The sequence below is a fragment of the Variovorax sp. P1_G12 genome (assembly GCF_056405555.1).
In genome coordinates this window covers 1-55194 of sequence record NZ_JBFUBW010000028.1, presented here as the reverse complement: position 1 = coordinate 55194, position 55194 = coordinate 1, and the positions used below count along the sequence as shown (strand labels likewise).

Here is a 55194-nt window from a genome sequence, read left to right as displayed (position 1 = left end):
CCTGGCACCTGTGGCTGTTGACCGGCGTGGCGGCGTTTATCGTCTGGCGAACCCGCATCCACCTGCTGTGGCTGCTGGGGGCCGGCGCGCTGCTCGGCGCCCTCGGTTTCGTCTGATTCACCCACAAAGGCTGTTCCATGCAACTTCGACCCCTCGGCCGCTCCGGCCTGCAAGTCTCCCCGCTGGCATTCGGCGGCAACGTCTTCGGCTGGACCGTGGACGAGGCACTCTCGTTCCGGCTGCTCGACGCCTGGCTCGACGCGGGCTTCAACTTCGTCGACACCGCGGATGTCTATTCGAGCTGGGTGCCGGGCCACAGCGGCGGCGAATCCGAAACCCTCATCGGCAAGTGGCTCCGGCAGACCGGCAAGCGCAACCGGATCGTGCTCGCGACCAAGCTCGGCAAGCCGATGGGGGAAGGCAAGAAGGGGCTCTCGCCGGCCTACATCCGCGAGGCAGTGGACGCGTCGCTGCGGCGCCTCAAGACCGACCACATCGACCTCTACCAGTCGCACGACGACGACCCGGAAACACCGCTCTCGGACACGGCCGAGGCCTTTGCCGCGCTGATCCAGGCCGGCAAGGTTCGCGCGATCGGGGCCTCGAACTTCAGCGCGCCGCGCCTGGCCGAGGCGCTGGACGTCGCCGAGAAACAGGGGCTGCCGCGCTACGAGAGCCTGCAGCCGCTCTACAACCTCTATGACCGCGCCGTGTTCGAGGACGCACTGGAGCCGCTGTGCCTCGAGCGCGGTGTCGGCGTGATCAATTTCTACGCCCTCGCGGCCGGCTTCCTCACGGGCAAGTACCGCACCGAGGCCGATGCCGCCAAAAGCGCGCGCGGTGCCAGCACGACGAAGAAGTACCTGAACCCGCGCGGGCTGCGCATCCTCGACGCGCTCGACGCCGCCGCCAAGGCCCAGGGCGCGACGATGGGCCAGGTGGCGATCGCATGGCAGATCGCGCGGCCCGCGATCACCGCTCCGATCGCCAGCGCCACCTCGATGAAGCAGCTCGACGAACTGGTGGCGGCCGCCACGCTGCGTCTGGCGCCCGAAACGGTCGCAGCGCTGGACGCGGCCAGCACCGAAACCGTCTCCCCATGAATTCGATCGATCCGCTGGCAGCGCCGGCACTCGCGTATTTCGCCGACCTGACGGTCGAAGTCGGCCAGCCCCAGATCCTGAGCCATGGCCCGCGCGGCACGCGGCGACTGGTCCCGATCACCGGCGGGGAGGCCCGCGGCAACGGCTGGACCGCGCGGGTCCTGCCCGGCGGCACCGATTTCCAGCTGATCGTGAGCGAAACGCTGTCCGAGCTCGACGCCCGCTACGGCCTGGAAACCGACGCCGGCGACCTGATCTACGTGCAGAACCACGCGGTCCGCTCGGCGCCGGCCGAGGTCATGGCCAAGCTGCTGCGCGGCGAGCCGGTCGACCCGGCCCAGGTCTATTTCCGCTGCAATCCGCGCTTCGAGACCTCTTCCCCGGCCCTGGGCTGGATCGCCGAGCGCATGTTCGTCGGCGTCGGCGTGCGGCATCCCGCCCAGGTCGTGATGCGCTTCTTCACCCTCCCCTAACCGGCCGGCGCAGCCAGGCCTTTTCGGGAAACACCGCGGAACCGGCTCCGCCGGGCCGCTGGTGTTGCCCCCGGTAGGGGGTGGGCGGGCTACACGAAGTGAGCCCAACCTGGGGGCGAGCCTATGCTCTTTGGCGCATGGCTTCGTAGAGGCAGATGCCGCTGGCCACCGAGACGTTGAGGCTTTCGACCGCGCCCGCCATCGGAATGCTCACCAGCTCGTCGCAGGTCTTGCGGGTGAGTTGCCGCATACCCTCGCCCTCGGCACCCAGCACCATCGCGAGGGGGCGCTTCAGGTCGCACTGGTACAGCGTGCCGGGCGCGTCGTCGCTGGTGCCCACGCACCAGATGTTGCGCTCCTTGAGCTCGCCGAGGGTGCGTGCCAGGTTGGTCACCATGAAATAGGGCACGGTCTCGGCCGCCCCGCTCGCCACCTTGGCCACGGTGGCGTTGATGCCGGCGGCATGGTCTTTCGGTGCGATCACCGCATGGGCCCCCGCGCCGTCGGCCACGCGCAGGCAGGCGCCCAGGTTGTGCGGGTCGGTCACGCCGTCGAGCACCAGCAGCAGGGGCACGGTGCCTGCGGCTTCGAGGCCCTCGAGGAGCTCGTCGATCGAATGGGTCTGGGCCACGGGCTCGACGCGCGCGGCCACGCCCTGGTGGCCGTGGCTGCCGCTGAGCTTGGACAGGCGCAGGCCGTCGGCCTCGACGAGCCGCACGCCGGCGTCCTGCGCACGGGCGACGAACTGCCGCATGCGCGCATCGCGCCGGCTGGCATCGAACAGCACCTCGATCACCGATTTCGGCGCGGTCTTGATGCGCACGCCCACGGCATGGAAGCCGAAGATCACTTTGGGAGAAGACATGGGGGGATTATCGAGCCCCCGGGGCACGCTGCCCGCGTCAGGACCGGCCGCCGAAATACCACAGGGCGACAACGACCACGACGATGGCCAGGACGGCCGCCGCCACGCGCCACCGGCGCGGCCCGCCACCACGCCCGGGGTCGGGCTCCGGCCCGCCGCGGGGCGCCAGCCCGCCGAACGCAGTGTCTTCCTCGTCTTCGCTGTCGGATGAGGGTTTCCGCATGGCCGTGATCCCCCTGATGGCGCTCAGGTACTGCGCCCGTCGAGCGCCACGCGCCCCGCCTCGATCGTGATCTTGCGTTCGCACTGGGCGGCAATGCCGCGGTCGTGCGTCACGAGCACGAGCGTGGTGCCCAGTTCGCGGTTGAGGTCGAACATCAGCCGCATGACCTGCTCGCCGGTGGCGAAATCCAGGCTGCCGGTGGGTTCGTCGGCCAACAGCAGCGCCGGCTGGACCACGAAGGCCCGGGCCAGTGCCACCCGCTGCTGCTCGCCGCCCGACAGCACCTTGGGATAGTGGCCCAGGCGCTGGCCCAGGCCGACGCGGCCGAGCATCTCGGTGGCCGCCTTGCGGGCATCCTTGCGATCGGCCAGCTCGAGTGGCAGCATCACGTTCTCGAGCGCGCTCAGGTTGCCGAGCAGCTGGAAACTCTGGAACACGAAGCCGACTTTCTGGGCCCGCAAGGCCGCGCGCTCGTCTTCGTCGATCGCGAACAGGTCCTCGCCGCCCAGCCTGACGGTGCCGCGGGTGGGCGTGTCGAGGCCGGCGACGATCGACAGCAGCGTGCTCTTGCCCGAGCCCGAGGCGCCGACGATCGCCGCCGTCTCCTTCGCGCCCAGGGTGAAATCGATGTCCTGCAGAATGTCCAGCGTTCCGGTGGAATCGGTGACGGACTTGAAGACATGCTCGACGGCAACGATGGCATCGGCTCGGTCATCGGTTCGGAGTGAGGACATTGAAAGGTTTCGCGTGGTGAATCGACGTCACTTTATCTTGAGCGGCACCCTGGCCGCGAATGCGGGGTCATGGCTGGCCGCCGAAGCGCAGGCCGCGCCCGGCAAGCAAGCCGTGATCCTGGTGGTCGGCGATTCGCTGTCGGCCGAGTACGGCCTCAAGCGCGGCGAAGGCTGGGTGCCCCTGCTCGACCAGCGCCTCACGCAGCAGAAGGTCGCAGCCACGGTGGTCAACGCCAGCATCAGCGGCGACACCAGCGCGGGCGGCCGGGCCCGCCTGCCCAACCTCCTGGCGCAGCACCAGCCGACCCATGTGGTGCTCGAGCTGGGCGCCAACGACGCGCTGCGCGGCCTCCCGCTGGCGAGCACCGAGGACAACCTGCTGCAGATGACCCGGGCCGCGCAGGCCGCGGGCGCCCAGGTGCTGCTGGTCGGCATCCAGGTGCCGCCGAACTACGGCAGCGACTACACGCGCCGCTTCGAGGCACTGTTCACCAAGGTGGCGGCCGCGACGAAGGCGCCGCTGGTGCCCTTTCTCCTGAAGGGCGTCGCGGACGGGCCCGACGCCGCGGTGCTGTTCCAGGCCGATCGCATCCACCCGACCGCGGCCGCGCAGCCGCGCATGCTCGACAACATCTGGCCCGCATTGCGCAAGATGCTGCCCAAGTGAGCCACCGATCAAGCAAAAAGCCGCCGCGGCGCATGGCCGCGGCGGCTCTTCAAAGGTCGACGCCGGAACGGCTCAGCCGTTCTTGGTGGGCAGTTCGGGCACCGTCGGCGGATCGCGTTCCAGCGATGCGACGTCGGTTTCAGGGTCCCCCGGGGCCAGCCCGTCACTGCTGGGGCTGAGCTTGCGGTTGGCCTTTTCCCGCAGTTTCTCTTCCTTCTTCTTCTTCTTTGCCAGTTCTTTCTGGCGCTTTTCGTAGCCGTAATTTGGTGTTGCCACTGCTTCTCCTTCGGGCGAGACAGTCACGGTGACTGCACATGGTCAGACTGTACGCGATATCGAGGGCGCCTCAGAGCGCCGCGAGGGCCTGTTCGAGATCGGCGCGCAGGTCGTCCACGTCCTCCAGGCCGATCGAGAAGCGCACCAGCGTGCCCTTGTGGGGCCAGCGGGCGACCGCCGCATCGCGCATGAGACCGATGTCGTAGGGCACCACCAGGCTGATCGGCCCGCCCCAGGAATAGCCGAGCCGGAACAGCGCCAGGCTGTCGCAAAAGCGATCGATCTGCTCGCTGCCATAGCGGGCGTCGAACACCACCGAGAACAGGCCCGCCGCAAGGTCGGTCGCCCCGCAGAGCCGCAGCCAGTGCGCATGTCCGGGCGAGCCCTCGAGCGCCGGGTGCAGCACCTGCGCGACCTCGGCCCGGCCTTCGAGGCAGCGGGCGAGCTCGCGCGCGCTCCGGTCGTGCGCCTCGTACCGCAGCGCCATGCTCGGCAGCGAGCGCAGCAGGGTCTCGACATCGCCGACCCCGATGCCGAAGCCCATGCGCATGTGCGTGAGCTTGAGCGCGCGGTGCAGGCGCTCGTCGCGGGTGACCACGCTGCCCATCAGGACATCGCCACCGCCGCTCGGGTATTTGGTGAGCGCATGGACCGAGATGTCGACGCCCTGCCCGCTGCCATTGAAATCGAAGGGCGCGAAGGCCAGGCCGGCGCCCCAGGTGTTGTCCAGCACGCTCACCACGCCGCGCGCCCGGCAGATGTCGACCAGCGCCGGCAGGTCCGGGAACTCCATCGTGACCGAGCCGGCCGCCTCCACCCAGACCAGCTTGGTGCGGTCCGACAGCTTGGCCGCGAGATCGGCCGGGTTCATCGCGTCGTAGAGCCGATGGGTGATGCCGAAGTTGGCCAGCTCGCCGGTGGCCAGCGCCTTGTTCGGGCCATAGGCGTTGTCCGGGATCAGCACCTCGTCGCCGGTCTTCAGCAGCGCGAACGACACCAGCGCGATCGCCGCCAGCCCGCTGGGCACCAGCAGGCATTCGGTGCCGCCCTCCAGCGTGGCGAGCCGCTCCTCGAGCGTGAAGGTGGTCGGCGTGCCGTGCAGTCCGTAGGTGTAGCCGGCCTTGGTCCTCCAATCGCGCGCGCGCATCGCGGCGACGTTGGCGAAGAAGACAGTCGAGGCCTTGAAGACGCCGGGCTGGGGCGCCGAAAAATGGGCCGGTGGCAGGTAGGGATGATGGATCAGGTCGGTGATGGGCTTTCGCATCCCTCCATGCTAGTCGACCGGGTCGGCACCAGCGCGGACAATGGAAGGCATGCTGCTGACGCGCATCCCCAAATTCGTTCGATACAACCGGCGCGGGCAGGTCCAGAATCGCACCCACTCCGCTTCATCGAGGACCCCAGGATGACCGTCCATGAACTGTTCCCCTACCTCTGCGTGAATGACACGGCTGCCGCCATCGCCTTCTACGGCGAGGTCTTCGGCGCCACCGAAAAATTCCGGCTGGCCGAGCCCAGCGGCCGCATCGGCCACGCCGAGCTCGACTTCGGCGGCACCATCGTGATGCTGTGCGACGAGTTCCCGGAATACGGCATCCGGAGCGCCACCACGATCGGCGCCACGCCGGTCACGCTGCACCTTCACGTGGACAACGCCGACGCGCTGGTGGAACGGGCGCTGAAGGCAGGCGCGACGCTGGAAATGCCGGTCGAGGATCACTTCTACGGCGAGCGCTCGGGCACCTTCCGCTGCCCCTTCGGCCACCGCTGGAACGTCGGCCATGCCATCGAGGAGGTGGCGACCGACGAAATGCAGAAGCGCTACACGGAAGAGCTCAAATGAGACCGGCCGGCCTGAATCAGACCGACCATTTCTCGAGCAGCTTCTCGGCACCCAGCGAGTCGTAGCCCTCGAAGGGCTGATGAATCCACGGATTGGTCTGCAGGAACTCCACCGAATAGTCCGGCGTGAAGGTCGACAGCGCCTTGGTCCAGAGCACCGCGCTGCGCAGCTCGGTGATGGGCTTGTAGTTGCTCTTGAGCTGCTCCACCACGGCGTGCAGCGTGTGGCCCGAATCCGCGAGGTCGTCGACCAGGAGCACCTTGCCCGCGATCTCGCCCTTGGGCGTGGTGATGAAGCGCGCGATATCGAGGTGGCCCTGCACCGTGCCGGCGTCGGCCCGGTACGAGCTGGTCGACATGATCGCCAGCGGCTTGTCGAAGATCCGCGACAGCACGTCGCCCGGCCGCAGGCCGCCGCGCGCCAGGCACAGGATGGTGTCGAAATGCCAGCCTGACTGATGCACCTTGATCGCGAGCTTCTCGATCAGGTTGTGGTACTCGTCGTAGCTCACGTAGAGGTGCTTGCCGTCTTCGGTCAACATGGGTCTGGGCTCCAGCGGGGGTGGTGGGTCAATCGGCGAGATAGGGGTGGCGCATCATGATCGTGTGATCGCGATCGGGGCTGGTCGACACCATGTGGATCGGCACCCCCGTGACCTGCTCGATGCGCTGCAGGTACAGCCGCGCATTGATCGGCAACTTGTCGTACTGGGTCACGCCCACGGTGCTGTCGGTCCAGCCTTCGAGCTTCTCGTAGACCGGCGTGCAGCGCTCGATCTCGTCGGCGCCCATCGGCAGGATGTCGGTGTACTCGCCGTCTAGCTGGTAGCCGGTGCACAGCTGCAGCTCTTCGAGGCCGTCGAGGACGTCGAGCTTGGTGATGCACAGGCCGCTCAGGCCGTTGACCTGTGCCGAGCGCTTGAGCAGCGCGGCGTCGAACCAGCCGCAGCGGCGGCTGCGTCCCGTGGTCACGCCCTTCTCGGCGCCCACGGTGCTCAGGTGATAGCCGACGGTACCGGGCGTGGCCCAGTCGAGTTCGGTCGGAAACGGGCCGCCGCCGACGCGCGTGCAGTAGGCCTTGGTGATGCCGAGCACGTAATGGAGCATGCCGGGCCCGACCCCCGAACCGGCCGCCGCATTGCCGGCCACGCAGTTGCTGGAGGTCACATACGGATAGGTGCCGTGGTCGACGTCGAGCAGGGTGCCCTGCGCGCCCTCGAACAGCAGGTTGGCGCCCGCGCGGTGCGCGTCGTTGAGCTCGCGCGAGACGTCGGCCATCATCGGCTTGAGCAGTTCGGCGTGGCGCATGGCCTCGTCGTAGACCGTGTCGAAGTCGATCGCCGGCGCGCTCAGCACCTGGGTCAGCACATGGTTGTGCAGCTCCAGCAACACACGCAGCTTGGTGGCGAAGCGCTCGGGGTGCTTCAGGTCCTGCACGCGCAGCGCGCGGCGCGCGATCTTGTCCTCGTAGGCCGGGCCGATGCCGCGGCCGGTGGTGCCGATCTTCTCGATGCCGCCCTTCTCGCGGTAGGCCTCGCGCGCGATGTCGAGCGCCGCGTGGAACGGCAGGATCAGCGGGCAGGCCTCGCTGACGCGCAGCCGCGAACGGACCTCGACGCCGGCCTTCTCGAGGCCTTCGATCTCCTCGAACAGCTTGGCCGCCGAGACCACCACGCCGTTGCCGATGTAGCACTTGACGCCGGGCCGCATGATGCCGCTGGGGATCAGGTGCAGCGCGGTCTTGACGCCGTTGATGACCAGCGTGTGGCCGGCATTGTGGCCGCCCTGGAAGCGCACCACGCCCTGTGCGCTCTCGGTCAGCCAGTCGACCAGTTTGCCCTTGCCCTCGTCGCCCCACTGGGTACCGACGACGACCACGTTTCTTCCGGTGGTAACGCTCATGATGACTCTCTTCTCAGATCAAATTCGGATGGCTTGCACGCGCCATTGGCCGCCGGATTCGACGAGCTCGCGGTCGCAATGGAATTCGTCGATCTCGCTGTCGTGGCCCGGCAGCACGCAGACCACGGTCTCGCCCTCGCCGCGCAGTGCGGCGATGGCCTTGTTGAGCGCTTCGGCATCGCTCCAGGGCGCCCGGATCGCGGCCCGCAACGGCCGCGCCGGCAGCGCCGCGACCAGCTCGCGGAGGTCGAGGCTGAAGCCGACGGCCGGACGGTTGCGGCCGAACACCGCCCCCACCTCGTCGTAGCGCCCGCCGCGCACCAGCGAGTCGCTGGCGCCGTCGGTGTAGATGCCGAAGCGCATGCCGCTGTAATAGGCGTAGCCGCGCAGGTCGGCCAGGTCGAAGCTGACGCGCGCGCCGTCCAGGCGGCCGGCGAGTTGCTTCAGGTCGGACAGTGCCGCCCGGATGCCGGGGCTGTCGGGCAGCACCCGGGCCGCTTCGTCGAGCACCGACGCATCGCCGTAGAGCTGCACGAGGGCCAGCAGGCCTTCTCGCGAAGGCGCCGGAAAAGCGGCCGTGAGCTCGCGCAGCGTGCTCGCGTCCTTGGCCGCCAGTGCCGCATGAACGCGCGCGATCATGGCCGCATCCACCGGCACGCCGGCAAACAGCGAGTCCACGATGCGGACGTCCGCCAGGTCGACGATCACCGGCGCTTGCGGCCGCCCGGTCACGCCGGCCGCCCGCAGGCAATCGAGCGCCAGGCGCAGGATCTCGGTGTCGGCTTCGAGCCCCGCATGGCCGTAGATCTCGGCGCCGAACTGCAGCGGCTCGCGCGTCGCGTGCGGGCGGTCGGGCCGGGTGTGGACCACCGGACCGCAGTAGCACAGGCGCGCTACGCCCGCACGGTTGAGCAGATGGGCATCGATGCGCGCGACCTGCGGCGTGGTGTCGGCGCGCAGACCCATGCTGCGTCCCGACAGCTGGTCGACCAGCTTGAAGGTCTGCAGGTCGAGCGCTTCGCCGGTACCGGACAGGAGGGATTCGAGATGCTCGAGCAGCGGCGGCATCACCAGCTCGTAGCCATAGCCACGGGCGGTGTCGAGCAGCTGGCGTCGAAGTTCTTCGATGTGGCGCGCCTCGGAAGGCAGCACATCGGCAATGTGATCCGGGAGGACCCAGGCGGACATGGAGATCGGGGGCGTGGTTAAACCGGGATTCTACCGGGTGCGCGTCAGGCCGGCGCCCGGCCGCCCCAAGACGGCTGCGGCCCCCTCGGGGGGCAGCGACCGCACGCAGTGAGGAAGCGTGGGGGCGCGTTCACGCCAGGAGCCAAAGCAGGATCAGGCCCAGAAGAATGCTGCACAGGCCGAAGAATCGCAGCTGGCCGTCGCGCAGTTGCATGAGCTGGCCGAAGCCGCGCCGCCAGCCGCCCGGAGAAAGGAGTGGCAGCAGGCCCTCGATCACCAGGACCAGGGCCAGCGCGCTCCAGAAGGTGTCGCTGTCCACTTGACGGCGGCCGTGCTCAGCGACGCGGTGCGTTGCTGCCCGAGCCGGAGCCCTGCATCGCCCGGAAGAAGTCCGACGAGGGGTCCAGCACCAGCACGTCGCTCTTCTTGTTGAAGCTCTGCTTGTAGGCGTCCAGGCTGCGATAGAACAGCGCGAACTGCGGATCGCGGCCGAAGGCCTCGGCATAGATGCCGGCGGCACGGCCATCGCCCTCGCCCTTGATCTTCTGCGCGTCGCGGTAGGCATTGGCCACGATCACCTCGCGCTGGCGGTCGGCGTCGGCGCGGATCTTTTCGCCCTCCGCGAAACCGGTCGAACGCAGCTCGTTGGCCACCCGCTTGCGCTCGGCCTCCATGCGGCGGTAGACCGATTCGGTGATGGCCTCCACATAGTCGACCCGCGTGATGCGCACGTCGACGATGTCCACGCCCCACGGCTTGGCGCCCTTCACCACGGCCAGCACCTCGCGCTGGACGTCGGCCATCAGCGCATCGCGGCGCGTCGAGATCAGGTCGCGCACGGTGCGCTTGTTGATGTTCTCCTGGAAGGCGTTGCGCACCACCCGGTTGAGCTGCACCGCGCCGGCGTTCTCGTCCAGGCCGACGTTGCGGATGTACTCCGACGGGTTGCTGATGCGCCAGCGCACGTACCAGTCGATCACCACGCGCTGCTTCTCSGCCGTGAGCATGGGCTCGGGGTCCAGGCTCGACAGCGTCAGCAGGCGCTTGTCGATGTACGAGACGTTCTGGAACGGCGGCGGCAGCTTGAAGTTCAGGCCCGGCTCGGTGATCACTTCCTTGATCTGGCCGAGCGCGTAGACCACGCCGAACTGGCGCTGGTCGACCACGAAGAGCGTGGAACTCAGCAGCGCGAGCGCCACCAGGACCGACGAGACGATGAATCCGATTCTGTTCATATGCTTCCAGTCCTCAGCGCACGTCGCGATCGCGCGAACGGCCATCGCGGGCGCGGGCATCGCCGGCGGACGGCGCCGCCGGACTCCCCGACGACGGCGGCGCGGCAGTGCCCGCGGCGCCGGGGCTGGCGGCATCGCCAGGCGTGCCGGCGGCGCCCTGTCCCGCCTGCTGCATCAGCTTGTCCAGCGGCAGGTACAGCAGGTTGGAGTTCTGCTTGGAGTCGATCAGCACCTTGCTCGTGCTGCTGTAGATCTGCTGCATGGCGTCGGTGTACATGCGGTCGCGCGTGACCTGCGGCGCCTTCTGGTATTCGCTGAGCACCGAGCTGAAGCGCTGCGCGTCGCCCTGCGCCTGCGCGACGATCCGCGCCTTGTAGGCCTCCGACTCTTCCTTGAGCCGCGAGCCGGTACCGGTGGCGCGCGGCACCACGTCGTTGGCGTAGGCCTGCGCCTCGTTCTTGATCCGCTCGCGCTCCTGGCCGGCCTTGAGCACGTCGTCGAACGCGGCCTGCACCTGCTCGGGCGGGCGCACCCCGCCCTGCTGCARGTTGATCGCCACGATCTCGACGCCCAGGTTGTAGCGGTCCAGGATGGTCTGCATCAGCGTGCGCACGCGCGGCGCGATCTGGTCGCGCTCGTCCGCCAGCGCCGCATCCATGCGCATCTTGCCGACCACCTCGCGCACGGCGGTCTCGGCCACCTGCACCACGGTGTCGGCGGGCGCCTTGCTCTCGAACAGGAAGGCCCGYGCATCGTTCAGCCGGTACTGCACCGCGAACTTGATCTCGACGATGTTCTCGTCCTCGGTCAGCATGGCCGACTCGCGCAGGCCGGTCGAGCGCACGATGGTGTCGCGGCCGACGTCGACCGAGCGGATCTGCGAGGTGACGACGATCTCGTGGCGCTGGATCGGGTACGGCAGCCGCCAGTTGAAGCCGGCCCCCACGGTGGCCTTGTAGCGGCCGAACTGCGTGATCACGGCCTGCTGGCCTTCGTTGACGATGAAGAAGCCGGTGCCGAGCCAGATCAGGACCGCCACCACCGCGATCAGGCCGAGCCCSAAGCCCGCGTTCTTCATGTCGGGCCGMAGGCCGCCGCCATTGCCGCCGTTGCCGCCCGGCGGCCGGTTGTCGCCTCCGCGCCCGCCGCCGAACAGGCCGCCGAGCTTGCGGTTGAAATCGCGCCAGAGTTCGTCGAGGTCGGGCGGTCCCTGGTTCGGGCCCTGSCCGCGCGGACGGTTGTTGTTGTTGCCCGAGGGCGGCGGTGCCGGCGGCTCGCCGTCGGGCCGCTGGGCGGCGGGACGCTCCCCGTTGGACGACGAATCGTCGCCCCGGCCCCAGCGGCCGTCGTTCAGGTTGAACATCGCCGGAAACCGTCTCCACACTGGCTTTGAATTCATTCGATTTAGTTCTTTGGTCAGTGAAGGGGGATTGTGCGCAATCAGTCGGCCGCCCCGTGCAATTCGGCCCCGTCCTCAACGGACATGTCCTCGGTCAGCGACTGCGATCGCCGTGCGAGTTCGGCCCGCAACGCGGGAAGGCCCTCGCCGGTGTGGGCGCTCAGGAAGATGCGGGACACTTGCACACCGTTGACATCGACCTCGTCCTGCAGATGCAGGGGATGCTGCGTGCTTTCAAGGGCGTCCAGCTTGTTGAACACCAGGATCTGCGGCACCGTGTCGGCGTCGATCTCCTTGAGCACCGCCTGGACCTCGGCCATCTGCTCGGGATGGTGCGGGTTCGAGGCATCCACCACGTGCAGCAGCAGGTCGGCATCGACGGCCTCCTGCAGTGTTGCCTTGAAAGCGTCGATCAGCCCGTGCGGCAGGTCGCGGATGAAGCCGACGGTATCGGAGATCGACACCTTGCGGCGCGCGTCGCCCAGGTAGAGCTGCCGCGTGGTGGTGTCCAGCGTCGCGAACAACTGATCGGCCGCATAGGCGCGCGCCTTCACCAGCGCATTGAAGAGCGAGGACTTGCCGGCGTTGGTGTAGCCCACCAGCGAGATGTTGAAGGTGTCGCGCCGCTCGCGCTGCCGGCGCTGGGTGCCGCGCTGGCGCTGCACCTTGGCCAGACGCTCGCGGGTGCGCTTGATCGACTCGCCGATCATCCGGCGGTCGAGTTCGATCTGCTTTTCGCCCGGGCCGCCGCGCACACCGGCACCGCCGGTCTGGCGCTCCAGATGGGACCAGCGCCGCACCAGCCGCGTGCTCAGGTACTGCAGGCGCGCGAGTTCGACCTGCAGCTTGCCTTCGTGCGAACGGGCGCGCTGGGCGAAGATCTCGAGGATCAGGAAAGTGCGGTCGTAGACGGCGATGCCGAGCTGGCGCTCGAGGTTGCGCTGCTGCGCCGGGCTCAGCGACTGGTCGAAGACCACTTCGCTGGCCCGATGCAACTCGGCCAGTTCTCGGATCTCGTCGGCCTTGCCGCTGCCGACGAACAGGGCGGCGTCGGGCGCCTTGCGCTTGCAGACGAGACGCGCGACGGGCTCCAGGCCCCCGGTCTGCGCGAGCAGGCCGAGTTCCTCGAGTTCGCCGTCGAAATGGGGCAACCCGAAATCCACGCCGACGAGAACGACGGCGCCATCTATCCGGGGGATCAGTTCAGACAAGCGGAATCAGATATGAAAAAGCGCGACGGGTGACCGCCGCGCTCCGCGCCGTTCAGGCGGGGGTGTCGTCGCTCTCGGCAGCCGAGAAGTTGACGGCCCGACCCGGCACGATGGTGGAGATGGCGTGCTTGTAGACCATCTGGGTCACCGTATTGCGAAGCAACACGACGTACTGGTCGAACGACTCGATCTGGCCTTGCAGCTTGATGCCGTTGACCAGATAGATCGAAACCGGCACGTGCTCGCGACGCAGGGTGTTCAGGAACGGGTCTTGAAGAAGCTGCCCTTTATTGCTCACGATATTCTCCGTGTTCAAGAGTTGTTGTTGGACCGGTCACCTTAACACAGCGATTCTGCGTCGCAGCAAATTAGTCCAATGGCCTTTTAAAAATAACGGCACCGAACGCCGGAACTTCCGCGCCTGACGCCGCTCATCGGCGCTCAATGGCAGCCAATTCGCCAGGCGCCGGCGGTCAGTCGTCCTTGTCGGCGTACGGATTGCTCGAGGTCTTGAGCTGGATCCGCAGCGGCGTACCGACCAGGTCGAACTCCTTGCGGAAACGCCCTTCGAGGAAGCGTTTGTAAGCCTCTGTGACGTGTTCCAGCGAATTGCCGTGGATGATGATGATCGGCGGGTTCATGCCGCCCTGGTGCGCATAGCGCATTTTCGGACGGAACATGCCCGAGCGCTTCGGCGCCTGGAATTGCACTGCCTCGAGCAGCAACCGCGTCAGGACCGGCGTCGACATCTTGCGGGTGGCCGACTTGTGGGCCTGCGCGATCGACTGCCAGACCGGGCCCAGTCCCTGGCGCTTGATGGCCGAGATGAAATGCAGCGACGCGAACTTCAGGAACGGCAGCCGGGTCTCGATCTGGCGCTGGATCTGCTCGCGCTGGTAGCTGTCGACCGCATCCCATTTGTTGATCGCGATCACCACCGCGCGGCCGCTCTCGAGGATGTAGCCGGCGATGTGGGCGTCCTGGTCGGTCACGCCCTGGGTGGCGTCGAGCAGCAGCAGCACCACGTTGGCCGATTCGATGGCCTGCAGCGTCTTGACCACCGAGAACTTCTCGATCGCCTCGAACACCTTGCCCTTGCGGCGCAGGCCGGCGGTGTCGACCAGTTCGAAGCGCTGGCCATTGCGCTCGAAGGGCACGGAGATCGCATCGCGGGTGGTGCCCGGGAGGTCGAAGGCCACCAGCCGCTCCTCGCCCAGCCAGGTGTTGATCAGGGTCGACTTGCCGACATTGGGGCGGCCCGCGACCGCCAGCTTGATCGGCTTGTTGGGATCTTCCTCGCCCTCTTCCTCGGGCTCGGGCAGCGCGAGCGGTTCGAGCGCGAGCTCGACCAGGTCGCGAATACCCTGCCCGTGGGCCGCCGAGATGCCATGCACCTCGCCGAAGCCGAGCTCGTAGAAGTCGACCAGCCGGGTCCCGTCGTGCATGCCCTCGGCCTTGTTGGCCACCAGCACACAGGGCTTGCCGAGCCGGCGCAGCTCGTTGGCGATGTCGTGGTCCTGGGCCGACAGCCCTTCGCGCGCGTCGACCACGAAGATCACGACATCGGCCTCGGCCACCGCCTGCCGCGTCTGCTTGGCCATCTCCTTGAAGATGCCGCTGCCGGCGTCGGGCTCGAAGCCACCGGTGTCGATGACGATGAACTCGTACTTGCCCTGGCGGCCGTTGCCGTAGTGGCGGTCGCGGGTGAGGCCTGCGAAGTCGGCGACGATGGCGTCGCGCGTCTGCGTCAGGCGGTTGAACAGGGTCGACTTGCCGACGTTGGGACGCCCGACCAGCGCGATGACCGGCTTCATGGAAGGCGTCCTTTCACTTGATTACTCAGGGCGATAGCCGAACACGCCGCCATTGCGGGTGACGACCACGACCGTGTTGCCGGCCAGAACCGGTGTCGCTGCGATGGCCGAGCCATCGGGATTGAGGCGATTCAGCGGCGATCCATCCTCGCGCGAGAGAACGTGCACCAGCCCGGTGGCGTCGCCGATGATCAGCGAGCGTCCGACGGCCAGCGGTGCCGTCAGGATGCGGTGCTTGAGCAGGTCGGCCTGCTGCCAGGCGCGTTCGCCATCGGCGCGGCGCCAGGCCATCACGGCGCCGTTGTCCTCGGTGCCGTAGACGAATCGGTCGTCGCCGCCGACCCCGTCGGCGCCCACCGCCGGCTTGGTCCACAGCAAGACGCCGCGCGAGGTATCGACGCAGCCGACGCTGGCGAAATAAGCCCGCGCGCAGATCACGTCGCCCTGGCGGCTCACGCTGCCGGTCAGGTCGACCAGGCGCTCGACGTCGTTCGTGCCACGCGGTGCTGCGATGGGAGACTCCCAGCGCGACGAGCCGTTCGCGGGATTGATCCCGACCAGCCGGCCGCCAACGCCGGCGATCAGGGTGTCGCCAACCGCCAGCAGGACGCCGGGCTTCTTCAGCACCAGGTTTTCCGCGGTGCGCTGCTGCGACCAGAGGCGACGGCCGCTCTGGCCGTCCCAGGCGCTCGTCGTGCGGTCCGCGGCCTGGACGAAGATCCGGCGGCCGGCCACCAGCGGCGGCGTGTAGGCCTGGGCCGTGAGCCGCTCCTTCCAGAGCACCTTGCCGGCCTCCAGCGCCACCAGCTCGCTGTTGGCCGTGACCACGGCGACCAGCCTGCCGTCGCTGCCGACGCCGGCGGCCAGCGGCGCGCCGACCTTGGCGCGCCAGAGCTCGGTGCCGGCACGGGCGTCGAACACGACCACGACGCCGTCGCCGCTGGCGACAGCGATCTGATCGCCGTTCACGATGGTCGAGAGCGGGAAGCTCACCTCCGGGATGCGCATGCTCCAGGCCTGCTTGATGCCCATCAGGGCCACGCTGGGCGGCAGTTCGGCGGGCTTCGGCCGCGACGTGCCGATGCACGCCGCGAGCGCCGCGATCAATGCCGCGGCGGCCCCGATACGCAGCGCGGGCGCCAGGGTCGTATAACGCTTCAGATTCATGGTGTGGTCTTGGCTGGGGATGCCGCGCCACCGGCCGCCGGAGCCAGGCTCTTCGGGTCGACGCCGACGGCGTTGAGCTTGATTTCGACCAGGCGACGGTAGTCGGTGCCCGGTTCGAAGGCCGCCAGGGCCTTGAGGTACTCGGCCTTGGCCTCGTCGCGCTTGCCCTGCGCAAGGAGGACATCGCCCCTGCGGTCGGCCACCAGTGCGTCGAATTCCTTCGGCACATTGCCCGAGAGCGCCTTCAGCGCCTCGTCGTACTGCTTGGCTTCGAGCAGCTCGGCAGCCAGCCGCAACCGGGCAACCGCCTGGTAGCCCGGGTCGACCGCATGCTCCGAGACCCAGGCCAGCGCACCGCGCGATCCTTCGGCGTTGCCCTTGTCGTAGAGCGCCCGAGCCGCCAGCAGGCCGGCCTGCTGGGCGTAGGCGGTGCTGGCGAACTTGTCCTTCATGTCGGCCAGCGCGCGCTCGATGCGGGCGGTGTCGCCGGCCTGGGCGCTGCGCTCGACCTCGTCGTAGAGCGTCGAGGCCTGCAGCGCCTTGCTGCGCTGGAAGTACTGCCAGCCGTTCCAGGCCACGAAGGCGCCGGCCGCGAGCAGCACGACCCAGGTGATCAGGGTGCCGTAGGTGTTCCAGAAATGCTTGAGCTGGTCGAGCTGTTCCTGTTCTTCGAGGTCGAGATGGGTGGCCATGCGCTATGAGTTGTTGGGAGCCGAGGATTGTAGGGTGGCGGCCCAGGTGGCCAGTTCGGCCAGCGGCCGGGTGCTCTGCGCGCCGCCGCCGTCGCGCAGCGCCTTGACCGTGACTTCGCCGCGGGCAAGCTCGTCGGCGCCGAAGACCAGCGCATGCGACGCACCGCTGGCGTCGGCCTTCTTGAACTGCGACTTGAAGCTGCCGAGGCCGTCGACAGTGGCCGCGTGCATCTGGGCCCGGACACCGGCGTCGCGCAGTTGCTGCAGCGTGCGCAGCGCCACCGGCATCGCGGCGGCGTCAGGCACCACCGCATAGACATCGGGCACCGGCAGCGGGATCTGCGTGCCCTGCTCCTTCACCAGCTCGAGCACGCGCTCGACGCCCAGCGCCCAGCCCACCGCGGGTGCCGCCTTGCCGCCGATCTGCACGATCAGGTCGTCGTAGCGGCCGCCTGCGCAGACGGTGCCCTGCGAGCCGAGCCGGTCGGTCACGAACTCGAAAACGCTGAGGTTGTAGTAGTCCAGGCCGCGCACCAGCCGCGGGTTGATCGTGTACGCGACGCCGTTGGCGTCGAGGATCGCGCGCAGGCCATTGAAGTGCGCCAGCGACTCCGCACCGAGGAAGTCCAGCAGCTTCGGGGCCGACTCGACGACGCCCTTCATGGCCGGGTTCTTGGTGTCGAGGATGCGCAGCGGATTGCTGTGCAGACGGCGCTTGCCGTCCTCGTCGAGCTTGTCGGCGTGCTGTTCGAAGTGAGCGATCAGCTGGGCGCGGTGCAGTGCCCGCTCGGCCGGCTGGCCCAGGCTGTTGAGCTCCAGCCGCACATCCGTCAGTCCGATCGCCTTCCAGAGCGCCGCCGCCAGCAGGATCAGTTCGGCATCGACATCGGGCCCGGCGAAGCCGAGCGCCTCGGCGCCGATCTGGTGGAACTGGCGATAGCGGCCGCGCTGTGGCTTCTCGCGCCGGAACATGGGACCGGTGTACCAGAGGCGCCGCGGGCCCTCGTAGAGCAGGTTGCTTTCGATAACGGCGCGCACGACGCCGGCCGTGTTCTCGGGCCGCATCGCCAGGTGCTCCGCCTGGCCGTGCTTGTCGGACCGGTCCTCGAAGGCGTACATCTCCTTCTCGACGATGTCGGTGACCTCGCCGATGCCGCGCACGAACAGCGCCGTCTGCTCGAGGATGGGCGTGCGGATATTGCGGTACGCGTAGCGCCCCATGAGGTCGCGCACGATGGCTTCGAGCCACTCCCAGCGCGCCGAATCGGGCGGCAATATGTCGTTCATGCCTTTGACGGCACTGATTTTTTCAGCCATGGATGGAGCTCAGGCGACTTCGGAAGCGATGCCGCTGCCGAAGCGTTTTTCAATGTAGGTTTCGACCAGCTGGTGGAATTCGTTGGCGATGTTGTCGCCGCGCAGCGTGAGTGCCTTTTCGCCGTCGATGAAGACCGGCGCGGCGGGGGCTTCGCCGGTGCCCGGCAGGCTGATGCCGATGTCGGCATGCTTGCTTTCGCCCGGACCGTTGACGATGCAGCCCATGACGGCCACCTTCATCGTCTCGACGCCCGGGTACTTGGTGCGCCAGACCGGCATCTGCAGGCGCAGGTAGTCGTCGATCTGCTTGGCCAGTTCCTGGAAGGTGGTGCTGGTGGTGCGGCCGCAGCCCGGGCAGGCGGTGACGCTCGGCACGAACACGCGCAGGCCCAGCGCCTGCAGGATCTCGTTGGCGATCAGCACCTCTTGCGTGCGCGCTTCGCCGGGCTGCGGCGTCAGCGAGACGCGGATCGTGTCCCCGATGCCTTCCTGCAGCAGGATCGACAGCGCCGTGGCCGAGGCCACCGTGCCCTTGGTGCCCATGCCGGCCTCGGTCAGGCCCAGGTGCAGCGTGTAGTCGCAGCGGCGCGCCAGTTCGCGGTAGACCGAGATCAGGTCCTGCACGCCGCTGACCTTGCAGCTCAGGATGATCTGGCTGCCCGGCATGCCCATCGACTCGGCGAGCTTCGCGGAATCGATGGCCGAAGTGACGAGCGCCTCGTACATCACCGGCTTGGCGTCCCAGGGTTCGGCGCGCCGGCTGTTGATGTCCATCAGATTGGCCAGCAATTCCTGGTCGAGGCTGCCCCAGTTGACGCCGATGCGCACCGGCTTGTTCCAGCGCATCGCGGCATCGATCATCTGGCCGAACTGGCGGTCGTGCTTGTCGCCCTTGCCGACGTTGCCCGGATTGATGCGGTACTTGCTGAGCGCCTCGGCGCAGGCCGGATAGTCGGTCAGCAGGCGGTGGCCGTTGTAGTGGAAGTCGCCGATCAGCGGCACGTCGATGCCCATGCGGTCGAGCTGCTCGCGGATGTAGGGCACCTGGGCCGCGGCCTCGGGCGTGTTGACCGTGATGCGGACCATCTCGGAGCCGGCGATCGCGAGCTCCTTGACCTGGATCGCGGTGCCGACCGCATCGACCGTGTCGGTGTTGGTCATCGACTGCACGCGCACCGGCGCGTCGCCGCCCACGGTGACCGTGCGCGCCCCCCAGACCACGCGGGCCTGGCGCGAGCGCCGGCCCAGCGGCGCGGCGGGTTCGATCGGCAGGCAGCCGAGGGGATTCGAAATGTCTGTCATGACTGGCCTCAGGATTTGACCTCGAAGCGTGCCACGCCACCGGCGCGCGTGATCGGCGCCAGGTCGAAGGCCTTGCCGCGGACCCGAACATCGACCACCGAGGCGCGGCCGATCACCACCGACAGCGGCAGGCTGCCGGACAGCCCCACCGTTTCGCCGGCCTTGACCGTGCGCCGCAGCAGCTGCTTGCCGCCGGGCTCGGTGACGGTGATCCACGAGTCCTCGCGGGCGATGAACACGACCAGGTCATTGGCGTCGGCGACGGCCGGMGGCGCAGTGGCGGCCGCAGGCGGCTCGGCCGCGACTGGCGCAACGGCCTCGGCAGGCGGCGCCAGCGGGGCAGCCCCCGGCGCCACCGCCTCGACGGGTGCCGTCGCCGCGACGGGCGCGCTGGCCGATTCGGACGCCGCATCATCCCGGGAAGTCAGGTGCGCGATCGAGGTGCCGAGCTGGTCGAACACCGACTGCGGCAACCAGAACAACACCGCCGCGCCGACCAGCAGCAACCCCACCACGGCCATCAGGGCCCGGGACGGGCGCCAGCCCGACCCGGAGCCCGAACGCGGCACCGACGAGCGCAGGCTCCTGCTGATGGTGCGGTCGGCCTCTGCCAAGCCCGGCCGCTGGATGCCCGGCAGCTTGGCCAGCACCGGTGCAGGATCGATCCGCAGCGCCCGGCTGACGCTGGCGGCCAGGGCCCGTGCGAACACCGGATCGGGCAGCGAATCGATGTCGTCCGCCTCGAGCGCGGCAAGCTTCTGCGGCGTCACCTTGAGCGCGGCCGCGATCATCTCGAGGTGCAGCCCGTGCGCCTCCCGCGCCTCCCTCAGCATGGCGCCGGCCGTCATGTGGGTGCTGTCGCCTCCCACCAGAGGCACCGCAGCCGAGGCCCCGAATTCACTGGCCCGCTCAATCATTGAAATTCCCGCGTTCGTACGCAATCGCCTCCCGCGACTGGGGGAAGCGCCGTTGCAATTGGCCCGCCAGCTGCGCGACCGATTCGCGGTTGTTGAGCTGGCGTTCGACCTTGATGCCGAGCCACAGCGTCTCGGCGCTGGCAGCCGGGCTGTTGTTGACGCGCCGGATGTAGAACTGGGCCCGCGACCAATCCTGGCGCTGCATCAGTATCGAGGCGAGGTTGTAGCCGATGACCGGATTGCCGGCATCGATCTCGTAGGCCTGCATCAGGCTGCGCTCGGCTTCGGCACGCTGCCCCGCCTTCAGCTGGCAGACGCCCTGCGTCATCAGCGTCTTGGCGCGATCCGAGTAGTTGGGCGCGGCGAGCGCGGCGCTGAACTGCTGCTGGGCATCGGCGTAGCGGTTCTGCTGGCACAGCAGCCAGCCGTAGTTGTGCAGCACGTTGGGCTCACGCGGGTCGAGCGCGATGGCCCGCCGGAAGCTGTCTTCGGCCTGCGCTGGATCGTCGAGCCGCATGTAGACCAGGCCGCGCAGGTTGTAGGCGTCGGCGAAGGTCGGATCGGCCACCAGCGCCTGCTTGATCTCGTCGAGCGCCACCGTGGTCTGGCCCTGCTGGAAGTAACCGATCGCCAATTCGATGCGCAGCTTGGCACGCTTGCGGCCATTGCTCTCGTCGGAGTCCGTCATGATCGGCGCGTCCTTGCTGGCCGAGGTCTGCAGCACGCCATTCTTGGTGTTGACACAGCCCGCCAGCAGGAAGGCTGCAGCGACGCCACAGGAGACCTGCAGCATCAGCGCGCGTGCATTCGGAAAGGCCTTGCTCATCGGATCATTGCTCCTGGGCATTGGATGTGGCGGCTCCGTCGCGGGCCGGATGAAGCACCACGATGCGCCGCTGCGCCATGCGCTCGGCCGCATGCGTGCGGTCTTTGACGTCGCCGGCCAGCTGGCCGCAGGCGGCGTCGATGTCGTCACCGCGCGTCTTGCGCACGGTGGTCACGATCCCGGCTTCGCTCAGCACCTTGGCGAAAGCCAGGACACGAGGTTGCGGCGAACGCAGCAGGCCCGACGCCGGGAAAGGATTGAACGGAATCAGGTTGAACTTGCAGGAGACGCCAGCCGAACGCACGAGTTCGAGCAACTGTCGCGCGTGCTCGGGCTTGTCGTTCACGCCGTCCAGCATGCAGTATTCGAAGGTGATGAAATCGCGCGGCGCATGCGCGAGGTAGCGCTTGCAGGCCTCGAGCAGTTCGGCGATCGGGTATTTCCGATTGAGCGGCACGAGGTCGTCGCGCAACGCATCGTTGGGCGCGTGCAGCGACACCGCGAGCGCGACCGGGCAATCGCCGCCGAGCCGGTCGATCATCGGCACCACGCCGGAGGTCGACACCGTCACGCGGCGGCGCGACAGGCCGTAGGCGTTGTCGTCGAGCATGGTGCGCAGTGCCGGCACCAGCGCCGCGTAGTTCTGCAGCGGTTCGCCCATGCCCATCATCACGACGTTGGAGATCACGCGTTCGCTGCGGCCGAGGTGCTTGCGCAGGAAATGCTCGGCGAACCACAGCTGGGCGGTGATCTCGCCGGTCGTCAGGTTGCGGCTGAAGCCCTGGTGTCCGGTCGAGCAGAAGCGGCAGCCGACCGCGCAGCCGGCCTGCGAGGACACGCACAGCGTGCCGCGGTCGTCCTCGGGAATGAACACGGCCTCGACTGCGTTGCCGTCGCCGACGTCGAACAGCCATTTGATGGTGCCGTCCGCCGATTCGTGCTGCGTGAGCACCGGCAGCGGCTCGACCCGGGCCGTGGTCGCGAGCTTCTCGCGCAGCGACTTCGCCAGGTCGGTCATGTGCGCGAAATCCGCAGCACCCCGCTGGTGGATCCAGCGGAACAGCTGCGTCGCGCGGAAACGCTTCTCGCCCAGCCGTTCGCAGAACGCGGCCAATCCCTCCAGATCGAAGTCGAGCAGGTTGGCCGTGGTCATATCAAACCCAAGTTGCGAACACTCACACGGCCCCCAAGGAGCCCGCAAGCGCAGCCTTCCAGAAATACCGCGGAACCGGCTTTGCCGGGCCGCTGGTATTGCCCCCGGCGAGGGGGTGGGCGGCTACACGCAGTGAGCCAACCTGGGGGAGAGTCATTTACCTGGCGTAGACGTTCAGGCCAGCGAAGAAGAACGCGATCTCGACCTGTGCGGTCTCAGGGGCGTCGGAACCATGCACCGCGTTGGCATCGATGCTGTCGGCGAAGTCGGCGCGGATGGTGCCGGGGGCGGCCTTCTTGGGGTCGGTGGCGCCCATCAGGTCGCGGTTCTTGGCGATGGCGTTCTCGCCCTCGAGCGCCTGCACGAACACCGGGCCGGAGATCATGAATTCGACCAGATCCTTGAAGAAGGGGCGCTCCTTGTGGACGGCGTAGAACTGTTCGGCTTCGCTGCGCGACAGATGGATCAGCTTGGCTGCCACGATCTTGAGGCCGGCGGCCTCGAAGCGGGAGACGATCTTGCCGACGACGTTCTTGGCGACGGCGTCGGGCTTGATGATGGAGAGAGTGCGTTCGATGGCCATTGAAGTGTTTTCCTGAGAGCTTGAATCTGGATGAGTTCCGTCCGGCTCGCAACACACAGGTTGCGAGCCTTGACAAAGCCTCTGATTTTAACCGGCGCGGCAGTCCCGCTCGCTTTCGCGCAGCGAAAGTCCGCCAGCGCGCCGAATTTCAGCGACCGCGGCGACGACCGCCCGGCCCGCCGGGCCCGCCCTGGCCGCCGAAGCCACCGCCACCGCCGCCCGGCCCACCGCGACGCGGGCCCTGACGCTGGTCCTTGCGCTGGCGCGAGAAGCTGTCGGCGCCGATGTACCCCAGCGAGGTCTTCATCGGATCGGGCTGGTTGGCGCCGCCGGGCACGCGGTCCTCGCCGCCCTGCCGATTGCGCCCCTGCTGGCCCGGGCCGGGCCCCTGCCCTTGCCGGTCGCCGCGGTTGTTGCGGCGCCCCTGGGGCGGGCCCTTGCCGCCGCCGCGGTCGGGACGCGCGCCCGGACCGTGCGCCAGCGGGTTCGGGATCGGCTCGCGCTCGTCACCCTGCGCGCCGCCGGCGCCGCCGTTGCGATTGCCGCGGCGCTTGCGGTTGCGGTTGTTGCGCCCGCCGTTGTCCTGGCCCTGGCCCTGGCCCTTGGGCCCCGCGCCGTGCCGCGGCGGCCGGTCGCCGCCGTTGCCAGCGGCCTGGAACAGCGCCTGGATGTCGCGTTCGTCGAGCTCCATCCAGGCACCGCGCTTGAGGCCGCGCGGCAGCACCATCGCGCCGTAGCGGATGCGGATCAGGCGGCTGACCGCATGGCCGACCGACTCGAACAGGCGGCGCACTTCACGGTTGCGCCCTTCGGAGATGGTGACGCGGTACCAGCAGTTGGAACCCTCGCCGCCGCCCTCCTCGATGGTGCCGAACTGGGCCATGCCGTCGTCCAGGCGCACACCTTCGAGCAGGCGCTTCTTCTCCTCGGCGCTGAGGGCGCCGAGCACGCGCACGGCGTACTCCCGCTCGAGGCCGAAGCGAGGATGCATGAGCTGATTGGCCAACTCGCCGGAGCTGGTGAAAAGCAGCAGGCCCTCGGTATTCAGGTCGAGCCGGCCGACCGACTGCCACTTGCCCTGCTGCAGGCGCGGCAGCTTGCGAAACACGGTCGGGCGGTTCTGCGGATCGTCGTGCGTCACGACCTCGCCGACCGGCTTGTGGTAGGCGATCACACGCGGCGGCGGCGGCGCGATGCGGTAGCGGATCGGCTTGCCGTTGATCTTGACCTGGTCGCCGTACTGGATGCGCTGGCCGATGTGGGCCGGTTCGTTGTTGACCGAGATCCGGCCCTGCAGAATCAGTTGCTCCATCTCGAGCCGCGAGCCCAGGCCGGCCTGCGCCAGCACCTTGTGCAGCTTGGGCGAATCGGCCTCGGGCAGCAGCACGCGCTTGAGCGGCGGCACTTCGGGGCTTTCCTCGTCGGCGTCGAACTGGCCGGAAATGACGTCGGCGAAGCGGATCGGCTCGGGCGGCGGCGCATTGCGCTGCTCGCGCTCGGCGGCACGGCGGGCGCGGTCGAGGTCGTCCTCCTCCTCGTCCGGCTCTTCTTCCTCTTCTTCGTCATCGTCCTGCGAACCGGCCTCGGAGGCACGCACTTCAGCCGGCTGCGCCGGGGGCGGCAGCACGGCTTCCTCTTCAGCGATCGCGACCGGCGCTGCAACCGGTTCCTCGGCCGACGGCTCGGCCGGAGCGGCCGCAACTTCCTGCTCTACCGGCTTGGGCTTGCGCGGGCGCCGCTTGCGCGGCGCTGCGGCGCCTTCCACGGGCACTTCGCCCGCGGGCACTTCGGACACAGGTTCGGCCGGCAGCGTGGCTGCGTCATCGGGATCAATGGGGCTCATGGTCGGGTTCCGGAAGGGACAGCGATGGTGTCGGCCTCGTCGGGCGCGGCTTCGGCCTCGACGGGTGGGGAGAAAAGGGACTCCGAAGGCTCGGAGGTCCCGAGGGCTTCGTTTTCGGCTTCGTTTTCGGCTTCGGCCTGGGCTTCGGCCTGGGCTTCGGCCACGAGGCCAGACTCCGCCGGCGCCTCAGGCCCGGCCACCTCCGTCGGAGGGACAGGCGCCTCGAGCGGCAGATCGTCGATCGGCAGCGAGGACTGGTCCTCGCCCGCGGCCTGGTCGAGCGCGGCGATCAGCGCGCCCTGCTGCGCCGGCGTTTCGATCAACGGCAATTCGTCCAGCGACGCCAGGCCCAGGTCGTCGAGGAACTGGCGCGTCGTCGCGTAGAGTGCCGGTCGGCCGACCGTTTCGCGATGGCCGATGACCTCGACCCAGTTGCGGTCCTCGAGTTGCTTCAGGATCAGCGAGTTGATCGTGACGCCACGGATGTCTTCCATGTCGCCCCGCGTCACCGGCTGCCGGTAGGCAATGATCGCCAGCGTCTCGAGGGCCGCGCGCGTGTAGCGCGGCGGCTTCTCGGGGTGCAGCCGGTCGAGGTGATCGCGCAGTTCGGGCCGGCTCTGGAAGCGCCAGCCGCTGCCGACGCTCACGAGCTCCAGGCCGCGCTGCGACCAGTCTTCCTGCAACTCGAGCAACAGCGACTTGATCGTGTCGGCACCCAGTTCGTCGTCGAACAGCACGCGCAGTTCGCGCACCGGCAACGGCTGGGTCGAACAGATCAAGGCGGTTTCGAGAATGCGCTTGGCATCCGCCGTATTCATGGTTCGCGTTATCCGGGAAAAGGCGCCTCGAGGACGCTTGTTCAGAAGGATGGAAGGAGGCGCTGCCGGCACGCGGCGAAAAGCAACGCAAAACCGGCATCAGGCGGCCGGCGCGGCCCTCGGGACCGTCAGGCGCGATTGTAATCCAGGCCCCATTCGGAAAAACCCTGAAGCAGGTCCGGGGGCGGCGGCGAGCGGAACTCCATCGGCTGGTGCGTGACAGGATGCTCGAATCCCAGCCGGAAGGCATGCAGCGCCTGCCGCGCCAGGCCGGCCGCGGGCGCACCGCCGTAGAGCGCATCGCCGACCAGCGGGTGGCCGATCGACGCCATGTGCACCCGGATCTGGTGGGTCCGCCCGGTCTCGAGCGTGCAACGCACCGCACAGCCCTGGTCGTTGCTGTCGAGCACCTCGACCAGCGTGCGGGCCGGCTTGCCCGAATGGCGCTCGAGGTCGACCACCGCCATGCGCAGCCGATTGCGAGGATCGCGCCCGATCGGAGCCTCCACATGGCGCGCGCCGGCGCCCTGCCAGCTGCGATGCGCAAGCGCCAGGTATTGCCGCTTGACCTCGCGCGCGGCGATCAGCGCGACCAGCGCGTCCATCGTCTGGCGGCTGCGCGCGACGACCATCAGCCCGCTGGTGTCCCGGTCGAGCCGGTGCACGATGCCGGCGCGCGGCAGCAGCGCCGCCCGGGGGTCGAGCGCCAGCAGGCCGTTGAGCAGCGTCCCGCTCCAGTGGCCGGGGGCCGGATGGACCACCAGGCCGACCGGCTTGTCGATGATCCGCAGGTGTTCGTCCTCGTACAGTACGCTGAGCGCCATCGGCTCGGCCTTGAAAGCCTGGCTTTGCGGCGTCGGCCGGAGTTCGATCCGCCCGGCCTCGCCGGCATGCACGGTGGCCGAGGACTTGGTCAGCACGCGGCCCTGGATCTCCACCATTCCGGCGTCGATCAGCTGCTGCAGGTAGCTGCGGGAGAACTCCGGCACGAGGTTCGCGAGCGCGCGGTCCAGCCGCTGGCCATGCTCATCCGGCCCGAACAGGAAGGCGCGCACCTCGCTGGCGGCGGAGAGCTCCGCGCCCTCGTCATGCTCCGCGGCCTCCGGGGAGTCCACCAGGGGGGTGGCCGATATAATCGAGGGCAACTGTTTCACGAAAGCCTTCTTTGATGTTTCGCGCCAAATTATCGGTGGTCCCCGGCTGGCTGGCTCTGTGCACCGCCGCCTGGCTGGTCGCCGGCTGCTCGACGACAGAAGCCGACAAGACCGCGAACTGGAGCCCCAACCGGATCTACTCGGAAGCCAAGGACGAGACGAACTCGGGCGCCTTCGACAAGGCGGTGCCGCTGCTCGAGAAGCTCGAAGGCCGCGCCGCCGGCACGCCGCTGGCGCAGCAGGCCCAGCTCGACAAGGCCTATGCGCAGTGGAAGGCCAGCGACAAGGTGTCGGCCATCGCCACGCTCGACCGCTTCATGAAGCTGCACCCGGCCAGCCCGGCGATCGACTATGCGCTCTACCTGAAGGGCGTGATCAATTTCAACGACGACCTCGGCATGTTCTCGTGGATGACGCGCCAGGACCTTTCCGAGCGCGACCAGAAGGCCGCCAAGGAATCGTTCGAGTCGTTCAAGGAGCTGGTGACCCGCTTCCCGCAGTCGCGCTACACGCCGGATGCGCGGCTGCGCATGAACTACATCGTCAACTCGCTGGCGCAGTACGAGGTGCACGTGGCGCGCTACTACTACACGCGGGGCGCCTACCTGGCGGCCATCAACCGCGCGCAGCTCGCGCTCGCGGACTACCGCGAAGTGCCTGCGCTCGAGGAGGCGCTGTACATCATGTACATGTCCTACGACAAGCTCGGCATGACCGATCTGCGCGACGACACCCAGCGCGTGCTGACCACCAACTACCCGAAGAGCGAGTACCTGACGCGCGGCTTCCGGGCCAAGGACGACCCTTGGTGGAAGCTCTGGTAGCCGTCTGACCGCTCGGCTGTCTCAGGCCAAGGCCGAGCGAGCGTGGGGGCAGGCTCAGTTGCCTCTCAATGCGGCGATTTCGGCATCCAGTTCGGTTTCGCCCTCGATCCTGCGCATCGGCGGCAGCGCCGCCAGCAGACGCTTGCCGTAGCCCATCGCGACCAGCCGGGTGTCGCAGATCACCAGCACGCCGCGGTCGGATTCGCGTCGGATCAGCCGGCCGGCACCCTGCTTGAGCGATACCGCGGCCTCAGGCAGCGAATAGTCGCCGAACGCGCTTCGGCCCTGGGATTCCAGCCGCTGCGAGCGCGCCTCGACCAGCGGATCGTTGGGCGGCGGGAACGGCAGCTTGTCGATCACGACCAGCTGAAGGGCATCGCCCGGTGCGTCGAACCCTTCCCAGAACGAGGCCGACGCCACCAGCACGCAACCCGCGCGGCCGTCGCCGGCACCTTCGCGGAACCGATCCATCAGCACGCGTTTGGGCAGTTCGCCCTGGACCAGCACCTCGGGCCGCTGCCCGGCCTCGATGCGTTCGAACTGCGCCTTCATCGCATCGCCGATGGCGCGCAGCGCGCGCAGCGTGGTCGTCAGCACCAGCGTGCGGCCTCCGAGGGTGGCGGCGCCGCGGGCCGCCAGCAGCGCCACCTGCTGGCTGTGCGCGGGGTCATTGGGCTTGGGGAACGCCCGGGGCACGTACAGGGCGGCCTGCTGCGCGTAGTCGAACGGGCTTTGCACCCGCAGCACCTCGGCATCGTCGAGGCCGCAAGGCTCGGTGAACCAGCGCAGCCTCGGGTCGTCGCCGAGCGTGGCCGAGGTGAACACCCAGGCGCGGCCCTCTTCCTCCGGCTCGGCCGTATCGGACTTGAGCACCCGCGTGCGTACCGCCTCGGCGATATCGAGCGGGGATTCGACCAGACGCAGATGCGTCCCGACATCGACCCAGCGCACCGAACCTGACGCGCAGGGTTCGGCAAAGCGCCGCGCGCGCTGAGACAGCTGCTGCGCGCGATCGTGCAGCCGGACGAAGTCGGGCGACAGCTCGCTGACCGTGTCGAGCCCGCGTGCGGCCTGCTCGAAGGCCTCCTGCAAGGCCTCGAGGGCTTCCTGCCAGGGCTGCGCCGCGATGCCCTCGGGCGAATCACCCGCCCAGCGCAGCTTGGCGCCGGGCCATTGCTTGCCGACCGCCAGGCGCAGTTCGCGGGCGCTCCGCTCGACCGCCGCCACCAGTTGCTGCCAGTCGACCAGTCCGCGCGCCAGCTGCAGCCCGGCCGCCAGCAGGTCGCGGGCGAAATCCAGCGCCTGGCCGGTGCCGAGCTGGAGGCCGAGGAACTGCACACCGGTCTCGTTGAGCTGGTGCGCCTCGTCGAACACCACCACGCGTACCGTCGGCAGCAGTTCCGCCATGCCGGACTCGCGCACCGCGAGATCAGCAAAGAACAAATGGTGGTTGATGACCACCACGTCGGCCGCCATGGCCTCGCGCCGCGCCAGGTTGACATGGCAGGGCTTGAACTGCGGGCACTGCGCGCCGAGGCAGTTCTCCCGCGTCGACGTCACCAGCGGGATCAGCGGCGAACGCTCGTCCAGTCCCGGCAGCTCGGCCAGGTCGCCGGTACGGGTGGCCTTGGACCATTGCTCGATCTTGGCCAGCGTGCGCAGCGTGCCGCGCTCGGGCAGCGAATTGTCGTGGCGCGCCAGTTCGAGCCGGTGCAGGCACAGGTAGCTGGCACGGCCCTTGAGCAGCGCCGTGCGCACCGGCAGGCCCAGCGCCGTGACCAGCCGCGGCAGATCGCGGCCGAACAGCTGGTCCTGCAGCGTCTTGGTGGCGGTGGACAGCAGCACGCGTTCGCCGCTCAGCAGCGCCGGCACCAGGTACGAAAAGGTCTTGCCGACGCCGGTGCCGGCCTCGACCACCAGCACGCCGCCGCGCTCGATGGTGCGCGCCACGGCCAGCGCCATCTGGGTCTGCCCCTCGCGCTCCCGGAAATGATCGGCGGCATGAGAGAGCACCCCGCCCTGCGCGAAGACCTCGCGCACTTCTTGTTCCAGCGGCATCAGGCGGGCTCTTGGGGGTCGAGCAGGTCGACCAGGCGCGCGATCTGGTCACGCAGGGCCAGACGCCTTTTCTTCAGGCGCCGCAGCAGCAGTTCGTCCTGCGGGACGACGTCGCCCAACCGGTCGATGGTGGCGTCGAGGTCGGCGTGTTCGATCCGAAGCTCGATCAGCTGGCGGGAAAATGAGTGAAGATTGGAGTCCAAGGGAATCGGTACGAAAAGCGATGCAGGAGCGGCCTGGCCGCGGCTCGCGTTCGCTCGATAATACGACTTCATCGCGTTCGCACGACTTTCATCAAAGACCGCGCCATCGGCGCCCACTGCGCCACATGACACGAGGCTTTCGACTCGCAGCCGCCACCGGTCTCCACAAGGGAGATCGCCCCTACCAGCAGGACCAGGTCCTGATCCTGACCCACCCGCGCGCGCAGGGTTGCGTGCTCGGGGTGGTCGCCGATGGCATGGGCGGGCGCAGCGGCGGGCGCAAGGCGTCCGACCAGGTGCTGTTGACCGCGCGCCAGCTTTTCGCGCGCTACAAGCCCGGGCGCGATGAACCGGTGGGCATGCTGCGCCAGATGCTCGACGACGCCCATACCGTGATCAAGCTCACGGCCGTGTCCAGCGAGCAGGAGCCGCACAGCACCCTGGCCGCGTTCCTGTTGAATCCGGAGGGCGACTGCGCCTGGATCCACGCGGGCGATTCGCGCATCTATCACTTTCATGAAGGCCGCCTGGTCAAGCGGACCAAGGACCACTCGTATGTGCAGGTGCTGGTGGACCGCGGCGAGATCGACGAGGACGAAGCCAGCGTCCATCCGCAGGGCAACATCCTGCTGGGCTGTCTCGGCATGAAGTCCACGCCCCCGCCGGTCGATGTCCACCTGATCCCTCGGGTGAAGACCGGCGACGTCCTGATGGCCTGCAGCGACGGGCTGTGGCACTACTTCACTCCGGCTGAAATGGGTGAACTGCTGGCGGCCAAGGCGCCGCGCGAGGCCGTCGAACTGCTGGTCGCCGAGGCCCGCCGGCGCGCGCACGGCGGTGGCGACAACATTTCGGTCGCCGTGCTGAAGCTGGAAGACCTGCCTACGGAGGAGTAGCCGCTGCGGGCTCCGGCAAGGGCGCGGAGCGCGGCTGGGTCCTGGCGGCATTGCGACGTTCGCTTTCCGCACGCTGACGCTCGGCATTCTGCAGCTTCTGCTCGTAGGCCTGGCGTGCCACCGGCGCCTCGGCGCGTCGACGGGCCGCCTTCGCCTGCTCGTCCGCGTGGGCGCGTTGCTTGGCCTCGAACTGACGTTGCTGCTCGGCCGCCTCGGAGGCGGCCTGGGCGCGGCTGGCGGCATGCTCGGCCGCGCGCTGCTCGCGCTCCTGCTGCGATTTCAGCGATTGCTCGCGCTGCTCTTGCGAGTCCTTCGCGCGCGGATGGGTGTCCTTCTCCTCGAACTTGTCGAGCGCGGCGGCACCCCGGCGCCGGCGCTCGAAGTCGTTGATCGCGGCTTCCTGTCGCTTGATGTCGTCGGTCGCGAGACGGCGGTGCTGGCGGCTCTCCCTCAGGCAATCCTCGACGGCGAACTTCTTGTAGCAGGCGGCCTGCTCGGTGTTGAAGCGTTCGTCGAGCGCCTTGCGCTCCTGCGCCAGACGGCCACGCTCGGCATCGAAATCGAGATTGCCGGTGGTTGCGCCCAGCTGCGCCCAGCCCGGCGCCGCCGCCAGGCCGATCAGCAATGCGAGGACAGTGTTCTTCATGTCAGTCGTGTGTCGACGGTGCGCCGCTCGAGCGCCAGGAACTCGGTCGACTGCATCTCGTTGAGTCTCGACACCGTGCGAGGAAATTCATGGGCCAGAGGACCCTCGGTGTACAACGCCTCGGGCGGCACTTCGGCCGACATGATCAGTTTCACTCGGCGGTCGTAGAAGACATCGACCAGCCAGGTGAAACGGCGTGCTTCCGAAGCCATTCGCACCGGCATGTAAGGCACGTCGGACAGCAGCACGGTGTGAAACTGGGTCGCGATCTCCAGGTAGTCGTTCTGCGAGCGCGGGCCGCCGCACAGCGTCTTGAAGTCGAACCAGACCACGCCGCCGGCCTTGCGCCGGGCATGGATCTCGCGCGACTCGATGTGCAGCACCGGATTCTCGTCAGCACTCTCGGCCAAGCGCTCGAAGGCCTTGCGCATCTCCTTGTCGGCCACCGCTCCGTTCGGCGTGAGGTAGAGCCGCACCTGCTCCAGCGTGCGACGCCGGTAGTCGGTGCCGTTGTCCACGCTGAGAACCTCGAGCCGCTGGTTCAGCAAGGCAATCGCCGGCAGGATGCGGTCGCGGTGCAGTCCCCCGGGGTAGAGGTCGTCGGGCTTGAAATTGGAGGTGGTGACGAAGCCCACGCCGTTCTCGAACAGCGCCGCCAGCAGCCGGTGCAGGATCATCGCGTCGGTGATGTCCGCGACATGGAACTCGTCGAAGCAGATCAGCTTGTAGCGCTTGGAGATCCTGAGGCCGAGTTCGTCCAGCGGATTCACCGTGCCCTGCAGATCGGCCAGCTCGCGATGCACCTCGCGCATGAACTCGTGGAAGTGCAGCCGCGTCTTGCGCCTGAGCGGAACCGCGTTGTAGAAGCAGTCCATCAGGAAGCTCTTGCCGCGGCCGACGCCTCCGTACATGTAGACCCCGCGCGGAATCTCCGGCCGGTTGATCAGCTTCTTGAACGCGTTGGAACGCTGCGCCTTGTAGGCGGCCCACTCGCTGGCGCAGCGGTCGAGGGCCTCCACGGCGCGCAGCTGCGCGGGGTCGCTTTGATATCCCCGCGCAACCAGCTCCGCGTCGTACGCCTGCCTGACGGTAGTCACGACCTCAGAAGTTCAGCGTGCGCTTGTCGACGGCCAGCGCCGCTTCCTTCGTCGCCTCGGACAGCGACGGGTGCGCATGGCAGATGCGCGCGATGTCTTCGGCGCTGGCCTTGAACTCCATCGCCACCACGGCTTCGGAGATCAGCTCGCTGACCATCGGGCCGACCATGTGGACGCCGAGGATCTCGTCGGTGGCCGCATCGGCCAGGAACTTGACCATGCCGGTGGTGTCGCCGAGCGCGCGTGCGCGCCCGTTGGCCAGGAACGGAAAGGTTCCCGCCTTGTACGCGCGGCCGCTGGCCTTGAGCTGCTGCTCGGTCTGGCCGACCCAGGCGATTTCCGGCGAGGTGTAGATCACCCACGGAATCGTATTGAAGTTCACGTGCCCGTGCTGGCCCGCGAGGCGCTCGGCCACCGCCACGCCCTCTTCCTCGGCCTTGTGCGCGAGCATCGGGCCGCGCACCACGTCGCCGATGGCCCAGACGTTCGGCAGGCTGGTCCTGCATTCCTCGTCGACCACGATCGCACCCCGCTCGTCGAGCTGGAGGCCGACCGCTTCGGCGTTCAGGCCGATGGTGTTGGCCACGCGGCCGATCGAGACGATCAGCTTGTCGACCTCGAGGGTCTGCGCGCCGCCCTTGGCGTCGGTGTAGGCGATGCTGACGCCCTTCTTGCCCGACTTGACTTCGCCGACCGTGACGCCGAGCTCGATCTTCAGGCCCTGCTTGGTGAAGGCCTTGTGCGCTTCCTTGGCGATCTGCTCGTCGACCGCGCCGAGGAAGGTCGGCAGCGCTTCGAGCACCGTGACTTCGGCGCCGAGCCGGCGCCAGACCGAGCCCATCTCGAGGCCGATCACGCCGGAGCCGATCAGCGCCAGCTTCTTCGGTACGCCCTGGATGCGCAGCGCACCGTCGTTCGAGAGGATGTTCTCCTCGTCGAAAGGCGCACCGGGCAAGGGGCGTGCATTGGACCCCGTCGCGACGATGATCTGCTTGCCGGTGATGCTCTCTTCGGCAGCGCCCGCGACCTTGATCTCGTAGCCGGCGTCGCTCGCCTTCACGAAAGAGCCGCGGCCGTGGAAGAACGCCACCTTGTTCTTCTTGAACAGGTAGACGATGCCGTCGTTGTTCTGCTTCACGATCGCGTCCTTGCGCGCCAACATCTTCGCAACGTCCAGGCCCAGGCCTTCGACCTTGATGCCATGGTCGGCGAAGCTGTGGCCGGCATGCTCGTAGTGCTCCGAGGACTGCAGCAGCGCTTTCGAGGGAATGCAGCCGATGTTGGTGCAGGTGCCGCCGAGTGCCGGACCGCCCTTGGCGTTCTTCCACTCGTCGATGCAGGCCACGTTGAAGCCTAGCTGCGCCGCGCGGATGGCAGCGATGTAGCCGCCAGGGCCGCCGCCGATCACGACGACGTCAAACTGTTTGGACATTTGGATCTTTCTGTGGGTGATCGTGTTCGTCACCGCGTCCGTCCTCGTTCGCCGCAAGCGAAGCGAGGCCCGTTCGGGAACCACCGCGGAACCGGCTTTGCCGGGCCGCGGGTGGTGCCCCCTCGAGGGGGAGGCGGCTACACGAAGTGAGCAAGCAACGGGGGTGGGTCAGATGTCGAACAAGAGGCGCGACGGGTCTTCCAGCGCTTCCTTCATGGCCACGAGCCCCAGCACGGCTTCGCGGCCGTCGATGATGCGGTGGTCGTAGCTCATAGCGAGGTAGTTCATCGGGCGCACGACGATCTGGCCGTTCTCGACCACGGCGCGGTCCTTGGTCGCATGCACGCCCAGGATGGCCGACTGCGGCGGGTTGATGATCGGGGTCGACAGCATCGAGCCGAAGGTGCCTCCGTTCGAAATCGAGAAGGTGCCGCCGGTCATTTCCTCGATGCCCAGCTTGCCGTCCTTGGCCTTCTGGCCGAACTCGGCGATCTTCTTCTCGATGTCGGCAAAGCTCATCTGGTCGGCGTTGCGCAGAATCGGCACCACCAGGCCGCGCGGCGAACCGACCGCGATGCCGATGTCGAAGTAGCCGTGGTAGACGATGTCGTTGCCGTCGACCGAGGCGTTGATCACCGGGTACTTCTTGAGCGCATGAACAGCGGCCTTCACGAAGAAGCTCATGAAGCCGATCTTGACGCCGTGCTCCTTGGTGAACGCGTCCTGGAACTTCTTGCGCATCTCCATGACCGGGGCCATGTTGACTTCGTTGAAGGTGGTCAGGATGGCGTTGGTCGATTGCGACTGCAGCAGGCGCTCGGCGATGCGCGCGCGCAGGCGGCTCATCGGCACGCGTTCTTCGGGACGCTCGCCGAGGTCGGGCGCGCGCGTCGGCGAGGCGACCTGCGGCAGCGCGGCCTTCGGGGCGCCGGTCGGAACGGGCACGGGCGGCGCCACACGGGCGGTGGTGCCGGCGGCCATGGCGCCGAGCACGTCGCCCTTGGTCACGCGGCCGTCGCGGCCGGTGCCGGCGACGTCGCCGGTCGACAGCTTGTTGTCGGCCAGCAGCTTGGCCGCCGCCGGCATCGCGACGTCGGACTTCGACCCCCCGGTGACGGCTGCCGCAGCCGCCGCGGGCGCTGCCACCGGCACGGCGGCCGGCGCCGCCGCGGGCACGGCCGCGCCGGCCTTGCCTTCGGTGTCGATCTTCGCGATCAACTGCTCGGCGACGACGGTGGCGCCGTCGGCCTGGATGATCTCGGCCAGCACGCCGGCCGCGGGTGCGGGCACCTCGAGCACGACCTTGTCGGTCTCGATCTCGATCAGGATTTCATCGATGGCGACGGCGTCGCCGGGCTTCTTCTTCCACTGCAGCATGGTGGCTTCGGCCACGGACTCGGACAACTGGGGGACTTTGACTTCTACGATGGACATTTCTATGTGCTCGTTTCGTGTTTTCTTGTGAAGGTGGATCAGAGCGATCTTGTTACTTGGTCAGCACGAAGCCCTTGAGCTTGCCGAACGCGCCGTCGACCAGCGCCTTCTGCTGTTCCTGGTGCAGGTGCGAGTAGCCGACCGCGGGCGATGCCGAGGCGGCACGGCCGGAGTAGCCCAGCTTCTGGCCTTCCTGCATGTTCTCGTGGATGTAGTGCTGCACGAAGAACCAGGCCCCCTGGTTCTGCGGCTCGTCCTGCGACCACACCACGTCCACGAGATGGGGGTACTTCTTCAGTTCGGCGGCGAAGGCCTTGTGCGGGAAGGGATAGAGCTGCTCGACTCGGATGATCGCCACGTCGTCGATGTCCTTTTCCTCGCGCTTCTTGGCCAGGTCGTAGTAGACCTTGCCCGAGCAGGCGATGACGCGCTTGACCTTCTCGGCCTTCAGGTCCTTGCTGTCCGGGATGACGGTCTGGAAACTGCCCTTGGTGAACTCGGCCAGCGGCGAAGTCGCATCCTTGTTCCGCAGCAGCGACTTCGGCGTCATGATGATCAGGGGCTTGCGCAGGTTGCGCACCATCTGGCGACGCAGCACATGGAAGATCTGACTCGCCGTCGTCGGCTGGACCACCTGCATGTTGGTGTCGGCCGCAAGCTGCATGAAGCGCTCGAGGCGCGCCGAGCTGTGCTCCGGTCCCTGGCCTTCATAGCCGTGCGGCAACATCAGCGTGATGCCGTTGACGCGGCCCCACTTGACTTCGCCGGAGGCGATGAACTGGTCGATCACGACCTGCGCGCCGTTCACGAAGTCGCCGAACTGCGCTTCCCAGATCACCAGCGTGTTCGGGTCGTTCGAGGCGTAGCCGTATTCGAACGCGAGCACCGCTTCTTCGGACAGGATCGAGTCGATGACGACGAACGGCGCCTGGTTGTCGGCCACGTTCTGCAGCGGCACATAGGTGCCTTCGTCGAACTTCTCGCGGTTCTGGTCGTGCAGCACCGCGTGGCGGTGCGTGAAGGTGCCGCGACCGCAGTCTTCGCCCGACAGGCGGACCGGATAGCCGCTGGCCACCAGCGAGGCAAACGCCATGTGCTCGCCCATGCCCCAATCGATGTTGACGTCGCCGCGACCCATCGCCGCGCGATCGTCCAGCACCTTCTTGACCAGCGGGTGCACCGTGAAGCCTTCAGGCGCCTTGGTGATGCGCTCGGCCAGCCGCTTCCATTCGGCGGTCGGGATCGCGGTGTCGCCGGCGTCGGTCCACTTCTTGTTGAGGAAGGGGCTCCAGTCGACCGCGTACTTGCTCTTGAAGTTGGTCAGCACCGGGTCGGAGGTGTTCTTGCCGGCGTCGAAGGCCGCGCGCTGGGCCTTGACCAGATCGTCGCCGAGCGTGGCGCCCAGGCCTTGGGCGGCCAGCTTGTCGGCGTAGAGCTTGCGCGTGCCGGGATGCTGCGCGATCTTCTTGTACATCAGCGGCTGCGTGAGCGCCGGCGTGTCCTGCTCGTTGTGCCCCAGCTTGCGGAAGCAGACGATGTCGACCACCACGTCCTTCTGGAACTCCATGCGGAATTCGAGGGCGAGCTGGGTTGCGAGCACCACGGCTTCGGGGTCGTCGCCGTTCACGTGCAGCACCGGCGCCTCGATCATCTTGACGATGTCGGTGCAATACAGCGTCGAGCGGCTGTCGCGCGGGTCGCTGGTGGTGAAGCCGATCTGGTTGTTGATCACGATGTGCACCGTGCCGCCGGTGGAGTAGCCGCGCGTTTCGGCCAGCGCCAGCGTTTCCATCACGACGCCCTGGCCTGCGAAGGCCGCGTCGCCGTGCACGATCACCGGCAGCACCTGCTTGCCGAGCGGGTCGGCGCGGCGGTCCATGCGGGCGCGCACCGAGCCCTCGACCACCGGATTCACGATCTCGAGGTGCGAGGGGTTGAAGGCCAGGCTCAGGTGCACCGGCCCGCCGCCCGTGGTCACATCGGAGCTGAAGCCCTGGTGGTACTTGACGTCACCGCTGGGCAGGTCTTCGGGGGCCGTGTGGTCGAACTCCGCGAACAGGTCGGCCGGCAGCTTGCCGAGCGAGTTGACCAGCACGTTGAGGCGGCCGCGGTGCGCCATGCCGATGACGATTTCCTGCACGCCCGCGATGCCGGCCTGGTTGATCAGCTCGTCCATCGAGACGATGAAGCTCTCGCCGCCTTCGAGCGAGAAGCGCTTCTGGCCGACGTACTTGGTGTGCAGGAAGCGCTCGAGGCCTTCGGCGGCGGTCAGCCGCTCGAGCACGCGCTTCTTCTGCTCGGCGGAGAGCTGCGGATTGGTGCGGGCGCTTTCGAGCCGCTGCTGCCACCAGCGCTTCTGCGCCTGGTCGGTCATGTACATGTACTCGGCGCCGATGGTGCCGCAGTAGGTTTCGCGCAGCGCGTTGAGCAGGTCGCGCAGCGACATCGTCTCCTTGCCGAAGAAGGTGTTGCTGGTGTTGAACACGGTCTCGAGGTCGGCGTCGGCGAAGCCGTAGAACGAGGGTTCGAGCTCCGGGATCGCGGGACGCTCGGCGCGCTTGAGCGGGTCGAGGTCGGCCCAGCGGGCGCCGACGTTGCGATAGGCGGCGATCAGTTGCTGGACCGCGGTGCGCTTGCGGCCGAGCTCGGAGTCGGCACCGCTGGCCACCACCACCTTGGTGGTGCCCTGCTTGGCGCGCTCGGCGAAGGCGTTGACCACCGGCAGGTGGGGCACGTCCTTGGTGTTGCTGCCGTCGGTGGCGGGCACGTTCTGGAGCGCGTCGAAGTACGCACGCCAGTTGTCGGGCACGCTGCCGGGATTGGAGAGGTAGTTTTCGTACATCTCTTCGACATAGGGCGCATTGCCGCCGAAGAGGTAGGTGTTGCCTTGGTAGGCGCTGTAGACGGACGAAGCCGTCGACGAGGAATCGCTCATATTCCGCTGACCTTCGCTTCCCTGAAGGAAGCACTAGCTGGTTTAAGAAACCTTCCGCGACACGGCTGAACCGATTGGCGGATGCGACTGTGGCTGGGGAAGGGCCTGAGTACTGCCGCATTGTGCCATTGATGTGGAAACCCCCCAGGTTGCCCGCACTTCGTGTCGGGCGCCCACCCCCTGCTGGGGGCAACACCAGCGGCCCGGCGAAGCCGGTTCCGCGGTGTTTCACCAACGGGCCGGGCTTCGCCGGCCGGGAGCGCGAAGGGCCGAGATGCCGCAATCAGCAAACGACGAGATCCGTGTGTCCGAAGCCCTTCGAGTAATCGAGAACGGAAATGACCGAGGGTGTAACGCGGAACAGGCGGACCTCGTCCGGGCCCGGCATCTTCATCGGCAGAGGCCCTGCATCGGGGTATTTCAGCGGGAGCATGCGCAGGACTTTCTCCGCTTCTGCCCGATCATCCACCGCTCGCGCACGCGCGGCCATCGACAGGCCGGTGATCGCCATCAATTCCGCCGTGTCGTGATCGATCGTCAGCGAGAGCCGGTCATCTCGCGCCAGGTTTCTTGCCTTCTGACTGTCCAGCCCGCAGAGAAAGTACAGGGTCAGGCCTTCGTTCACATAGCCGACGGTCGTTGCCTGCGGCCAGCCATCCGGACGCAGCGTCGCGACTGTCATGATTCGATGCTGATCCAGCAGCGCCAGGATCTTCTTTCTGATTTCGTCGTCCATGTATCACCTCCACGAACGTCAAGAGGGAGCGTTCAAGACGGATATTCTGGGATGGTTAGGCCGCGCGGCCTTGATTGCGATCAACGCCTGAGCATCTGCTTTTCGGTGGGTCACACGCTTGTCGCGCAGCCGCGCGCGGGCTTAGTGGCGGGGTCATGCAAGAGGAGTCATTGAAGAACGACCATCCGGTCGCTCGATTGATCTGGATCAAGGTCGCGAACGGACCCCGCCCCTAGAGTTAACCCTGATGTCCAGGCACAAGAACTCTCCCGTGACACGCTGCGGGCCGGTGGGCGCCTCGGCCGATACGCATTGATGAACCCGATCGCCACCTTCCGGGCGCGCCGGCAGCGCTGCGCGTCCGGCTGGCTGCTGGCCGCGGCCGCGCTGCTGTCGGCCGGCTGTGCATCGATGGCCCCTCCCTACGCAACGCCGCCGCTGCCGGTGGCCGAAAGCTACCCGGCCGATACGCCCGCTGCGCCGGAGGTCGGCGCGCACGCCGCCGCGGTCGGCTGGCGCGGGTACTTCACCGACCCGCGCCTGCAGCAGCTGATCGCGCAGGCCCTGGAGAACAATCGCGACCTGCGCATCGCCGTCCTGCGGGTGCAGGAGGCCCGCGCTGTCTATGGCATTCAACGCGCCGACAGCTGGCCGACCGTCGGGCTCGGCGCCGACGCCAGCCGCTCGCGCGTGCCGCGCGACCTCAGTTTCACGAGGGAGCCGCTGGTTTCCAGCCAGTACCAGGTCGGACTCGGGGTGAACGCCTGGGAACTGGACTTCTGGGGCCGGGTGCGCAGCTTGCAGGACGCCGCGCTGCAAAACTACCTGGCCACCGATGCCGGCCGCCGCGCCGCCACCCTGCTGCTGGTCGCACAGGTCGCCGACGGCTACCTTTCGCTGCGGGCGCTCGATGAACGCATCGTGCTGGCCCAGCACACGATCGCCACCCGCGAGGAATCGCTGCGCATCTTCACGCGGCGTTTCGAAGTCGGCTCGACCTCGAAGTTCGACCTGACCCAGATGCGCACGCTGCTCGACCAGGCACAGGCGCTGAACGTCCAACTCCAGCGCAGCCGCGCCGATCTGGCCCACGCGCTGACATTCCTGGTCGGCGCGCCGGTCGATCTGGCCCCGTCTTCCGGTCGGCTGGACGCGCTGGCCTTCGAGCAGCCACTGCGCGTGGGCCTGCCGTCGGACCTGCTGGCCGATCGCCCCGATATCGCCGCCGCCGAACATCGGCTGCGCGCCGCCGGAGCCCATATCGGAGCGGCTCGCGCGGCCTTCTTTCCGCGCATCACGCTGACCGGCAACTTCGGCACGGCCAGCGCCGAGCTCGACGGCCTGTTCGTCTCCGGCAGCCAGGCCTGGAGCTTCGCGCCCAGCCTGACGCTGCCGATCTTCGATGGCGGCCGGCGCCAGTCGTCACTCGACCTGACCGTCGTGCGCAGCGACATCGCGGTCGCCGACTACGAAAGGACCGTCCAGACCGCGTTCCGCGAGGTCTCCGACGCCTTGTCCGCGCGCGAATGGCTGGCCCGGCAGGTGCAGATCCAGCAGTCGACCCTGGCCACGCAAACCGAGCGCGCCCGGCTGGCAAACCTTCGCTATCGCAACGGCGCCACGGCCTTTCTCGAAGTGCTCGACGCGCAGCGCGACCTTCTGGACGTCGAGCAGCAACTGGTGCAGACGCGCCGCGCGCTGCTGTCGGCCGACGTGAGCCTGTACACCGCGCTCGGCGGCGGTTCGCAGGAACTGGCGGCAGCGCCGCCCCTCGCCGGTCACGCGGCCAACTGAGAACATCCGGCACGCATCATGACCCTCACACCCAAGAACAAGCTGATTGCCGCACTGGTCGTGGCGGCCGTCGCGGCGGTCGGCTACTACGGCTGGACGCGGCTGAAGCCCTCCGGTCCCGGCGCTGGCTTCGTCAGCGGCAACGGCCGCATCGAAGCCACCGAGGTCGACGTGGCGACCAAGCTCGCGGGCCGGGTCTCCGAGATCCTGGTCGGCGAAGGCGACTTCGTGGCCGCCGGCCAGCCCCTGGCGAAGATGCAGATCCAGGTGCTGGAAGCGCAGCGCGACGAAGCCAACGCCAACCGGCAGCAGGCGATCAACGCGGTCGCGAGCGCCCAGGCCCAGGTCGCCGTGCGCGAGAGCGACAAGCTGGCCGCGCAGGCCTTGGTGGCGCAGCGCGAGAGCGAGCTCGATGCCGCGCAGCGGCGCTTGGCGCGTTCGGAAACCCTGTCGCGCGAGGGCGCTTCGTCGGAGCAGGAACTCGACGACGACCGCGCCCGCGTGCGCAGCGTGCAGGCCGCAGTGGGCGCCGCCAAGGCCCAGGTGAACGCGGCGCAGGCGGCGATCGATGCGGTGAAGGCGCAGCTCGTGGGCGCCCGTTCGGTGGTGACAGCGGCCGAGGCCACGGTCAGGCGAGTCGAGGCCGATATCGCCGACAGCGAGCTCAAGGCCCCGCGCGACGGCCGCGTGCAGTACCGCATCGCGCAGCCTGGCGAGGTGCTGGGCGGCGGTGGCAAGGTGCTGAACCTGGTCGACCTGTCGGACGTCTACATGACCTTCTTCCTGCCGGAGACCGTGGCCGGCAAAGTGGCACTGGGCAGCGAAGTGCGCGTGCTGCTCGACGCGGCGCCGGGCTACGTGATTCCGGCCAAGGTGTCCTTCGTGGCCGCCACGGCGCAGTTCACGCCCAAGACGGTGGAGACCGAGAGCGAGCGGCAGAAGCTGATGTTCCGCGTCAAGGCGCAGTTCGACCGCGAGCTGCTGAAGAAGCACCTGACGCAGGTCAAGACGGGACTGCCCGGCGTGGCGTGGCTCAAGATCGACGCGCAGGCCGCATGGCCTGCCGAGCTGGCGGTCAAGATTCCCCAATGAGCCGCCCGGTCGCGCGGATCGTCGGCCTCGGCCAGCGTTATGGCAAGACCGTGGCGCTGGACGGCATCGACCTGGAGATCCCGGCCGGGCGCATGGTCGGCCTGATCGGCCCCGACGGGGTCGGCAAGTCCAGCCTGCTGTCGCTGCTCGCAGGGGCGCGCGCGGTGCAGCAGGGCACGGTCGAGGCGCTCGGCGGCGACATGGCCGCCAAGCGCCACCGCGACGAGGTCTGCCCGCGCATCGCCTACATGCCGCAGGGCCTGGGCAAGAACCTCTACCCGACCTTGTCGGTCGAGGAGAACCTGCAGTTCTTCGGCCGGCTGTTCGGCCACGATCGCGCCGAGCGGCGCCGGCGCATCGACGAGCTGACCCGCAGCACCGGCCTGCAGCCCTTCCTGGCGCGGCCGGCCGGCAAGCTCTCGGGCGGGATGAAGCAGAAGCTGGGCCTGTGCTGCGCGCTGATCCACGACCCGGACCTGCTGATCCTCGACGAGCCCACCACCGGCGTCGACCCGCTGGCGCGGGCGCAGTTCTGGGACCTGATCGCGCGCATCCGCGGCGAGCGCGCCGGCATGAGCGTGATCGTCGCCACCGCCTACATGGACGAGGCGCAGCGCTTCGACTGGCTGGTGGCGATGGACGACGGCAAGGTGCTGTCCACCGGCACGCCGCAAGAGCTGCTCGACCGCACCGGTACCGCCTCGCTGGAGGCGGCCTTCATCGGGCTGCTGCCGGAGGCCAAGAGGCGCGGCCACACGGAAGTGACCATCCCGCCACTGCCGCAAGGCGATGGCGGCGACAACGTCGCCATCGAGGCCAGGGACCTGACCATGCGCTTCGGCGATTTCGTCGCCGTGGACCATGTCAGCTTCCGCATCCGCCGCGGCGAGATCTTCGGCTTCCTCGGCTCCAACGGCTGCGGCAAGTCGACCACCATGAAGATGCTGACCGGCCTGCTGCCGGCCAGCGAGGGCCAGGCCTGGCTGTTCGGCCACGAGGTGGATCCGCGGGACATCGACACCCGCCGCCGCGTGGGCTACATGTCGCAGGCCTTCTCGCTGTACACCGAGCAGACCGTGCGGCAGAACCTGGTGCTGCATGCGCGGCTGTTCCAGGTCCCCGAGCCGCAAGTGCCGGCGCGGGTGCAGCAGATGGTCGAGCGTTTCGAGCTGCAGGAGGCACTCGACGCGCTGCCCGACGAACTGCCGCTGGGCATCCGCCAGCGCCTGTCCCTGGCGGTGGCGATGGTGCATCAGCCCGAACTGCTCATCCTCGACGAGCCGACGTCGGGCGTGGACCCGGTCGCACGCGACAATTTCTGGCGCCTGCTGATCGAGCTGTCGCGCCGCGACCGGGTGACGATCTTCATCTCGACGCACTTCATGAACGAGGCCGAGCGCTGCGATCGCATCTCCCTGATGCACGCCGGCCGCGTGCTGGTCAGCGACACGCCCGCCGGCATCGTTCGCGCGCGCGGCGCCGCTTCGCTCGAACAAGCCTTCATCGGCTTGCTGGTCGACGCCGGTGGCGGCGCCTCGGCGCCAACCGCCGAGGCAGCGCCTTCCGGGCCGCCCGCCGCGGCCGCACCACTCGCGCCGCACCCGCGCCGGCGCCGCTTCAGCTTCAACCGCATGTTCAGCTACCTGTGGCGCGAGACGCTGGAACTGCAGCGCGATCCGGTGCGCGGCACGCTGGCGCTGGTCGGCTCGATGGTGCTGATGTTCGTCATCGGTTACGGCATCAGCCTCGACGTGGAAGACCTGCGCTACGCGGTGCTCGACCGCGACCAGACCGGGCTGAGCCAGAACTACGCGCTCAATCTGTCCGGGTCGAGGTACTTCATCGAGCAGCCGCCGATTGCCGACTACGCCGAACTCGACCGCCGCATGCGCAGCGGCGAACTGTCGCTGGCGATCGAGATCCCGCCCGGCTTCGCCCGCGACATCCAGCGCGGCACGCCGGTACAGGTCGGCGCCTGGGTCGATGGCGCGATGCCGCAGCGCGCCGAGACCGTGCGCGGCTACGTGCTGGGCATGCACCAGGGGTGGCTCGTCGACCAGGCCACGCATCGGCTCGGCGTGACCCTCGCGAGCGCGGCCACCATCGAGACCCGCTTTCGCTACAACCCTGACGTCAGGAGCCTGCCGGCGATGATCCCGGCGGTGATCCCGCTGCTGCTGCTGATGCTGCCGGCCATGCTGACCGCGCTGTCGGTGGTGCGCGAGAAAGAGCTGGGTTCGATCATCAACCTGTATGTCACGCCGGTCACGCGTGCCGAGTTTCTGCTGGGCAAGCAGATTCCCTATATCGCGCTCGCCATGCTGAACTTCCTGCTGATGACGCTGCTCGCGGTGACCGTGTTCGGGGTGCCGGTCAAGGGCAGCTTCTTCGCCCTGGCATTGACGACCCTTGTCTACTGCGTGGTCTCGACAGGGATCGGCCTGCTGGCCTCGACCTTCACGCGCAGCCAGATCGCGGCGATGTTCTTCACCATGATCAGCACCATCCTGCCGGCGGTGCAGTTCGCCGGCATGATCAACCCGATTTCCTCCCTCGAAGGCGCCGGCAGGCTGATCGGCGAGATCTACCCGGCCACCTACATGCTGGTCATCAGCCGTGGCGTGTTCAGCAAGGCGCTGGACCTGTCCGATCTTCACGGCGCGTTCTGGCCGCTGCTGGTCACGGTGCCGGTCGTGCTCGGAGTGACCATCGGCCTGCTCAAGAAGCAGGACAGCTGAACATGCCCCGGATCGCCAACGTCTACCGCCTCGGCATCAAGGAGCTGTGGAGCCTGGCGCGCGACCCGGTGATGCTGGTGCTGATCGTCTTCGCCTTCACCGGGATGGTCTACAGCGCCGCGACCGCCATGCCCGAGTCGCTGCACAAGGCGCCGATCGCCATCGTCGACGAGGACGGCTCGCCGCTGTCGTCGCGCATCGCGTCGGCCTTCTATCCGCCGCAGTTCACGCCACCGTCGACGATCTCGCTCGGCGAGGTGGACGCCGGCATGGATGCCGGCCGGTACACCTTCGCGCTGAACATCCCGCCCAACTTCCAGCGCGACGTGCTGGCCGGCAAGTCGCCGGCGCTGCAGCTCAACGTCGATGCCACCCGCATGAGCCAGGCCTTCACGGGCAGCGGCTACATCCAGCAGATCGTGCTGTCCGAGGTCAACGAGTTCGTGCAGCGCTATCGCGGCAGCGCCGTGGCGCCGGTGGACCTTGCGCTGCGCATGCGATTCAACCCCAACCTGACCCAGCCGTGGTTCGGTGCACTGATGGAGATCATCAACAACGTCACGATGCTGTCGATCATCCTGACCGGCGCGGCGCTGATCCGCGAGCGCGAACACGGCACCATCGAGCATCTGCTGGTGATGCCGGTCACGCCGGCGGAGATCATGCTGAGCAAGGTCTGGTCGATGGGGCTGGTGGTGGTGCTGGCGGCGACCTTGTCGCTGATGCTCGTGGTCCGGGGCCTGCTTCAGGTGCCGATCGAAGGCTCGATCATGCTGTTCCTGGCCGGCGCCGCGCTGCACCTGTTCGCCACCACCTCGATGGGCATCTACATGGCGACGTTGGCGCGCAACATGCCGCAATTCGGCATGCTGCTGATACTGACCCTGCTGCCGCTGCAACTACTTTCCGGCGGCGTGACCCCGCGCGAGAGCATGCCCGAAGGGGTGCAGAACCTGATGCTGCTCGCGCCGACCACGCACTTCGTGGAACTGGGGCAGGCCATTCTCTACCGCGGTGCGGGCATCTCGGTGGTATGGAAGCCTTTCCTGTGCCTGCTGGTGATCGGCACCGCCCTGTTCGCCCTGTCGCTGGCGCGCTTTCGCAAGACCATCAGCCAGATGGCCTGAGTCCGGCGGAAAGCCGCAAGCGCCCAGGGCCTGTTCACACTATTTCCGGGGACCCTGACCCTCTTTTCGAATTCCCCGGAAAGTGGCATCCTGACCCCCCGCGGGTGCTCGTCAGCCCGTCCCTGGAGGTAGGCATGGCCGCTCGGTCGATCGCATCCTTGTCCCTGGGTTTCGGCTTGGTCTCCATACCGGTCAAGCTGTATTCGGCCACCGAAAGCAGTGGCACGGTCAAATTCAACCTGCTGGCCAAGGACGGCTCGCGCGTGAAGCAGCAATACGTGTCCGAGAAAGATCCCAGGGTCATCGTGCCGCGCTCCGAGATGATCAAGGGCTACGAGTTCGAAAAGGACCGCTACGTGCTCTTCACCCCCGAAGAACTCAAGGCGGTGGAAGAAAGTGCGAGCCATGCGATCGACATCGTGAGCTTCATCCCCGAGAAGGCGGTCGACCCCCTCTACTACGACAAGGCCTACTTCCTCACGCCCGACAAGCGCGGCGCGAAATCCTATTCGCTGTTGCGTGCGGCGATGCGCAAGAGCGGCCGCTGCGCGCTCGCGAAATGGGCCTGGAAGGGCAAGCAGTACGTGGTCCAGGTGCGGGCGGCAGAGGATGGGCTGGTGCTGCAGCAGTTGCTCTATGCCGACGAGGTGCGCTCGCTCAAGGAGCTCGAGATCGAGGAGGTCAAGCCGTCGGACGCGGAAGTGAAGCTGGCGCTCCAGCTCATCGACCAGATCGCCCAGGACAGCTACGACCCGGCGCAGTACGTCGACGAGGAAAAGCAGCGCATCCTGGCCGCCATCGATGCCAAGATCGCCGGCAAGCAGGTGGTCGCGGCCGAAGAACGCGAGCCGGACTCGGGCGGCCAGATCATCGATCTCACCGAGATGCTGCGCGCCAGCCTGGCACGCGGCGGTAGCAAGCGCCCGGCGCCTGCGCCGGCGCAAGCCGTGACGGCGCTGGCCTCGAAGGAGCGCAAGGGCGTGAAGCGGGCCGGCACGCCGACGACCGAGGTCGCGCCGCCGGCGCGTGCGCGATCAAGGAAGTGAGCCCGCTGCCGCCGGAGACGCCGCACACGCTGCGCGGGATCCAGGAAATGCTGGGCCTGTCGCGCAGCGCGGTGTCGCGGTTGATCGCCAACGGCTTCGTCAGCCCGTCGCGCGGGCCGAGGAACGAGTACCGCTTTTCGTTCCGCGACGTCGTGCTGCTGCGCACCGCTCACAAGCTGCAACTGGCCGACATCCCGACGCGCAGGATCGTGCGGGCCCTGCAGCGGCTGAAAGCCACGCTGCCTGCCGAGCTGCCCCTGAGCGGGCTGCGGATCACAGCCGTCGGCAGCACGGTCGCGGTGCACGAACGCGGCAGCCGATGGGAGGTGGAATCGGGCCAGTTGCTGATGGATTTCGAGGTCGCGCCGAGGCCCGGTTCCGTCGCCTTCGTGGAGCGCGGGCCGGCGGCAGACCCGGCGCTGGTGCAGACATCGGCCGACGCCCTGTTCGCGCGTGCCGAAGCGCTCGAGGCCAGCGATCGAGGGGCGGCCGAGCGCGCCTATCGCCAGCTGCTCGACGCGTTGCCAGACCATGCCGACGGCTATCTGAACCTCGGCGCGATGCTGTGCGAAGCCGGCCGCGACGCCGAGGCCGTGGCGCTCTACGACTCCGCCCTGGCGCGCTGTCCCGATGTGGCGCTGCTGCACTTCAATCGCGCGGTGGCCTTGGAGGACCTCGGCCGCTACCCAGAGGCCCTTCAAAGCTACGACCGCTGCCTGGTGTTGGAGCCCGGCATCGGTGATGCGCACTTCAATGCCGCGAGGCTGCACGACCATCTGGGAGACAAGCAACAGGCCATTCGCCATTTCAGCGCCTATCGCCGCCTTCAAAAGAAATGAACGGATCTGGCTCTTTGGCGACTCGGCCGGATGCCGTTAGAACTATCGACCGCCTGCCGATGCGGAAAAGCGACCCAAGCCCGACTTTGTGCGCACGGGGCCGGTTCGCGCTCGCAAATCCGACCCCAAAGCACGGGTCTGCCGGCAAAATTGCTTATCTATGAAAACGATTCTCGAGAGCGGACCCGAAGCGGCGGATGACTGGGCCACGCGCATCGCCACCGTGACGGCGCATGCCGACGTGCGCGACAACGGCCTGATCGCGGGCTCGATCGGCAGCCTGCTGCGCGTGGTGCGCGAGCAGCTCAATCTCGAGGTGGTCTTCGTCGGCGAGTTCGTCGACGGCCATCGCGTGTTCCGCCACATCTCTTCGAAGGCCGACGATGCGGTCATCAAGCCAGGCCAGTTCCACCCACTGGACGAAACCATCTGCCAGCGCATCATCGACGGCCGGATGCCGTCGATCGTGCACGACGTCGCGAGAGTCCGCTCGGACTACGGTCTCGCCTGCTATTACGAGGCGCTCGGCGGCCACATCGGCGTGCCGGTGCGACTCTCGGATGGCACGCTGTACGGCATGCTGTGCGGATTCAGCTTCGAGGCCTGCCCCCATCTGGACCCGCGCGACGTGAGGCGGCTCGAGATGGCCGCGAATGCCACGGCCCGCCTGATCGCGCAGGCCGAAGGGCGCGACGTCGACTTGCTGGTTCCGACCCACTGATCGGCTGCGGGCCCGGGCGACGTTGGGCCCCAAACGTCAAAAGCTGTATCCCCTTCGACGCTCCGATCCGCCGAATGGCGGATACACATCCGCGCCCGCCGGGCCCAGACTGACTGCCCGGCGTTTGGCAACGGAACCCATGAACCCAGACTTCCACACCCTCGGCGCAGCGGCGGCGGCTCGCCGCGGATGACGCCGATCCCTCCCGTGCCCGCCATCGTCTGCGTGCGCCGCAAGTCGGCGCTGCTCGCCGCCATCTCCCTGTTGCTGGTCGCGCTCGGCTGGCAGGGCCGTGCGATGGGCTACCCGATGGGCATGACGCTGCTGGCCGCTTCCACGGTGCAGGCCATGATCTGCTGCGCGATGTTCCGCAACCGGCTGCTGAAGGCGATGGTTGCAGCCAATTTCCTGCTCTTCCTGTTCCACGCGATCGTCATCAGCCACTTCCTGGAGCAAGACAGCGCGCCGATCATCTTCCATCTCGCAGACTTCGGCTGCGCCGTCATCGGCGGCGCCTCGCTCGTGTTCACACCGATCGAGACCATGGCCTTGATCGTGCGCGAGGCCTATCTCCGGCGTCCGCGGCCGCGCACCCCGCCCTGATCCCTATCGGATCAAGGCCTGCAGGTCCCTGAAGCGTGGATGCTCGGCCGTCCGCAGCCATTCGAATCCGACCATCTCCGTGGTCACGAGCTCGGCGCCCGCGCCGGCCAGCCGGTCGAAGGCCGCGTCGCGGTTGCGCTCGGTGCGCGAGCTGCAGGCGTCGGTCACGACCCAGACTTCGAATTCGTCCTCGAGCAGGTCGAGCGCGGTCTGCAGCAGGCACACATGGGCCTCGCAGCCGGCGATCACGATCGTGTTGCGCTCCTCGGCCGCGGCCGGCTTCTGCAGGTGCTTGGGCAGGCTGCGCGCATTGCCCTGCGGCGCCTTCGCCGGCGCCCGCAGCCATTCGCCGAGGCCCTCCTCGGCGCCGCTGAAATGCATCTTGGCCAGCGTGCGCTGACACAGGGCGCGGATGTCGGGCAGGTTCTCGCCGAGCTTCGACGGGTTCTGCTCCGTGCCCCAGACCGGGACCTCCACCAGCCGGGCGATCTCGCCGAGGCGGACCGCGTTCTTCGCAACGGCCTCGGCCTCGAAGATGGCGGGCATCAGGCGGGCCTGGTAGTCGACCAGAACCAGTTGGGATTGCGATGCATCGAGCAGCATGGGGAAACTCTTTCGGGGAAATACGTTGGAAGCCCCTAGACCGTACCACCGAACAGACCGTCAACCGTTCCCGAAGCTCTCAGGCTTTCAGTCCGGCAACAAGCGGATCAGCTTGCCGTTGGATTCGTCGGTCAACACATAGAGCAGGCCGTCGGGCCCCTGCCTCACGTCGCGGATGCGCGCCCTGCCGCCTTCGAGCAGCTTGTGCTCGGCCGTGACCTTGCCGTCCTTGAGTTCGATCCGGTCGAGGTAGCCGAACTTCAGCGATCCGATGAAGAGGTTTCCCTTCCAGCCGGCACCGTAGCGGTCGCTGGTCAGGAAGGCCATGCCCGAGGGAGCGATCGAAGGCACCCAGTAGTGCAGCGGCTGCTCCATGCCCTCCTTCTGCGTGATGCCGTCGCCGATCCGACCGCCACCATAGTTCTCGCCGTAGGTGATCACCGGCCAGCCGTAGTTGCGGCCGGCCTGCGGGATGTTGATCTCGTCGCCGCCTTGCGGCCCATGCTCGTGCATCCACAGTGTTCCGTCGGGCGCCAGCGTCGCACCCTGGCCGTTGCGGTGGCCGTAACTCCAGATCTCCGGCAGCGCGCCCGCGCGGCCGACGAAGGGATTGTCGGCAGGCACCGACCCGTCCTTGCCGATGCGCACGATCTTGCCCAGGTGGTTGTCGAGCCTCTGGGCGTCTTCCTTGCGGCTGAAGCGATCGCCGAGCGTGAGGAACAGCGTGCCGTCCCTGGCCTCGACGATGCGGCAACCGAAGTGGTTCCGGCTCGCCACCTTGGGTTTCTGGCTGAAGATGACGCTGACGCCTTCGAGCCGGCTGCCATCGGCAGACAGCCGGCCCCGCGCCAGCGCCGTGCCGTTGGCCGCCCCCCCCGCCTCCGGCTCGGAAAAGCAGAAGTACAGCGTGCGGTTCCGGGCGAAGGCCGAATCGACCTGCACATCCAGCAGCCCGCCCTGCCCACCCGCCGCGATCGGCGGCAAACCGGCCACCGGCGCCCCCAGCTTGCCATCGGCATCGACGACCCGGAGCCGCCCGGGCCTCTCGGTCACGAGGAAGCGCCCGTCAGGAAGAAAAGCCAGGCCCCAGGGGCTCTCGAGGCCTGAGGCGACAACCTCCGGCCGCGGCTCGGCGTGCGCGACGCTCATCGCCGCCACGGCACCGATCAGGAGACGGGACGACCACCTGCAGACGATCCGGTGCAGCAGCACTTTCATGCTTTCCTTCGAAACGGCGAATTCTGGAGCAGCGCCATTTCAACCCGAATTGCAAATCTTTTGCATTACATCGAGCCAAACACTTATCACCCATAACGGTGACTTTTACATTTGGGGATGTGAGAAAAGGAAAAAATTCTTTTCCCGACAATCATTTACATGCAAAATCCCGAATCCGCATGAAATTGACACCCCTGAGTGTCGTCCATATCCTACGCGCCATGCGACTTTTACTCCTCTCCGCCAGCCTGCTGCTCGCCTTTGCAGCCCACGCAGCACCGCAGCTGGACCGGACCGATGACCACCCTGCCGAAGCGCTGATGGTGGACAAGGGCCTGCTGGGTCAGTTCCAGCAGGTTCGCCAGACGGTTGCCGCCCGCACCTCCGATCTTGTGGTGACGGCCATCGGCTTCCTGGGCGTTCCGTACCGCCGCGGCGGCAACACCGTCGAGACCGGCTTCGACTGCAGCGGCTTCGTCCGCGCCATGTACAACCAGACGGTGGGCCACCTGCTGCCGCGCCGTGCCGAAGAGCAGGCCGCCGCCACCGAGAAGATCGACCGCAGCGAACTCAAGCCCGGCGACCTGGTGTTCTTCAACACCATGCGCCGCGCCTTCAGCCATGTGGGCATCTATGTCGGCGAAGGCAAGTTCATCCATTCACCGAAGCCGGGTGCGCAAGTCCGGGTCGAGGACATGAGCGGCAGCTACTGGCAGCGTCGCTTCAGCGGCGCGCGCCGGGTCGCGGCAGCGCAGGACGAAGGCAAGACTTCGGGCGAATAGTCCCAGCCCAAGCCGCACGAAAAAAAATCCCGCGCCAGGCGGGATTTTTTTTGGGTGCCCTTCCAGGAATACCGCGGATCCGGCTTTGCCGGTCCGCTGGTATTGCCCCCTGCAAGGGGGTGGGCGGCTACACGAAGTGAGCCAACCTGGGGGTCATCGCTTGATCGGCGGCAGGTCCGTGCAATGGCCGTGCACCGCCTCCGCGGCCAGGCCGATGCTCTCGCCCAGCGTCGGATGCGGATGGATGGTCTTGCCGATGTCGTAGGCATCGGCCCCCATCTCGATCGCCAGCGCGATCTCGCCGATCATGTCGCCGGCATGGGTGCCGACGATGCCGCCGCCGACGATGCGATGCGATACGGCATCGAACAGCAGCTTGGTGAAGCCCTCGTCGCGGCCGTTGGCGATCGCCCGGCCCGAAGCGGTCCAGGGGAACAGGCCCTTCTCGATCTTCACGCCCTCGGCCTTGGCTTGGTCCTCCGTGAGGCCGACCCAGGCGATTTCGGGATCGGTGTAGGCCACACTGGGGATCACGCGGGCATTGAAGGCCGCGCTGGACAGTTCCTTGTCGCCCTTCTGCTCGCCGGCGATCACCTCGGCCGCCACGTGCGCCTCGTGCACCGCCTTGTGCTCCAGCATCGGCTGGCCGACGATGTCGCCGACCGCGAAGATGTGGGGCACGTTGGTGCGCATCTGGATGTCGACCGGGATGAAGCCGCGGTCGCTGACGTTGACGCCGGCCTTCTCGGCGCCGATCTTCTTGCCGTTGGGGCTGCGGCCGACGGCCTGCAGCACCAGGTCGTAGAGCTGCGGTTCCTTCGGCGCCTGCTCGCCTTCGAAGGTCACGCGGATGCCGTCCTTGGTGGCCTCGGCCCCGACGGTCTTGGTCTTGAGCATGATGTTGTCGAAGCGCGGCGCGTTGAGCTTCTGCCAGACCTTGACGAGGTCGCGGTCGGCGCCCTGCATCAGGCCGTCGAGCATCTCGACCACGTCGAGCCGCGCGCCCAGCGTCGAATAGACCGAGCCCATCTCGAGGCCGATGATGCCGCCGCCCAGGATCAGCATGCGCTTGGGATCGACACCGAGCTCGAGCGCGCCGGTGGAGTCGACCACCCGCGGGTCCTTCGGCATGAACGGCAGGTGCACGGCCTGCGAACCCGCCGCGATCACGCAATGGCGGAACTTGACCGTCTGCGACTTGTCGGTCGTCTGGCGGCCGTCGCCCGTGACCTCCTGCACCTTGACGTGGAAAGCATCGATGAACTCGCCGACGCCGCGCACCGTCGTTACCTTGCGCATCTTGGCCATCGCGGCCAGGCCGCCCGTGAGCTTGGCGACGACCTTGTTCTTGCGGCCGAGCAGCTTGCTGCGGTCGATGGTCGGCGCGCCGTAGCTGACGCCGAGATCGGCGAAGTGCTTGACCTCGTCGATCACCGCGGCGACGTGCAGCAGCGCCTTCGACGGGATGCAGCCGACATTCAGGCAGACGCCGCCGAGCGTCGCGTAGCGCTCGACCAGGATCACCTTGAGACCGAGATCCGCAGCGCGGAAGGCGGCCGAATAGCCGCCGGGGCCGGCACCGAGCACCAGCAGATCGCAGTCGAAATCGACCGCGCCGGCATAGCTCGATGCGGCGGCCGGTGCCGGCGTCGCCGCAGCGGCGGCCTGCTTCGGCGCGGATGCCGGCGCGGCAGCGGGCGCTGCCGGTGCGGGCGCCGGTGCCGCGGCGGCGCCCTCGACCGCGTCCAGCGTCAGCACCACCGAGCCCTCCTTGACCTTGTCGCCGACCTTCACGGCCACCGACTTGACCACCCCGGCATGGGAGGACGGAATCTCCATCGAGGCCTTGTCCGATTCCACCGTGATCAGCGACTGCTCGGCCTTCACCGTGTCGCCGGCCTTCACCAGCACCTCGATCACCGCGACTTCATCGAAATCGCCGATGTCGGGCACCTTGACTTGTAGTTCGCTCATTTGGACACCTTGAGTTTGAGTGTGAGAACGTCGACCGGTCCGGCCGAATTGCGATCGAATTCGCAGGCCGCGGCCACGCCGGCCTCGGCGACGTCGCGCGCCGACCGCGCCTTGTCGTAGACCGCGTGCATGGCGCCGAGCGCAAAGCTGCGTCCCGAGCCGATGCTCCAGAACTGCTTGAACTCGAACACTTCGCGGTAGCTGTAGATACCGTAGACGCCGCTCGCGTTGGCCAGCAGCATCGTGAACTGGCTCGACTCGTAGGGCTCGTGCTCGTCTTCCTTGGTCTGCAGGAAGAAGGAATCCTTCAGCACCGGATGCAGCAGCGTGAAGGTGCGGAAGATCTCGTCCTTGCTGCCGAAGCGCAGCGCTTCCGTGGGCTGCGCAGCCAAGGCGTGCTGCAGCACCAGGAAATGCGCCGCAGCGCCGGCCACCGCGAACATGCTCTCGCCCGCCGCGTCCTTGACCATGAACAGCTTCTGATTGGCTTCGGCGCGATGCGACAGCCGCGTGTCGCCGAAGGTCACCAGCGAATCCGCCGCCATCACGACCTGACCGCCCTTGCGGACAGCCACCACGGTCGTCATAGGGGCTCGCGCCGGGCCGCCCCAAGGGAGCCGCCCCCTTCCGGGGGAAGCGCCACAGGCGCCTCGGGGGTCATAGCAGCACCCGTCTGAAGTCCGCGAGCACCTGGCCCAGGTAGGCGTTGAATCGCGCCGCCGCGGCGCCGTCGATCACGCGGTGGTCATAGGACAGCGACAGCGGCAGCGTCAGGCGCGGCACGAACTGCTTTCCGTCCCACACCGGCTTCATCTGGCCCTTGGACAGGCCCAGGATGGCCACCTCGGGCGCATTGATGATCGGGGTGAAGTGCGTGCCGCCGATGCCGCCGAGCGAGCTGATCGAGATGCAGCCGCCCTGCATGTCGGCCGAGCCGAGCTTGCCGTCGCGCGCCTTCTTGGCGAGCTCGCCCATTTCCTGGCTGATCTGCAGCACGCCCTTCTTGTCGGCGTCTTTCAGCACCGGCACCACCAGGCCGTTCGGCGTGTCGGCCGCGAAGCCGATGTTGTAGTACTGCTTATAGACCAGCTGGTCGCCGTCCAGGCTGGTGTTGAAGTCCGGAAACTTCTTCAGCGCCGAGACCATCGCCTTGATCACGAAGGCCAGCATCGTCACCTTGACGCCCGACTTCTCGTTCTCCTTGTTGGTCGCCACGCGGAAGGCCTCGAGCTCGGTGATGTCGGCCTCGTCATTGTTCGTGACGTGCGGGATCATCACCCAGTTGCGATGCAGGTTGGCGCCGCTGAGCTTCTTGATGCGCGACAGGTCGCGGCGCTCGACGGTGCCGAACTTGGTGAAATCGACCTTGGGCCAGGGAATCAGGCCCAGGGCTTCGCCGCCGCCACCCGCAGGAGCCTTGGCGCCGGCAGCCTTGGTCGTGGCCGCACCGCTCATCACCGCCCGGGTGAAGCTCTGGACGTCTTCCTGGGTGATGCGCCCCTTGGGGCCGCTGCCCTTGACTTCCTCGAGCGGCACGCCGAGTTCGCGCGCGAACTTGCGCACCGAGGGCGAGGCATGCGGCAGCTTGCCACTGGGCGCGACCGTGGGGTCGTGCGCCGGTGCGGCGGCGGCAGGCGCGGCGGCGGCGGGTGCCGGTGCGCTCGCCACCGCGGGTGCCGCCACCGCGGGTGC

54 protein-coding genes (1 of these 54 only partly in view) are annotated in these 55194 nt (G+C 67.8%); 16 read left to right on the top strand and 38 right to left on the bottom strand.

Annotated elements, in window-relative coordinates; all coding sequences use genetic code 11:
* The 3 genes in view from AC1D2O_RS27230 to AC1D2O_RS27220 are tightly spaced (at most 21 nt apart) and all read left to right on the top strand, a layout consistent with a single transcriptional unit that may run on beyond the window.
* Window positions 1-116: the 3' portion of a chromate transporter gene (locus AC1D2O_RS27230; RefSeq protein ID WP_478090340.1), read on the top strand. It extends 484 nt beyond the left edge of the window; 116 of the gene's 600 nt are visible here — the last part of the coding sequence; the start codon falls outside the window, past its left edge; it ends in the stop codon at window positions 114-116.
* Window positions 117-137: 21 nt separating this feature from the next.
* The gene (locus AC1D2O_RS27225) at window positions 138-1103 is read left to right on the top strand and encodes an aldo/keto reductase (protein WP_478090341.1); all 966 of its coding nucleotides are present in this window, start codon (window positions 138-140) and stop codon (window positions 1101-1103) included.
* Window positions 1100-1576 (top strand): DUF3237 domain-containing protein, encoded by a 477-nt coding sequence (locus AC1D2O_RS27220; protein ID WP_478090342.1) that lies wholly within the window; start codon window positions 1100-1102, stop codon window positions 1574-1576. The genes AC1D2O_RS27225 and AC1D2O_RS27220 overlap by 4 nt, the downstream gene beginning before the upstream one ends.
* 121 nt (window positions 1577-1697) lie before the next feature.
* Here the strand turns inward: AC1D2O_RS27220 and rlmB are convergent, their stop codons facing one another.
* The 3 genes from rlmB to AC1D2O_RS27205 are packed head-to-tail and all read right to left on the bottom strand — an operon-like array spanning window position 1698 to window position 3398.
* Entirely contained in the window at window positions 1698-2441 is a 744-nt protein-coding gene (gene rlmB, locus AC1D2O_RS27215) for a 23S rRNA (guanosine(2251)-2'-O)-methyltransferase RlmB (RefSeq protein ID WP_478090343.1), read from the bottom strand.
* A 37-nt stretch (window positions 2442-2478) separates the two neighbouring features.
* On the bottom strand, window positions 2479-2664 hold the full coding sequence (locus tag AC1D2O_RS27210; protein WP_478090344.1) for a hypothetical protein: 186 nt from the start codon (window positions 2662-2664) through the stop codon (window positions 2479-2481).
* Window positions 2665-2687: 23 nt separating this feature from the next.
* Window positions 2688-3398: an ABC transporter ATP-binding protein gene (locus AC1D2O_RS27205; protein ID WP_478090345.1), complete on the bottom strand. Its 711-nt coding sequence runs from the start codon at window positions 3396-3398 to the stop codon at window positions 2688-2690.
* Here AC1D2O_RS27205 and AC1D2O_RS27200 point away from each other — a divergent pair.
* Complete coding sequence (locus AC1D2O_RS27200) at window positions 3361-4065, top strand: arylesterase (protein WP_478090346.1); 705 nt, start codon at window positions 3361-3363, stop codon at window positions 4063-4065. The genes AC1D2O_RS27205 and AC1D2O_RS27200 overlap by 38 nt on opposite strands.
* A 72-nt stretch (window positions 4066-4137) precedes the next feature.
* On the opposite strand, the gene AC1D2O_RS27195 is transcribed toward AC1D2O_RS27200, so the two are convergent.
* Both AC1D2O_RS27195 and AC1D2O_RS27190 read right to left on the bottom strand, forming a co-directional pair.
* Complete coding sequence (locus tag AC1D2O_RS27195; RefSeq protein ID WP_055796387.1) at window positions 4138-4341, bottom strand: hypothetical protein; 204 nt, start codon at window positions 4339-4341, stop codon at window positions 4138-4140.
* Window positions 4342-4411: 70 nt separating this feature from the next.
* Entirely contained in the window at window positions 4412-5605 is a 1194-nt protein-coding gene (locus tag AC1D2O_RS27190; RefSeq protein ID WP_478090347.1) for a PLP-dependent transferase, read from the bottom strand.
* Window positions 5606-5746: 141 nt separating this feature from the next.
* On the opposite strand from AC1D2O_RS27190, the gene AC1D2O_RS27185 reads away from it, so the two are divergent.
* The gene (locus tag AC1D2O_RS27185; protein WP_478090348.1) at window positions 5747-6184 is read left to right on the top strand and encodes a VOC family protein; all 438 of its coding nucleotides are present in this window, start codon (window positions 5747-5749) and stop codon (window positions 6182-6184) included.
* A 16-nt stretch (window positions 6185-6200) separates the two neighbouring features.
* On the opposite strand, the gene AC1D2O_RS27180 is transcribed toward AC1D2O_RS27185, so the two are convergent.
* The 20 genes from AC1D2O_RS27180 to AC1D2O_RS27085 form a co-directional block, all read right to left on the bottom strand.
* A complete protein-coding gene (locus tag AC1D2O_RS27180; protein ID WP_442288078.1) occupies window positions 6201-6725 on the bottom strand; it encodes a phosphoribosyltransferase in 525 nt (174 codons plus the stop codon).
* A 28-nt stretch (window positions 6726-6753) separates the two neighbouring features.
* Window positions 6754-8085, bottom strand: a complete 1332-nt coding sequence (locus AC1D2O_RS27175) for an adenylosuccinate synthase (RefSeq protein WP_478158207.1) — start codon at window positions 8083-8085, stop codon at window positions 6754-6756.
* 18 nt (window positions 8086-8103) lie between these two features.
* Window positions 8104-9273 (bottom strand): ATP phosphoribosyltransferase regulatory subunit, encoded by a 1170-nt coding sequence (locus tag AC1D2O_RS27170; protein WP_478090350.1) that lies wholly within the window; start codon window positions 9271-9273, stop codon window positions 8104-8106.
* A gap of 130 nt (window positions 9274-9403) precedes the next feature.
* Window positions 9404-9592 (bottom strand): DUF2065 domain-containing protein, encoded by a 189-nt coding sequence (locus tag AC1D2O_RS27165; RefSeq protein ID WP_478158206.1) that lies wholly within the window; start codon window positions 9590-9592, stop codon window positions 9404-9406.
* A 16-nt stretch (window positions 9593-9608) separates the two neighbouring features.
* Window positions 9609-10508: a protease modulator HflC gene (gene hflC, locus AC1D2O_RS27160; protein ID WP_478087554.1), complete on the bottom strand. Its 900-nt coding sequence runs from the start codon at window positions 10506-10508 to the stop codon at window positions 9609-9611.
* A 13-nt stretch (window positions 10509-10521) separates the two neighbouring features.
* On the bottom strand, window positions 10522-11871 hold the full coding sequence (hflK, locus tag AC1D2O_RS27155) for an FtsH protease activity modulator HflK (protein ID WP_478087579.1): 1350 nt from the start codon (window positions 11869-11871) through the stop codon (window positions 10522-10524).
* A gap of 77 nt (window positions 11872-11948) precedes the next feature.
* Window positions 11949-13118, bottom strand: a complete 1170-nt coding sequence (hflX, locus tag AC1D2O_RS27150) for a GTPase HflX (protein ID WP_478087553.1) — start codon at window positions 13116-13118, stop codon at window positions 11949-11951.
* Window positions 13119-13170: 52 nt separating this feature from the next.
* Entirely contained in the window at window positions 13171-13416 is a 246-nt protein-coding gene (gene hfq, locus AC1D2O_RS27145; RefSeq protein WP_442287887.1) for an RNA chaperone Hfq, read from the bottom strand.
* 175 nt (window positions 13417-13591) lie between these two features.
* Window positions 13592-14932 (bottom strand): ribosome biogenesis GTPase Der, encoded by a 1341-nt coding sequence (gene der, locus AC1D2O_RS27140; RefSeq protein WP_478158205.1) that lies wholly within the window; start codon window positions 14930-14932, stop codon window positions 13592-13594.
* 21 nt (window positions 14933-14953) lie between these two features.
* A complete protein-coding gene (bamB, locus tag AC1D2O_RS27135) occupies window positions 14954-16099 on the bottom strand; it encodes an outer membrane protein assembly factor BamB (protein WP_478158204.1) in 1146 nt (381 codons plus the stop codon).
* Entirely contained in the window at window positions 16096-16791 is a 696-nt protein-coding gene (locus tag AC1D2O_RS27130; protein WP_478092008.1) for a YfgM family protein, read from the bottom strand. Before AC1D2O_RS27130 ends, bamB begins: the two co-directional genes overlap by 4 nt.
* A gap of 3 nt (window positions 16792-16794) precedes the next feature.
* Window positions 16795-18108 carry a histidine--tRNA ligase gene (gene hisS, locus AC1D2O_RS27125; protein ID WP_478158203.1) on the bottom strand — a complete coding sequence of 438 codons (1314 nt, stop codon included), beginning with the start codon at window positions 18106-18108 and terminating at the stop codon, window positions 16795-16797.
* 9 nt (window positions 18109-18117) lie between these two features.
* Complete coding sequence (gene ispG / locus AC1D2O_RS27120; protein ID WP_478092005.1) at window positions 18118-19410, bottom strand: flavodoxin-dependent (E)-4-hydroxy-3-methylbut-2-enyl-diphosphate synthase; 1293 nt, start codon at window positions 19408-19410, stop codon at window positions 18118-18120.
* An 8-nt stretch (window positions 19411-19418) separates the two neighbouring features.
* A complete protein-coding gene (locus tag AC1D2O_RS27115) occupies window positions 19419-20327 on the bottom strand; it encodes a helix-turn-helix domain-containing protein (RefSeq protein ID WP_478158202.1) in 909 nt (302 codons plus the stop codon).
* Window positions 20320-21153 (bottom strand): type IV pilus biogenesis/stability protein PilW, encoded by an 834-nt coding sequence (gene pilW / locus AC1D2O_RS27110; protein WP_478092001.1) that lies wholly within the window; start codon window positions 21151-21153, stop codon window positions 20320-20322. Before pilW ends, AC1D2O_RS27115 begins: the two co-directional genes overlap by 8 nt.
* A 4-nt stretch (window positions 21154-21157) precedes the next feature.
* The gene (rlmN, locus tag AC1D2O_RS27105) at window positions 21158-22306 is read right to left on the bottom strand and encodes a dual-specificity RNA methyltransferase RlmN (RefSeq protein WP_478158201.1); all 1149 of its coding nucleotides are present in this window, start codon (window positions 22304-22306) and stop codon (window positions 21158-21160) included.
* A 157-nt stretch (window positions 22307-22463) separates the two neighbouring features.
* Window positions 22464-22889 carry a nucleoside-diphosphate kinase gene (ndk, locus tag AC1D2O_RS27100; protein WP_478091997.1) on the bottom strand — a complete coding sequence of 142 codons (426 nt, stop codon included), beginning with the start codon at window positions 22887-22889 and terminating at the stop codon, window positions 22464-22466.
* A gap of 148 nt (window positions 22890-23037) precedes the next feature.
* Entirely contained in the window at window positions 23038-24732 is a 1695-nt protein-coding gene (locus AC1D2O_RS27095) for a pseudouridine synthase (protein ID WP_478158200.1), read from the bottom strand.
* Window positions 24729-25550 (bottom strand): SMC-Scp complex subunit ScpB, encoded by an 822-nt coding sequence (gene scpB / locus AC1D2O_RS27090; protein ID WP_478158199.1) that lies wholly within the window; start codon window positions 25548-25550, stop codon window positions 24729-24731. Before scpB ends, AC1D2O_RS27095 begins: the two co-directional genes overlap by 4 nt.
* Before the next feature lie 128 nt (window positions 25551-25678).
* On the bottom strand, window positions 25679-26695 hold the full coding sequence (locus AC1D2O_RS27085) for an RluA family pseudouridine synthase (RefSeq protein ID WP_478091895.1): 1017 nt from the start codon (window positions 26693-26695) through the stop codon (window positions 25679-25681).
* A 23-nt stretch (window positions 26696-26718) separates the two neighbouring features.
* On the opposite strand from AC1D2O_RS27085, the gene AC1D2O_RS27080 reads away from it, so the two are divergent.
* Window positions 26719-27528, top strand: a complete 810-nt coding sequence (locus AC1D2O_RS27080; protein WP_478091892.1) for an outer membrane protein assembly factor BamD — start codon at window positions 26719-26721, stop codon at window positions 27526-27528.
* Window positions 27529-27582: 54 nt separating this feature from the next.
* Here the strand turns inward: AC1D2O_RS27080 and AC1D2O_RS27075 are convergent, their stop codons facing one another.
* Complete coding sequence (locus tag AC1D2O_RS27075) at window positions 27583-29586, bottom strand: ATP-dependent DNA helicase (RefSeq protein ID WP_478091891.1); 2004 nt, start codon at window positions 29584-29586, stop codon at window positions 27583-27585.
* On the bottom strand, window positions 29586-29789 hold the full coding sequence (locus AC1D2O_RS27070) for a DUF465 domain-containing protein (RefSeq protein WP_286368180.1): 204 nt from the start codon (window positions 29787-29789) through the stop codon (window positions 29586-29588). The genes AC1D2O_RS27075 and AC1D2O_RS27070 overlap by 1 nt, the downstream gene beginning before the upstream one ends.
* A 125-nt stretch (window positions 29790-29914) precedes the next feature.
* Here AC1D2O_RS27070 and AC1D2O_RS27065 point away from each other — a divergent pair, with 125 nt between their 5' ends.
* Window positions 29915-30685, top strand: a complete 771-nt coding sequence (locus tag AC1D2O_RS27065) for a PP2C family protein-serine/threonine phosphatase (RefSeq protein WP_478158198.1) — start codon at window positions 29915-29917, stop codon at window positions 30683-30685.
* Here AC1D2O_RS27065 and AC1D2O_RS27060 read toward each other — a convergent pair.
* The 6 genes from AC1D2O_RS27060 to AC1D2O_RS27035 all read right to left on the bottom strand — a co-directional run bounded on the left by AC1D2O_RS27060 (window position 30672) and on the right by AC1D2O_RS27035 (window position 38965).
* On the bottom strand, window positions 30672-31331 hold the full coding sequence (locus tag AC1D2O_RS27060; RefSeq protein ID WP_478091887.1) for a hypothetical protein: 660 nt from the start codon (window positions 31329-31331) through the stop codon (window positions 30672-30674). The two genes, AC1D2O_RS27065 and AC1D2O_RS27060, sit on opposite strands and share 14 nt — an antisense overlap.
* Entirely contained in the window at window positions 31328-32428 is a 1101-nt protein-coding gene (gene zapE, locus AC1D2O_RS27055) for a cell division protein ZapE (protein WP_478158197.1), read from the bottom strand. The genes AC1D2O_RS27060 and zapE overlap by 4 nt, the downstream gene beginning before the upstream one ends.
* A 4-nt stretch (window positions 32429-32432) precedes the next feature.
* Window positions 32433-33860, bottom strand: a complete 1428-nt coding sequence (gene lpdA, locus AC1D2O_RS27050) for a dihydrolipoyl dehydrogenase (protein ID WP_478158196.1) — start codon at window positions 33858-33860, stop codon at window positions 32433-32435.
* A 168-nt stretch (window positions 33861-34028) separates the two neighbouring features.
* A complete protein-coding gene (gene odhB / locus AC1D2O_RS27045) occupies window positions 34029-35294 on the bottom strand; it encodes a 2-oxoglutarate dehydrogenase complex dihydrolipoyllysine-residue succinyltransferase (protein ID WP_478158195.1) in 1266 nt (421 codons plus the stop codon).
* Window positions 35295-35346: 52 nt separating this feature from the next.
* Entirely contained in the window at window positions 35347-38229 is a 2883-nt protein-coding gene (locus tag AC1D2O_RS27040) for a 2-oxoglutarate dehydrogenase E1 component (RefSeq protein ID WP_478094057.1), read from the bottom strand.
* Window positions 38230-38512: 283 nt separating this feature from the next.
* Window positions 38513-38965: a pyridoxamine 5'-phosphate oxidase family protein gene (locus tag AC1D2O_RS27035; protein ID WP_478158194.1), complete on the bottom strand. Its 453-nt coding sequence runs from the start codon at window positions 38963-38965 to the stop codon at window positions 38513-38515.
* 315 nt (window positions 38966-39280) lie between these two features.
* Between AC1D2O_RS27035 and AC1D2O_RS27030 the strand changes: the two genes are divergently transcribed.
* The 8 genes from AC1D2O_RS27030 (at window position 39281) to AC1D2O_RS26995 (ending at window position 48925) form a co-directional block, all read left to right on the top strand.
* Entirely contained in the window at window positions 39281-40759 is a 1479-nt protein-coding gene (locus AC1D2O_RS27030) for an efflux transporter outer membrane subunit (RefSeq protein WP_478089246.1), read from the top strand.
* Between the two features lie 18 nt (window positions 40760-40777).
* Window positions 40778-41851, top strand: a complete 1074-nt coding sequence (locus tag AC1D2O_RS27025; RefSeq protein WP_478158193.1) for an HlyD family secretion protein — start codon at window positions 40778-40780, stop codon at window positions 41849-41851.
* Window positions 41848-44589, top strand: a complete 2742-nt coding sequence (gene rbbA, locus AC1D2O_RS27020) for a ribosome-associated ATPase/putative transporter RbbA (protein WP_478158192.1) — start codon at window positions 41848-41850, stop codon at window positions 44587-44589. Before AC1D2O_RS27025 ends, rbbA begins: the two co-directional genes overlap by 4 nt.
* 2 nt (window positions 44590-44591) lie before the next feature.
* Complete coding sequence (locus AC1D2O_RS27015) at window positions 44592-45716, top strand: ABC transporter permease (protein WP_478089243.1); 1125 nt, start codon at window positions 44592-44594, stop codon at window positions 45714-45716.
* Window positions 45717-45850: 134 nt separating this feature from the next.
* Window positions 45851-46762 carry a non-homologous end joining protein Ku gene (ku, locus tag AC1D2O_RS27010; RefSeq protein WP_478158191.1) on the top strand — a complete coding sequence of 304 codons (912 nt, stop codon included), beginning with the start codon at window positions 45851-45853 and terminating at the stop codon, window positions 46760-46762.
* Complete coding sequence (locus tag AC1D2O_RS27005; RefSeq protein ID WP_478089241.1) at window positions 46759-47601, top strand: tetratricopeptide repeat protein; 843 nt, start codon at window positions 46759-46761, stop codon at window positions 47599-47601. Before ku ends, AC1D2O_RS27005 begins: the two co-directional genes overlap by 4 nt.
* A gap of 160 nt (window positions 47602-47761) precedes the next feature.
* Complete coding sequence (locus tag AC1D2O_RS27000) at window positions 47762-48322, top strand: GAF domain-containing protein (RefSeq protein ID WP_478158190.1); 561 nt, start codon at window positions 47762-47764, stop codon at window positions 48320-48322.
* Between the two features lie 189 nt (window positions 48323-48511).
* A complete protein-coding gene (locus AC1D2O_RS26995) occupies window positions 48512-48925 on the top strand; it encodes a hypothetical protein (RefSeq protein ID WP_478089239.1) in 414 nt (137 codons plus the stop codon).
* 3 nt (window positions 48926-48928) lie between these two features.
* Here the strand turns inward: AC1D2O_RS26995 and AC1D2O_RS26990 are convergent, their stop codons facing one another.
* On the bottom strand, window positions 48929-49528 hold the full coding sequence (locus tag AC1D2O_RS26990) for an isochorismatase family protein (protein WP_478089238.1): 600 nt from the start codon (window positions 49526-49528) through the stop codon (window positions 48929-48931).
* 87 nt (window positions 49529-49615) lie between these two features.
* The gene (locus AC1D2O_RS26985) at window positions 49616-50677 is read right to left on the bottom strand and encodes a PQQ-dependent sugar dehydrogenase (protein ID WP_478089248.1); all 1062 of its coding nucleotides are present in this window, start codon (window positions 50675-50677) and stop codon (window positions 49616-49618) included.
* 290 nt (window positions 50678-50967) lie between these two features.
* Here AC1D2O_RS26985 and AC1D2O_RS26980 point away from each other — a divergent pair, with 290 nt between their 5' ends.
* Complete coding sequence (locus tag AC1D2O_RS26980) at window positions 50968-51528, top strand: C40 family peptidase (protein ID WP_478089237.1); 561 nt, start codon at window positions 50968-50970, stop codon at window positions 51526-51528.
* A gap of 153 nt (window positions 51529-51681) precedes the next feature.
* Here the strand turns inward: AC1D2O_RS26980 and lpdA (AC1D2O_RS26975) are convergent, their stop codons facing one another.
* From lpdA (AC1D2O_RS26975) to AC1D2O_RS26965, 3 genes are all read right to left on the bottom strand, one after another.
* Entirely contained in the window at window positions 51682-53502 is a 1821-nt protein-coding gene (gene lpdA, locus AC1D2O_RS26975; RefSeq protein ID WP_478158189.1) for a dihydrolipoyl dehydrogenase, read from the bottom strand.
* Window positions 53499-54089 (bottom strand): MFS transporter, encoded by a 591-nt coding sequence (locus tag AC1D2O_RS26970; RefSeq protein WP_478089235.1) that lies wholly within the window; start codon window positions 54087-54089, stop codon window positions 53499-53501. The genes lpdA (AC1D2O_RS26975) and AC1D2O_RS26970 overlap by 4 nt, the downstream gene beginning before the upstream one ends.
* A gap of 70 nt (window positions 54090-54159) precedes the next feature.
* On the bottom strand, window positions 54160-55194 hold a 1035-nt coding region (locus AC1D2O_RS26965), incomplete at its 5' end, for a dihydrolipoyllysine-residue acetyltransferase (RefSeq protein WP_478158188.1).

Excerpts from the sequence above, each read along its gene's own strand:
- ispG (WP_478092005.1), bottom strand. The coding sequence starts at position 19,410 with ATGACAGACATTTCGAATCCCCTCGGCTGCCTGCCGATCGAACCCGCC.
- lpdA (WP_478158189.1), bottom strand. The coding sequence starts at position 53,502 with ATGAGCGAACTACAAGTCAAGGTGCCCGACATCGGCGATTTCGATGAA.
- AC1D2O_RS27035 (WP_478158194.1), bottom strand. The coding sequence starts at position 38,965 with ATGGACGACGAAATCAGAAAGAAGATCCTGGCGCTGCTGGATCAGCAT.
- AC1D2O_RS27180 (WP_442288078.1), bottom strand. The coding sequence starts at position 6,725 with ATGTTGACCGAAGACGGCAAGCACCTCTACGTGAGCTACGACGAGTAC.
- AC1D2O_RS27170 (WP_478090350.1), bottom strand. The coding sequence starts at position 9,273 with ATGTCCGCCTGGGTCCTCCCGGATCACATTGCCGATGTGCTGCCTTCC.
- AC1D2O_RS26980 (WP_478089237.1), top strand. The coding sequence starts at position 50,968 with ATGCGACTTTTACTCCTCTCCGCCAGCCTGCTGCTCGCCTTTGCAGCC.
- rlmB (WP_478090343.1), bottom strand. The coding sequence starts at position 2,441 with ATGTCTTCTCCCAAAGTGATCTTCGGCTTCCATGCCGTGGGCGTGCGC.
- AC1D2O_RS27030 (WP_478089246.1), top strand. The coding sequence starts at position 39,281 with ATGAACCCGATCGCCACCTTCCGGGCGCGCCGGCAGCGCTGCGCGTCC.
- AC1D2O_RS27190 (WP_478090347.1), bottom strand. The coding sequence starts at position 5,605 with ATGCGAAAGCCCATCACCGACCTGATCCATCATCCCTACCTGCCACCG.
- bamB (WP_478158204.1), bottom strand. The coding sequence starts at position 16,099 with ATGAATCTGAAGCGTTATACGACCCTGGCGCCCGCGCTGCGTATCGGG.
- AC1D2O_RS27130 (WP_478092008.1), bottom strand. The coding sequence starts at position 16,791 with ATGGCCACCCATCTCGACCTCGAAGAACAGGAACAGCTCGACCAGCTC.
- AC1D2O_RS27210 (WP_478090344.1), bottom strand. The coding sequence starts at position 2,664 with ATGCGGAAACCCTCATCCGACAGCGAAGACGAGGAAGACACTGCGTTC.
- AC1D2O_RS27225 (WP_478090341.1), top strand. The coding sequence starts at position 138 with ATGCAACTTCGACCCCTCGGCCGCTCCGGCCTGCAAGTCTCCCCGCTG.
- odhB (WP_478158195.1), bottom strand. The coding sequence starts at position 35,294 with ATGTCCATCGTAGAAGTCAAAGTCCCCCAGTTGTCCGAGTCCGTGGCC.
- der (WP_478158205.1), bottom strand. The coding sequence starts at position 14,932 with ATGAAGCCGGTCATCGCGCTGGTCGGGCGTCCCAACGTCGGCAAGTCG.
- scpB (WP_478158199.1), bottom strand. The coding sequence starts at position 25,550 with ATGAATACGGCGGATGCCAAGCGCATTCTCGAAACCGCCTTGATCTGT.
- AC1D2O_RS26970 (WP_478089235.1), bottom strand. The coding sequence starts at position 54,089 with ATGACGACCGTGGTGGCTGTCCGCAAGGGCGGTCAGGTCGTGATGGCG.
- AC1D2O_RS27200 (WP_478090346.1), top strand. The coding sequence starts at position 3,361 with ATGGCATCGGCTCGGTCATCGGTTCGGAGTGAGGACATTGAAAGGTTT.
- AC1D2O_RS27040 (WP_478094057.1), bottom strand. The coding sequence starts at position 38,229 with ATGAGCGATTCCTCGTCGACGGCTTCGTCCGTCTACAGCGCCTACCAA.
- AC1D2O_RS27060 (WP_478091887.1), bottom strand. The coding sequence starts at position 31,331 with ATGAAGAACACTGTCCTCGCATTGCTGATCGGCCTGGCGGCGGCGCCG.
- AC1D2O_RS27000 (WP_478158190.1), top strand. The coding sequence starts at position 47,762 with ATGAAAACGATTCTCGAGAGCGGACCCGAAGCGGCGGATGACTGGGCC.
- rbbA (WP_478158192.1), top strand. The coding sequence starts at position 41,848 with ATGAGCCGCCCGGTCGCGCGGATCGTCGGCCTCGGCCAGCGTTATGGC.
- rlmN (WP_478158201.1), bottom strand. The coding sequence starts at position 22,306 with ATGACCACGGCCAACCTGCTCGACTTCGATCTGGAGGGATTGGCCGCG.
- AC1D2O_RS26985 (WP_478089248.1), bottom strand. The coding sequence starts at position 50,677 with ATGAGCGTCGCGCACGCCGAGCCGCGGCCGGAGGTTGTCGCCTCAGGC.
- ndk (WP_478091997.1), bottom strand. The coding sequence starts at position 22,889 with ATGGCCATCGAACGCACTCTCTCCATCATCAAGCCCGACGCCGTCGCC.
- lpdA (WP_478158196.1), bottom strand. The coding sequence starts at position 33,860 with ATGTCCAAACAGTTTGACGTCGTCGTGATCGGCGGCGGCCCTGGCGGC.
- ku (WP_478158191.1), top strand. The coding sequence starts at position 45,851 with ATGGCCGCTCGGTCGATCGCATCCTTGTCCCTGGGTTTCGGCTTGGTC.
- AC1D2O_RS27095 (WP_478158200.1), bottom strand. The coding sequence starts at position 24,732 with ATGAGCCCCATTGATCCCGATGACGCAGCCACGCTGCCGGCCGAACCT.
- AC1D2O_RS27205 (WP_478090345.1), bottom strand. The coding sequence starts at position 3,398 with ATGTCCTCACTCCGAACCGATGACCGAGCCGATGCCATCGTTGCCGTC.
- AC1D2O_RS27025 (WP_478158193.1), top strand. The coding sequence starts at position 40,778 with ATGACCCTCACACCCAAGAACAAGCTGATTGCCGCACTGGTCGTGGCG.
- AC1D2O_RS27220 (WP_478090342.1), top strand. The coding sequence starts at position 1,100 with ATGAATTCGATCGATCCGCTGGCAGCGCCGGCACTCGCGTATTTCGCC.
- pilW (WP_478092001.1), bottom strand. The coding sequence starts at position 21,153 with ATGAGCAAGGCCTTTCCGAATGCACGCGCGCTGATGCTGCAGGTCTCC.
- AC1D2O_RS26990 (WP_478089238.1), bottom strand. The coding sequence starts at position 49,528 with ATGCTGCTCGATGCATCGCAATCCCAACTGGTTCTGGTCGACTACCAG.
- AC1D2O_RS26995 (WP_478089239.1), top strand. The coding sequence starts at position 48,512 with ATGACGCCGATCCCTCCCGTGCCCGCCATCGTCTGCGTGCGCCGCAAG.
- AC1D2O_RS27015 (WP_478089243.1), top strand. The coding sequence starts at position 44,592 with ATGCCCCGGATCGCCAACGTCTACCGCCTCGGCATCAAGGAGCTGTGG.
- AC1D2O_RS27065 (WP_478158198.1), top strand. The coding sequence starts at position 29,915 with ATGACACGAGGCTTTCGACTCGCAGCCGCCACCGGTCTCCACAAGGGA.
- AC1D2O_RS27075 (WP_478091891.1), bottom strand. The coding sequence starts at position 29,586 with ATGCCGCTGGAACAAGAAGTGCGCGAGGTCTTCGCGCAGGGCGGGGTG.
- AC1D2O_RS27080 (WP_478091892.1), top strand. The coding sequence starts at position 26,719 with ATGTTTCGCGCCAAATTATCGGTGGTCCCCGGCTGGCTGGCTCTGTGC.
- AC1D2O_RS27185 (WP_478090348.1), top strand. The coding sequence starts at position 5,747 with ATGACCGTCCATGAACTGTTCCCCTACCTCTGCGTGAATGACACGGCT.
- AC1D2O_RS27175 (WP_478158207.1), bottom strand. The coding sequence starts at position 8,085 with ATGAGCGTTACCACCGGAAGAAACGTGGTCGTCGTCGGTACCCAGTGG.
- hisS (WP_478158203.1), bottom strand. The coding sequence starts at position 18,108 with ATGGCTGAAAAAATCAGTGCCGTCAAAGGCATGAACGACATATTGCCG.